Here is a 41,510-nt window from a genome sequence, read left to right as displayed (position 1 = left end):
CGGCGCGGCCGCCGCCCGGGCCGCGGCGGCGATGACCGACCCGGTGCCCGGAACCATGATCACCGTCGCCGAGGGTGCCGCGGCAGCGGCCCGTGCCGAGCCGTCCGACGAGCTGGCCGCGGTGGCGACGGCGGCCGCCGCCGGCGCCCTCGCCGCGCTCGAGCAGACGCCCCGGCAGCTCTCCGTGCTGGCCGCGGCCGGGGTGGTCGACGCGGGTGGTCGCGGTGTGGTCGTCATGCTCGACGCCCTGGTCGCGGTGGTCACCGAACAGCCGGCGGCGCTGGTGGCCGCGGCCAGGGCACGCGAGGTGCCCGCGCCGGAGACGTCGATGTTCACCGCGCGGGAGTCGGGCTCGGACCAGTTCGCCTACGAGGTCATGTACCTGCTCGACACCATCGACAGGGAGATCGACAAGGAGACCGACAAGGAGACCGACAAGGACGGGCCCGACCCGATCGGGCGGCTGCGGGACCGGCTCGACGGGCTCGGCGACTCGGTGTCGGTGGTCGGCGACGGGGCGGGCCTGTGGACGGTGCACGTCCATTGCAACGACGTGGGCGCGGCGATCGAGGTCGGTGTGGAGACCGGGCGCCCGCACCAGATCAGGGTGGCCCGGTTCGCCGACGCGCCCTCGGCCGAGGCGTCCCGGTTCGCCCGGGACCGGGCCGTCGTGGTGCCGGTGCGCAGTACGGAGCTGGCGGACCTCCTGGTCGGCGAGGGGGTCGTGGTCGTGACCCTGGCCGGGGAGGAGGCGGGGGAGGGCGAGACCGCCTTCCGGCTGCTCGAGGTCATCACCGCGACGGGGGCCGCCCACGTGAGCGTGTTACCGGGCGACGCCGGCCTGGTGGAGGCCGCCGACGAGGCCTCGATCCGCGCCGTGGCGGCCGGGCAGGACGTCGTCGTGGTGCCGTGCGCCTCGCCGGTGCAGGTGCTGGCGGCGGTGGCCGTGCACGACCCCCGGCGGCGGGCGGGCGACGACGTGGTGGCGATGGCCGAGGCCGCCGCGGCCACCAGGCGGGGCGAGGTGGTGGTGTCCGCCGAGGAGGCCATGACCTGGGTGGGTACCTGCGCGGCGGGGGACGTGCTCGGCCTGGCCGACGGCGAGGTGGTGCTGATCGAGCCCGGGCCGGCCGACGTCGCCGCACTGGACCGGGCCGCCTGCGGCGTGGTCGAGCGTCTGCTCGGCACGGGCGGTGAGCTGGTCACCGTGCTCCTCGGCGCCGACGCGCCGGAGGAGCTCGCCGGCGAGCTCACCGACTACCTGCGCCGTGAGCACCCGGAGACCGAGGTCGTCGCGTACCACGGCGGGCAGAGCCACGCCGTGCTGATGCTCGGCGTGGAGTAGGCCGGCCGGCGCGACATAATTGCCCCGATGGTCTCCCTGGACGACAAGCTCGAGCTGGCGGTCGGCGCACGCACCGCCAAGGCGCTGGCGGCTGCGCTGGACCTGCACACGGTCGGCGACCTCGTGCACTACTACCCCCGCCGGTACGCCGAGCGCGGGGAGCTGACCGACATCGCCGGGCTCGAGATCGGCGAGCACGCGACCGTGCTCGCGCGGGTGAAGTCGGTCAACGAGCGGCGCATGCGCCAGCGCCGAGGCTGGATCCTCGAGGTGGTGATCACCGACGGCACCCGCACGCTGAACTGCACGTTCTTCAACATGCGCCAGCACTCGGTGAAGCTCAAGCCCGGGGTGAGCGCGTTGTTCGCCGGCAAGGTGTCGATCTACCAGAACAAGCTCCAGCTCACCAACCCCGAGTACCAGCCGATCGAGCAGGACCAGGCGGCCGACGACGGTGGCGAGGCCGCCGTCGACACGGCGATCGACGACTTCCTCGGGCTCATCCCGGTCTACCCGGCCGCGGCGAAGGTCCAGTCCTGGCAGGTCGCCAAGTGCGTGCGGCAGACCCTCGGGCTGCTCGACACCATCGAGGACCCGATGCCCGAGGAGCTGCGCGAGGGGCGGATGTCCTTCGACGAGGCGGTCCGGGCGATCCACTCGGCCAAGGACTGGGCCGGCGTGAACGCCGCCCGGGGGCGGCTCAAGTGGGGGGAGGCGCTGGCCGTCCAGCTCGCGCTCGCCCAGCGGCGCGCCGCGGCGACCGCCCGCCCCGCCCCGGCCTGCCCCCGCCGCGCCGACGGCATCCAGGCCGAGTTCGACCAGCGCCTGCCGTTCGAGCTGACCAGCGGGCAGCGGGAGGTGGGTGAGGTGATCGCCGAGGACCTCGCCGGCCGGCACCCGATGAACCGGCTGCTGCAGGGCGAGGTGGGCAGCGGCAAGACCGTCGTGGCGCTGCGGGCGATGCTCCAGGTGGTGGACGCCGGCCGCCAGGCGGCGTTGCTGGCGCCGACCGAGGTGCTCGCCGCCCAGCACGCCCGGTCGCTGGCGAAGATGCTCGGCGACCTCGCCCAGGCCGGCGAGCTGGGGGCGGCCGAGCACGCCACCCGGGTGGCCCTGCTCACCGGCTCGCTCCCCGCCGCGCAGCGCAAGCAGGTCCTGCTCGACGTGGTCAGCGGGGCGGCCGGCATCGTGGTCGGGACCCACGCGCTGATCCAGGACCGGGTCGAGTTCGCCGACCTCGCCCTGGTCGTGGTGGACGAGCAGCACCGCTTCGGGGTCGAGCAGCGGGACGCGCTGCGCACCCGGGCCGGGGAGAACGTCAGCCCACACGTGCTGGTGATGACGGCGACGCCGATCCCGCGGACCGTCGCCATGACCGTCTACGGGGACCTGGAGACCTCCTCGCTGCGCGAGCTGCCCGCGGGACGCTCGCCGATCAGCACCGCGGTCGTGCCGGCCGCCGAGAAGCCGACCTGGCTCGACCGCGCCTGGCAGCGGTTGCGCGAGGAGGTGGCCGAGGGGCACCAGGCCTATGTGGTCTGTCCCCGCATCGGCGAGAAGGACGCCCCGGAGGACGTCGACCAGCTCTCCGACCAGCTCTCCGACGAGGCGCTGGACGAGATGCTGGCCGGCTCGGAGTCCGCTCGCCGGCCGCCGCTGGCCGTGCTGGCCGTCGCCGAGGAGCTCGCCGCCGGGCCGCTGGAGGGCCTACGGCTCGCGGTGCTGCACGGCCGGTTGCCCACCGACGAGAAGGACGCGGTGATGCGCGCGTTCGCGGCGGGGGAGGTGGACGTGCTGGTGGCCACGACGGTCGTCGAGGTCGGCGTGGACGTGCCGAACGCCACGGCGATGGTGATCATGGACGCCGACCGGTTCGGCGTGAGCCAGCTCCACCAGCTGCGCGGCCGGGTCGGTCGCGGTTCGGCGGCGGGGGTGTGCCTGCTGGTGACCGACGCGCTGGCGGGCACCGCGACACGCGACCGGCTGGACGCGGTGGCGTCCACCCTGGACGGTTTCGAGCTGGCCCAGGTGGACCTGGAGATGCGCCGCGAGGGCGACATCCTCGGCGCCACCCAGTCGGGCAAGCACTCACAGCTCAAGCTGCTGTCGCTGCTGCGCGACGCGGAGCTGATCACCGAGGCGCGCGAGGTGGCCCAGCGCCTGGTGACGCGGAGCCCGGACCTGCGCGAGCACCCCGGTCTCGCGCGGATGGTGGCGAATCTCGTCGGCGACTCCCGTGCGGAGTACCTGGAGAAGGTCTGAGACACGAGAACGCCTTCGCCGCGGTGCGGCGAAGGCGTTCTCGTGTCGGTCCCCTGGGGCGCGCCCTACTTCCCGTTGACGTGGGAGCGAACCTGGCTGTCCGGCTGCGGCTTGGGCTGCGGCGGCGCCGGCTTGTCCGTTCCACCGGTGTCCCCGCCCATGGCCTTGGCGAAGTGGCGGCGCGCCTCGCCCAGGATCGCGTAGGTCGCGCTCACCTGCTCGGACACCCGACGCTCGAACTCGTCGGCTCGCCGGGTGCGGTCGTTGGCCTCGGCCAGCCGCCCCTCGGCATCCTCGATGATCTTCGCGGCCCGGATCTTCGCGTTGGCCTGCTGCTCGGTCAGCTCCTTGTCCACCCGGCCGCGGCGCTCGGCGATCTCCTTGTCGGTGGCTCGGGTCCTGGCCTCCGCGTCGGCGACCATCTTCTCGGCCTCCTGCTGAGCCCTGGTCTGGAGCTGGGCCAGGTGCTTCTCGGTGGCCGCCTGCCTGTCCGCCAGCGCCTTCTCCGCCTCCTCGACCCGGCGCCGGGCGTCGGTGATGATCGTGTCCGCCTGCGCCTGCGCGGCGGCCTCGCGCTGGGCGAGGACCTGCTCGGCCTCGGCCCGCTCGGCGTTCCACGCCTCGCGCAGCTTCGCGGCCTCCCGCTCGGCCTCGGCGATGATCTTGGCGGCGCGTTCCTTGGCCACCGCGGCCCGCTCGTTCAGCTCGCGCTCGAGCTCCGCGCGCTGAGCCTCGATGCCGGCCTCGGCCTCCTGCTCGAGCGCGGCCCGCCGCTCGGCGGCCTTCGCGTCCAGCAGCTCCCGCTGCTTGGCCGCCTCGGCGTCGCGCTGCTCGCGCCGTTGCCGGGCCGCGGCGTCGAGCTGGGCGATCCGCTCCTCGTTGGCCCGGGCGGCCCGCTCCACCTCGGCTCGGGCGTCGGCCATGAGCTGGTCGTGCTCGGCTGCCGCCCGTGCTCGCAGACCCTCGTACTCGGTCTCCAGCGCGGCGTGGTTGCGGGCGTACTCCGCCTCCAGCGCCTTGCGGCGCTGCGCGAGCTCGGCGGAGGCCGCCTCGTGCTTGGCCTTCTGCTCCTTGGCGTAGTTCTGCACCTCGGAGCGGATGCCGGCGGCGTAGTCGTCGGCGGCGGACTTGGTCGCCGTGGCGTAGCTGTCCGCGTTGGTGCGGATCTCCTTGGCGTGGTCGTCGGCCTCCTTGCGGGTGGCCGCCGAGTACTTGTCGGCGTCCTCCCGGGTCTTGGAGGCGTGCGCGTCGGCCTTGGCCCGGGTCGAGTGGCTGTACTCGTCGGCGTCGGCTCTCGTGGTGCGGTCGTAGTTGTCCGCGTCGCGCTTGAACTCCGCGATCTCCTCTTCGGCCAGCTGCCACATCAACCGCTGCCGCTCGGACATCGCCTCGTTGCTGGTGGGGTTCGTGGCGATGCGGTTGAGCTGGGCCTTGGAGTCGATCAGCTGCTGTTGTGCGCTGCCGAGCGCCTTGGTCAGCTCGGCAACCTTGGCCACCGCCTCGTCGCGGCTCTTCTGGACGTGACCGAGGTCGAAGGTCAGACGAGTGACCCGCTCGTTGACCTGGCGCTGGTTGTAGCCCCGGAGAACGGTGTCGAACCGGGGGACACGGCTGTTTGCGTCGGAATCGCCAGCAGGCATTGCCCCACTTTAGAGGGTCACCACAAGGGGTGACATCGGCAGGCAGCGGTGAATGCCCAGGGCCACCTCACCATGGCAAACGGTGAGGTGGCCCGCCTTTCATGATCACCGCACGGGCTGTGCCGCCCGCCTCGCCGGCTCGACCGAATGATCGTCGGACGAGGCAATTGACTCCTCGCCGCGACCCTCAATTCGCCCGGGCCACCAGTTCGCCCGGCCCAGCAGTGCCATCAGCGAGGGCAGGACGAGCACCCGGATCACCAACGCGTCGATGAACACCGCGACGGACAGGCCGACACCGATCTGCTTCATCTCGTTCATGCTCAGCGTCGCGAAGATCGCGAACACCGACACCATCACCACCGCGGCACTGGTGACCACCCCGGCCGAACGCGTGATCCCCTGTGCCACCGCCTCTCTGGTCGACAGCCCGCCGCGGGCGGCCTCGCGGATCCGGCTGACGACGAACACGTGGTAGTCCATGGAGAGTCCGAAGAGGACCGCGAACAGGAACAGCGGTATCCAGGAGACGACCGTGCCGGTCGAGGTGAAGCCCAGAATGCCCTCGGCCCAGGTGTGCTGGAAAACCAGGACGAGCGTGCCGAACGCGGCCGCCGCGGACAGCGAGTTCAGCAGGATCGCGGTGAGCGCGACCGCGATCGAGCGGAACGTCGCCAGCATGATCAGGAACGTCAGCAGCAGGACGAAACCGATCACGAGCGGCATCCGGTCGGCCAGGTTGCCCGTGTAGTCGACGTCGCGGGCGATGTCCCCACCGACGGCGTGCTCGTTGCCCGGCACCCGGTCCAGGTTCGCCGGCACCAGCTCGGTGCGCAGCTTCGCCAACGAGCTCTCGGCCCCGTCGGTACCGGGAGCCTGTGTCGTCGGCACCTCGAGCAGGGTGACCCGCCGGTCGTCGGAGACGCGGAGGTCCGGCTCGGCGCCGCTCGCGTAGAGCGGGTCGTTCACCGTCTGCCCGTGCAGCGCGACCAGCGCGCCGCGCACCGCATCGGCCTGGCCCGGCTCCGCCCGCACGGCGACGACGTGGATGACCCCCTGGCTGGGGAAGGCCTCGGTCAGCCGGTCGTAGGAGCGCATCACCGGGATGCTGCGGGGCAGGTCGTCGTCGCCGCTGTTCTTCAGGTTGAGGTCCAGCGCCGGCCAGGCGAGGGCACCCAGCGCGGCGAGCGTGAGCACGAGCGTGGCGGCCGGGAAACGCAGGGCCGGGCGGAGCAGCCGCGGCCAGACCCGGGGCGGACCCGACCGGTTGGTCAGCCGCCACAGCAGCGGAACGCGCGGGCGGTCGACGAACCGGCCGAGCTTGGCGAGCAGTGCCGGCAGCACCGTCAGCGAACCCAGCACCGCCACCGCGACCACGATGATCGAGCCGGTGGCGAGCGAGGCGAACACGGCGTCGCTGGTCAGGTACAGCCCGGCCATCGAGATCATCACCGCGAAACCGGACACCACGACGGCGTGCCCGGAGGTGGCCGCGGCGATCTCGACGGCCCGCACGTGCGGGTTGCCGTTCTGGCGTTCCTCCCGTTCCCGCTTGAGGTAGAACAGCGAGTAGTCGACCCCGACGGCCATGCCCATCAGCAGGATCACGCTGGAGACCGTGTCGACGGCCGGCACGAGGTGCGAGGCGAGCGCGCTGAGCCCGAATGCGGAGCCGACGGCGGACAGGGCGAGCAGCACCGGCACCCCCGCCGCGATGATCGCGCCGAACGCGACCAGCATGATGACCAGGGTCACCGGCAGGCTGATCAGCTCGGCCTTGGCGAGGTCCTCGCCGATCTGGTCGTTGACCCCCTTGTTGATCGACGGGCCGCCGACCTCCTCCACCCGTACCGCGGGGTGGTCTCGCTGCACCGCCTCGGTCTGCGCCAGCAGCGGGTCGAGCCGGTCGCGCGCCTCGTCGGGGTCGCCCGCCATCGTGATCGGCACGAGCAGTGCCTGCCGGTCGGCCGAGGGCACCGGCTCGCCGACCTCGGCCACTTCCGGGAGACCGCGCATCCGCTCGGCGGCGTCCGCGGCGGCCGCGCTCGCCGCCGCCTGGTCCAGCTGTCCCGACCGCGCCGTGATGAGGACGTTCTCCTCCGCGCGGTCGCCGAACTCGCCCGAGCTCACGATCGACGTCGCGCGGCCCGCCTCGCCGATCGCCATGTCCTCGTCGGTCGCCTCGTTGGTCCCCAGCCACGAGCCGGCCGACAGGCACACCGCGACGAACACGACCCACAGGCCGATCGCCCGCCAGGGGTGGGTCGCACTCCACCGCGCCACGCGCACGGTGCTCGCCTGCCTCTTCACATGCCTGTCCTCTCCAGACGCCCACCCCGACAACAGGTTTCATGCTTTCGGTTGGCGGACCGGCGAACACGGGTGTGCTCCCCCGAGCCGGGGGTGGGGACAGCCCCACCCCCGGCTGGCAACTGGTGAACCTTGCTCCCCGCCCTGGGGACGACTAACGAGATTGGTATGGAACTCGCGAACGCCGGTGTCGCTCTCCTGCTCGGCACGGCGGTGGCCGTCGGCCCGGTGTCCCCGGTGGACGCCGAGCCGCCCACCGCCGGGTACGTCGTGGTGCTGTCGGCGGAGCGCGACGTCGAGGGTCGCGCGAAAGCGGCGGCCGGCCGCTTCGACAGCGTCGTCGAGCACACCTTCACCGCCGCGCTGCCCGGCTTCTCGCTCGGCCTCAGCGAGTCCGAGGCCGCCGCGTTGGCGAGGGAGCCGGGCGTGGCGGCGGTCGTGCCGGACACCCCGGTCCGCGCGTTCGGTGAGCAGGTCGCCCCGCCGTCCTGGGGGCTGGACCGGATCGACCAGCGCGAGCTACCACTCGACGGGGTGTACCGGTACCCGACCGGGGCCGAAGGGGTGCACGCCTACGTCATCGATACGGGCGTGAGCGCGCACCCCGACCTGGCGGGCAGGATCCGACCGGGCATCGACCTCGTCGACGACGACACCGACGCCGCGGACGCCAACGGGCACGGCACGTTCGTCGCCGGGATCCTCGGTGGCACCGCCCACGGCGTGGCCAAGGGCGTCGCGATCGTGCCGGTGCGGGTGCTCGACGGCAACGGCTCCGGCACGGTCGCCGACGTGATCGCCGGGATCGACTGGGTCACCGCCAACGCGGTGCGGCCCGCCGTCGCGAACCTGAGCCTGGGCGGCGCCCCCAACACCGCCCTGGACACCGCGGTGCGCAACGCGGTCGCCTCCGGGGTGAGCGTGGCCGTGGCCGCCGGCAGCTCCGCCGGCGACGCGTCGAACTACTCCCCGGCCCGGGTGACCGAGGCGCTGACCGTCGGCTCGGCGGGGGCGGACGACTGCGCGGCACCGCAGTCCAACCGCGGTCCGGCACTCGACCTCTACGCCCCGGGGCAGCGCGTCACCGGCCCGTGGCCCGACGGCGGGACGCGGACGATGTCCGGCTCCTCGCTCGCCGTCCCGCACGTCGCCGGCGCGGTCGCGATGTACCTGCACACGAACCCGACCGCCGACCCCGCGACGGCCGCCGCCGCGGTCGTCGGCGCGGCCACCCGGGACGTGCTCTGCGGGGTCCCGCCGGCCACCGCGAACCGGCTGCTGTTCACCGGTCCCTGAAAACCCCGGAATGTCCTCCGAGAGGTGCCCGTCACGTGGGACTTAACTCCCGGTGGGCGGGACCGGGCGGTAACGTTCCCTGGGACGTCCCCCCTACCAGGAGGTTCGCCCATGTTCCGCAAGATCCTCGTCGCCAACCGGGGTGAGATCGCGATCCGCGCGTTCCGCGCCGGATACGAGCTCGGGGCCGGCACGGTCGCCGTGTTCCCCTACGAGGATCGCAACTCACTGCATCGCACGAAGGCCGACGAGGCCTACGAGATTGGCGAGCCGGGCCATCCCGTCCGGGCCTACCTCTCGGTGCAGGAGATCATCGGCGCGGCCCGGCGGGCGAACGCGGACGCGGTCTACCCCGGGTACGGCTTCCTGTCGGAGAACCCGGAGCTGGCCAGGGCGTGCGCGGAGGCCGGCATCACCTTCGTCGGCCCACCGACCGAGGTCCTCGAGCTGACCGGCAACAAGGCACGTGCGGTGGCGGCCGCTCGCGAGGCCGGCCTGCCCGTGCTGCGGTCCTCGGCGCCCTCGGCCGACCTCGACGAGCTGCTCACCGCGGGGGAGGAGCTGGGCTTCCCGCTGTTCGTGAAGGCCGTCGCCGGCGGCGGCGGGCGCGGCATGCGCCGGGTGCTGGAGTCGGGCGCGTTGCGCGAGTCGCTGGAGGCGGCGATGCGCGAGGCCGAGTCGGCGTTCGGTGACCCGACGGTGTTCCTCGAGCAGGCCGTGGTCTCGCCCCGGCACATCGAGGTGCAGATCCTCGCCGACGCCACGGGCGAGGTGATCCACCTGTTCGAGCGGGACTGCTCGGTGCAGCGCCGCCACCAGAAGGTCATCGAGATCGCGCCGGCGCCGAACCTCGCCCCCGAGCTCCGGGAGCGCATCTGCGCCGACGCCGTCGCCTTCGCCAGGCACATCGGCTACCGCAACGCCGGCACCGTCGAGTTCCTGCTCGACGCGAACGGCAAGCACGTCTTCATCGAGATGAACCCGCGCATCCAGGTCGAGCACACGGTCACCGAGGAGGTGACCGACGTCGACCTGGTGCAGTCGCAGCTGCGGATCGCCTCCGGCGCGACCCTCGCCGACCTCGGGTTGAGCCAGGACGGCATCCGGCTGCGCGGTGCGGCGCTGCAGTGCCGGATCACCACCGAGGACCCGGCCAACGGCTTCCGCCCGGACACCGGGATCATCAGCCACTACCGCTCGCCCGGCGGTGCGGGCATCCGGCTGGACGGCGGCACCTCGTCCTCCGGTACCGAGATCAGCGCGCACTTCGACTCGATGCTGGTCAAGCTGTCCTGCCGGGGGCGCGACTTCCCGGCCGCGGTGGCCAGGGCCCGGCGCGCGGTCGCCGAGTTCCGCATCCGCGGGGTGGCGACCAACATCCCCTTCCTGCAGGCCGTGCTCGACGACGCCGACTTCATCGCCGGCAACGTCACCACCTCGTTCATCGAGGACCGGCCACACCTGCTGACCGCGCGGCAGTCCGCCGACCGCGGCACCAGGCTGCTCACCTACCTGGCCGACGTGACGGTCAACCGTCCGCACGGCGACCGTCCGGACGTGATCGACCCGGTCAAGAAGCTCCCGGCCGTCGAGCTGGGGTCCCCGCCCGCCGGGTCGAAGCAACGGCTCGACGAGCTCGGCCCGGAGGGCTTCGCCCGCTGGCTGCGCGAGTCGAACGCGGTCGGGGTCACCGACACGACGTTCCGCGACGCCCACCAGTCCCTGCTCGCCACCCGGGTCCGCACCAGGGACCTGGTGAACGTCGCGCCGTACGTGGCGTCGATGACCCCGCAGCTGCTCTCGGTGGAGTGCTGGGGTGGGGCGACCTATGACGTGGCCCTGCGGTTCCTGGCCGAGGACCCGTGGGAGCGCCTCGCCGCGCTGCGCACCGCGCTGCCGAACATCTGCCTGCAGATGTTGCTGCGCGGACGGAACACGGTCGGCTACACGCCGTACCCGACCGAGGTCACCACCGCGTTCGTGCAGGAGGCCGCGGCGACCGGGGTGGACATCTTCCGGATCTTCGACGCGCTCAACGACGTCGAGCAGATGCGGCCCGCCATCGACGCCGTGCTGGAGACCGGAACCGCGGTGGCCGAGGTGTCGCTGTGCTACACGGCGGACCTGTCCGACCCGGGTGAGCGCCTGTACACGTTGGACTACTACCTCAAGCTCGCCGAGCAGATCGTCGGCGCGGGTGCCCAGGTGCTTTGCGTCAAGGACATGGCGGGACTGCTGCGCGCGCCGGCTGCCCACCGGCTGGTGACCGCGCTGCGCAAGGAGTTCGAGCTGCCCGTCCACCTGCACACCCACGACACCGCGGGCGGCCAGCTGGCGACCTACCTGGCGGCGATCCAGGCCGGTGTGGACGCGGTGGACGGCGCGAGCGCCTCGATGGCCGGTACGACCTCCCAGCCGCCGCTCTCGGCGATCGTGGCGGCGACCGACCACGGTCCCCGCGAGACGGGACTGGACCTGCAGGCCGTCTGCGACCTCGAGCCCTACTGGGAGATCGTGCGGAAGGTGTACGCGCCGTTCGAGGCCGGGCTGCCCGGGCCGAGCGGTCGGGTCTACACCCACGAGATCCCCGGTGGACAGTTGTCGAACCTGCGCACGCAGGCGACCGCGTTGGGCCTTGCCGACCGGTTCGAGGAGATCGAGGCGGTCTACGCGGCGGCCGACCGGATGCTCGGCCGGCTGATCAAGGTCACCCCCTCGTCCAAGGTGGTCGGTGACCTGGCTCTGCACCTCGTCGGTGCGGGTGTGAACCCCGCCGAGTTCGAGGCCGACCCGGGCCGGTTCGACGTGCCCGGCTCGGTGATCGGCTTCCTCCGCGGCGAGCTCGGTGACCCGGCGGGTGGTTGGCCCGAGCCCTTCCGCAGCAAGGCGTTGCGGGGGCGTGGCGAGCCCAGGCCGGCCCCGACGCTGAGCGACGAGGACCGCGCCGGCCTCGCCGAGGACCGCAGGACCACGCTGAACCGGCTGCTGTTCCCGCAGCCGGCCAACGAGTTCCTGGCCCACCGTGAGCAGTTCTCCGACACCAGTGTGTTGCAGAGCAAGGACTTCTTCTACGGCCTGCGACCGAGGGTGGAGTACCCGGTCGACCTGGAGAAGGGTGTGCGGCTGCTGATCGAGCTCGAGGCGATCGGCGAGCCGGACGAGCGGGGCATGCGAACCGTGCTGGCGAGCCTGAACGGCCAGCTGCGGACGATCCAGGTACGGGACCGTTCGGTCGCGTCGGACCTCCCGGTCGCCGAGCGGGCGGACCGCTCCAACCCCGGCCACGTCGCCGCACCGTTCGCCGGTGTGGTCACGCTGGCCGTGGCGGAGGGCGACGAGCTCGAGGCCGGCGACACCGTCGCCACGATCGAGGCGATGAAGATGGAGGCCTCGATCACCGCTCCCAAGGCCGGCACGGTGCAGCGTCTCGCGATCGGGTCGGTGGCCCAGGTGGAGGGTGGCGACCTGCTCGTCGTGCTCGCCTGACCGACCTCGCGCGTGCGGGTCAGGTGCTGGCCGCGGCCAGGTTGTGGGCGAGGAGGCTCTCGGCGGTGTCCACGAGCGACGTGCGGAGCGGGCGCATCCGCCAGCCCAGCTCCCGCTCCGCCTTGTCGTGGCTGAGGTGCACCGGGCGGTCGGCGTACTCCAGGCCGACCCGCAGCGTGCGGTCGAAGCGCGCCAGCGTCCACATCAGCCAGAAGGGCAGCCGGCGGGTTGGCACCCGATGACCTCGGGGGTTGAACTCCTCGGCCAGGATCGCGGCGACCTCCGGCAACCAGACGTTGTCCCCGGCGAGGATGTAGCGGTTGCCCGCGGCGTTCGGCGTCTCGATGGCGAGCCGGTGAGCGGCCGCCACGTCCCGAACGTCGACCATCGCGAAACCGAGGTTGGGCACGGCCGGTATCTCCCCGTTGAGCAGGCGCCGGACGACCGTGACCGAGGTGCCGGCCGAGGCGTGGAGGACCGGGCCCAACACCATGCCGGGGTTCAGCACGACCAGCTCCAGCTCCGGGTGCTCGGCCGCGAAGCGCCACGCGGCCTGCTCCGCGAGCGTCTTGCTCCGCGCGTACGCGTGCGCGGTGTCCACGGACGCCCAGTCGGCCTCTGTGCGCACCCGGTCGTCGCCGCGTCGCCGCCCGGCGTTGACCGCGGCGACCGAGGAGGTCAGGACGACCCGCCGCACGCCGGCGGCCGCTGCCGCCGCCAGCACCCGCAGCGTGCCCTCGACGGCGGGGGCGACCAGCTCCTCCGGGTCGCGGGGCTCCGCTGCCGGGAACGGGGACGCCACGTGCAGCACGGTCTCGCAGCCGGCGACCGCCTCCGGCCAGCCGCGGTCGTCGAGCAGGTCGGCCGGGACGATCTCGACGCCACCCGGACGCGGCCGGCGGGCGGTGCCGCGAACCGAGTACCCGTGCGCGACCAGGTCGGCCACGCAGTGGCTCGCCACGAACCCGGACGCCCCGGTCACCAGCACCTTCGACATGAGCCCCCTCCTCCATCTAAGCACTGTTCAGTATCTGAACACTGTATAGTCCTCTGTTGTATGGACGTCAACTACGCTCCGTTGGTGCCCCACACCCGCCCTCGCGGCAGCTACCACCACGGCGCACTCCGAGAGGAACTCCTGAACGCCTGCGTGCGGCTGATCGAGGTGGAGGGTATCGGCGCGGTCAGCCTGCGGCGGGTGGCGCGCGAGGCCGGCGTCAGCCCGGCGGCGCCCTACCACCACTTCGCCGACCGGGCCGCGTTGCTCGCGGCGATCTCGGTCCGGGGCTTCGAGCAGCTGACCGAGCGGTTGCGCGCGGCCCTGGCCGGCCGCGAGCAGCCGCGGGCGGCCGTCGTCTCGCTCGCCCGGGCCTACGTCACCTTCGCCAGGGAGCGGAAGGGCTACTTCCAGCTGATGTTCCGCCCCGAACTGTCCCAGCCGGAGAAACACCCGGACGCCCGCGCGGCCGGCGACGCCGCGTTCGCCGTGCTCGCCGACGTCGTGGCCGAGCTGGACAGCCCCGACCCCGAGGCCCTCGCGGTGTCCCTGTGGGCCTTCGCCCACGGGCTCGCCGCACTGGCCCTCGACGGCCAGCTCGACCACCGCGGTGCGGAGCTCGGCACCGACGCCGACATGTTGACCGCGCGGGCCATCCGCCTGCTCGACTCGATGCTCGGCTGAGTGCTCGGTGCTCAGGCGGGCCAGGACGGGTCGGTCGTCAGCACGGTCAGGCGCTGGGTCGCCCGGGTGAGTGCCACATACAGCGTGCGCGGGCCGGTCGTGGACTCGGTGACCAGCTCGGTCGGCTCGACCAGCACCACCGCGTCGTACTCGAGCCCCTTGGCCTCCACGCCGTCCACCACGGACAGTCGGGGGTCGTCCAGGTCGGACAGGGCGGCGCGGACCTCGGCCAGCCGGCCGGTCGAGGTGATCACTCCTACCGTCCCGTCCACCTCGGACAGGAGCGACGTGGCCTCCGGCAGGGTGGCCGCCACCAGCTCCTCGGGGGCCACCGCGCGCACCGACGGCTTGACCCCGGTACTGCGCACCGCGGTCGGCAGCTGGTCCGGAGTGGACACGTCGGCCACGACCTGGGCGGCCAGCTCGAAGATCTCCGCGGAGTTGCGGTAGTTCGTGCCGAGGGCGAACCGGCGGCGCGTCGTCCGCGCGCCGAGCGCCGAGGCGCGAGCCGACTCCGCCTCGTCCGGGTCGGGCCAGGAGCTCTGCACCGGGTCGCCCACGATCGTCCAGCTCGCGTACCGGCCGCGCCGGCCCACCATGCGCCACTGCATCGGGGACAGGTCCTGTGCCTCGTCCACCACGATGTGGGAGTACTCGTCGTAGTGCTCGGTCCGCCGGTAGGTGGGCGCGTCCGGCCGCTCGCCCCACGCCCGCAGCTCGGCCGCCTGTGCCGCGGCGCGCCTGCGGTGGCGCTTGGGGGGCGGGCCGAGCAGCACCCGTAGCTCGTCGAGCAGCGCGATGTCGGCGACGGTCGGGCCGGTCGGCGAGGAGAACGACGCGGCCAGCAGGCCGACCTCGGCGGGGGACAGAGCGCGGCCCGCGGCCGCGGCCAGCCGGTCCCGGTCGGCGAACCAGCCCAAAACCTCGGTCGGGGTGAGGATCGGCCACCACACGACGACGAACCGGTGGAAGTCGATCCGCTCGCCCAGCTCGGTGATCACCTCGTCGCGCTCCATGCCCGGCCGGCCCTCGGCCTGCCGCCACAACGCCGCCAGCAGCGCCTCGGCCGCGTCCACCCTGGACTGGTTCGGCGGCCGGCCGGCCGAGTGGACCTGGCGGCGGACCCGGCCCAGCTCCTGCTCGTCGAGCTTGAGCACCTCGCCCCGGTGGGTGATGCGCAGCTCGGTGGGGGCGCCGGGAGGGGCGTCGCGCAGGGCCCGCTTGAGCACGCGGCGCATCCGCAGCGAGCCCTTGACCCGGTTCACCTCGGGCGGGTCCACCGTCGCCGCCGCGGCGCCGTCGAGCACCTCGCCGAGGGAGCGCAGCTCCACGGTGTCCTCGCCCATCGAGGGCAGCACGCGGGAGATGTAGGAGGTGAACGCCGGCGACGGGCCGATGACCAGCACCCCCGAGCCGCCCATCCGCCTGCGGTCGCGGTAGAGCAGGTAGGCCACCCGGTGCAGCGCGACGGCGGTCTTGCCGGTTCCGGGACCGCCGGTGATCTCGGTGATGCCCCGCCACGGCGCCCGGATCGCCTCGTCCTGCTCCTTCTGGATCGTCGCGACGATGTCCCGCATCTTGTCGCCGCGGGCCCGGGTCAGGCTCGCCATCAGCGCGCCCTCGCCGACGACCGCCATGCCGTCCGGGCGCTTGTCCGGGGCGAGCAGGTCGTCGTCGATGTCCACGACGTTCTGACCCGAGGAGCGGATGACCCGCCGGCGCACGACGTTCATCGGCTGCTCGGCGGTGGCCTGGTAGAAGGCGGCGGCGGCCGGGGCGCGCCAGTCGGTGACCAGGTTGTCGAAGTTCACGTCCCGGATCCCGAGCCGCCCGACGTACATGGTCTCGGTCGCGGGGCCGGTGTCCTCGCCGCCGACGATGTCCAGGCGGCCGAACACGAGCCCCTCGTGCTCGGCGTCCAGGCTGCGCAGGATCTGGTTGGCGTGGCGCACCATGACGTCGCGTTCGAACAGCATCGAGGCCTGTTCGAAGATCGCCTCGTTCCGCGCGCCGTGCGCCAGCTGGTCGCCCTTGCGTCGCATGTCGCGCGCCTCGACGCGCATCTCCTCGACCCGCGCGTAGACGACGTCGACGTGTGCCTGCTCGACAGCGATCTCGGACTGCCTGACAGAGATGTGCGACACGCACTCTCCCTGGTGTACCTGCTTTGTGGAATGGGAAGAGCGAGCCTACGCGAATTCCCGGGGGAGGGGGTGGACCCCCTGGTCAAGCATGCCTAGCGCGTCCTGCGCGACGATGTCGGGATGACGAGGATCGTGGCCGGGACGGCCGGCGGGCGCCAGCTCGCGGTGCCCAGGCGCGGCACCAGGCCGACCTCGGACCGGGTGCGGGAGGCGTTGTTCAGCGCGGTCGAGGCGGTGATGGACCTGCCGGGTGCCCGGGTGCTCGACCTGTACGCCGGCACGGGCGCGCTCGGGCTGGAGGCGCTCTCGCGGGGGGCGGGGCACGCGCTGCTGGTCGAGTCGGACGCGGGGGCGGTCGCCGTCCTGCGCCGCAACGTGGCCGCGCTCGGGCTCACCGGCGCCCAGGTCCGCCAGGGCAAGGTCGCGACCGTGCTGGCCACCCCGCCGCCGGAGCCGTTCGACCTGGTGCTGTCCGACCCGCCCTACTCCCTCACCGACACCGCGCTCGCCGCCGACCTCGCCGCGCTCGCGGCGTGGACCCGGCCGGGGTCGCTCGTGGTCGTCGAGCGCGCCCGCCGGTCCGGGACCCCCGCCTGGCCCCAGCCCCTGGTGGCGGACCGGATGCGGCACTACGGGGACACGACACTGCACTGGGGCCGGGTGGGGTGATCAGGACCACCGCCGGCGGGTGCGCCGCTTCCTGGGCTGATACGGTCCGCCAATGAGGCGCGCGGTGTGTCCCGGTTCCTATGACCCGCCCACCAACGGACACCTCGACATCCTGGAACGTACTGCCGCCGTCTTCGACGAGGTCGTGGTCGCGGTGCTGATCAACAAGAGCAAGCGCGGGCTGTTCACCGTCGAGGAACGGATGGAGATGCTCGGCGAGGTGGTCGCGCACCTGCCCAACGTGCGGATCGACTCCTGGCACGGCCTGCTCGTCGACTACTGCCGCCAGCACGAGATCCGGGCGATCGTGAAGGGCCTGCGCGCGGTCAGCGACTTCGACTACGAGCTGCAGATGGCCCAGATGAACCAGCAGCTGACCGGTGTGGAGACGCTGTTCATGCCGACCAAGCCGCTGAACAGCTTCCTGTCCAGCTCGTTGGTCAAGGAGGTCGCGACCTACGGCGGCGACGTCGCGCACCTGCTCCCGGACACCGTGCACCGGCGCCTGCTCGAGCGGCTCGGCGAGCAGGGCTGACGCGCTCAGAAGATGAGCTTCATGCCGACGTGGCTGGCCACGAAGCCCAGCCGGGCGTAGAACCGGTGGGCGTCCACCCGGCTCGCGTCGGTGGTCAGCTGAACGACGGCCGCACCCCGGGCACGGGCCTCCTCGATGGCCCACTCGGCCAGGTGCCGACCGATCCCCGCGCCGCGCTGGTCGGCCCGCACCCGGACCGCCTCGATCAGCGCGCGGGTGGCGCCGCGGCGGGACAGACCCGGGATGAACGTCAGCTGCAGCGTGCCGACGACCTCGCCGTCGAGCTCGGTCACCGCGAGGTACTGGCGCGGGTCCGCGTCGATCTCGGCGAACGCCCTGGCGTAGGCCGCGTCGCCGACGCGCTCGCGGCGGGCGCCGAGCGCGTCGTCGGCGAGCAGCGCCACGATCGCCGGGACGTCGCGGGCGGTCGCCCGCCGGATGAGCGGCTGGGTGCTCGTCTGGGGGGTCGTTGCCATGAGAACTCCCGTGTCCCGCCTGAAGACGGCTACTGCGCCGTCACCTCCAGGGTCTACGGTCGGTGAATGAGCAACGTCCGGCCCCTGTCCGTCACGACGCTACTCACTCTTCTGGTCACCGCGCTCACCGGTTTCGGCCTCACCGCGGCGGCCACCACCGTCACCGCGCCGGAGGTCGCGGCCGTACAACCGGTGTGCGGCGACACCTCCGGCTACGAGCTCGTGCCGCTCGGCGACCTCCCGCCGGAGGCGACCGACACCGCCGAGCTGATCGCCGCCGGCGGACCGTTCCCGTATCCGCAGGACGGCACCGTGTTCGGCAACCGCGAGGACCTCCTGCCGGACTGCGCGCAGGGCTACTACCACGAGTACACGGTCGAGACACCCGGCCTGCCCCACCGGGGGGCGCGCCGGATCGTCACCGGTTCGGCCGGCGAGCACTTCTTCACCGACGACCACTACGCGAGCTTCGTCCTGGTCGACCTCGAGGCGGCGCCAGACGAGTGCGGCGCCCCGAGCGGTCTGGACGAGGTGCCGGTGGCCGACCTCCCGTCCGAGGTGGGTCGGACCGTCGCGCTGGTGCGCGCCGGCGGGCCCTACCCCTACCCCGGCGACGGGCAGGCCTACCAGAACCGCGAGGGTCTGCTGCCCGACTGCGCGTCCGGGTACTACCGCCTCTTCACCGTGCCCACCCCCGGGGTCTCTGGGCGGGGCGACCGGCGGCTGGTGTCGGGCGAGGGCGGGGAGTTCTACTACACGCCGGACAGGTACGCCACGTTCGTGGAGGTCGACACCGACGGCTGACACGCCAGCGGGCCACCTCCACCGATCGCCCTGCGCCAGACGGCAGACTGGACCGACGCAGGCAGGTGCGGGCGGTGGAGGAGGCCGGCGGTGTACAAGGTGTTCGAGGCGCTCGACGAGCTCGTCACGATCGTCGAGGAGGCCAGGGGGGTGCCGATGACCTCCAGCTGTGTGGTGCCCCGCGGTGACGTCCTCGAACTGCTCGACGAGGTGCGCGACGCGCTGCCGGCCGAGGTCGACGACGCGCAGGACGTGCTCGACCGCAAGGACGAGATCATCGGCAACGCCGAGCACCAAGCCGAGCAGACGGTGAGCAAGGCCGCCATGGAGGCGGACAAGGCGATCGAGGACGCCAGGGCCAGGGCGGAGCGGATGATCGCCGAGGCGCAGGCGCGGGCCGACCGGCTGGTCGCCGAGGCGCAGGACCAGGCGGCCAGGACCGTCGCCGCCGGGCAGGCCAAGTACGACGAGCTGGTGGGTCGCTCGCAGGTGGACGCCGACCGGATGATCCAGGCCGGTCGGGAGTCCTTCGAGCGCTCGGTCGAGGAGGGCCGCATCGAGCAGGAGCGGTTGGTCTCCCAGACCGAGGTCGTCCAGGCGGCGCATGCCGAGTCCGCCCGCATCCTCGACGCGACGGCCGACGAGGCCGCCCGTCAGCGCGCCGAGTGCGACGAGTACGTCGACAGCAAGCTCGCGGAGTTCTCCGACCTCCTCAGCCACACTCTCCGCACGGTCGGCAAGGGGCGGGCGCACCTGCGGGGAGCGGCGGTCACCGGAGTGAGCGCGGCGCCTTTCGACTACACCGCCTGACCCCGGCCGCGTGAGCGCGTAGGCTGGAACGGTCGCGCCGCGCGTCGCGCGCGGCCAAATCAACCGTTGGGAAGCGTCGAGTTCGCCATGTCCGAACGCAAGAGCGCGTGGGTCGTCGACACCAGGGAGCTCGGCCGCCGGCCGGGCCTGTCCCGAGAGGTGCGCCGTACCGCACACCTCCAGACGGCGCTCGGTGTCGAGGGTGTCGTCGTCGTGCCGAAGGGTGCCGAGGTCCAGCTGGACGTGCTGCTCGAGTCGGTCGTCGAGGGTGTGCTGGTGTCCGGCACAGCGGTGGCGCCGACCGAGGCCGAGTGCTCCCGCTGCCTCGACCCGATCCGGGGCGAGGAGGTCGAGGTGGAGTTCACCGAGCTGTTCGCCTACCCGGACAGCGTCACCGAGCAGACCACCGACGAGGACGAGGTCGCGCGCCTGGTCGACGACCTGGTCGACCTGGAGCCGGTCGTCCGGGACGCGACCGTGCTCGCCCTGCCGAGCGTGCCGCTGTGCACGCCGGACTGCGCCGGTCTGTGCCCCGAGTGCGGTGTCAAGTGGGCCGATGCCGGTCCGGATCACCGGCATGAGACGATTGACCCTCGGTGGGCCGCGCTCACCGAGCGGTTCAGCACGGACCGGGACGAGTGAGAAAGCGCCGTCCGGTCCCACCCTGTCGTTGAAGGAGATTGAGTCGTGGCCGTCCCCAAGCGGAAGATGTCGCGTTCCAACACGCGTTCTCGCCGGTCGCAGTGGAAGACCAGCGCTCCGCACCTGGTGGAGTGCTCCAACCGGGCGTGCCGCACGCCCAAGCCGCAGCACGTCGTGTGCCCGTCCTGCGGGCAGTACGACGGCCGCCAGGTCACCGAACCGGCCTGATCCGGGGGTGAAGGTGGGCTGTGGCAGTGGGGAGTAGGGCGGCACGCGGCCCGGCGGCCGACCCGGCCAAGCTACTCGAGGCGCTCGGCGTCGACCTGGACGCCGAGCTCTTGACGCTCGCCATGACACACCGCTCGTACGCCTACGAGAACGGTGGCCTGCCGCCCAACGAGCGACTGGAGTTCCTCGGGGACGCCGTGCTCGGGCTGGTCGTCACCGATCACCTCTACCGGGCGCACCCGCAGCTGCCCGAGGGCAACCTCGCGAAGCTGCGGGCCAGCGTGGTGAACATGAACGCGCTCGCCGGCGTCGCGCGCGGCCTCGGCGAGGGCGGGCTCGGCCCGCACCTGTTGCTGGGCAAGGGCGAGGAGCTGACCGGCGGCCGGGACAAGCCGAGCATCCTCGCCGACGGCATGGAGGCCGTGATCGGCGCGGTGTTCCTGCAGCACGGCATCGAGACCGCGCGGGACCTGATCCACCGGCTGTTCGACCCGCTGCTGACCGCGGCGCCGCTGCTCGGCGCGGGTCTCGACTGGAAGACCTCGCTCCAGGAGCTCACGGCGCAGGCCAGCCTCGGCGTGCCGGAGTACCGCGTGCAGGAGGAAGGTCCGGACCACCGCAAGGAGTTCACCGCGACGGTGATCGTCGCCGGGCAGGACCGGGGCAGCGGGGACGGCCGGACCAAGAAGGAAGCCGAGCAGAAGGCCGCCGAGGCGGCCTGGCGCACGTTGTCCGAGCTGGTCAAGTCGGGCAAGCCGGACGGCGATGCCTGAGCTACCCGAGGTCGAGGTCGTACGCCACGGGGTCGACGTCCACGTCACGGGCAGGCTGGTCCGCTCGGTCGAGGTGCTCCATCCCCGCGCGATCCGCCGGCACCTCCCCGGCGCGTCCGACTTCGCCGGCCGGTTGACCGGTCGCCGGGTGACGGCGATGCGGCGGCGGGGCAAGTACCTGTGGGCGGAGCTGTCGGGCGGGGACGCCATGCTCGCCCACCTCGGCATGAGCGGCCAGCTGCTGGTTCAGCCCGAGGGCGCCCCGGACGAGAAACACCTGCGCGTCCGGTTCCGCTTCGACGACGGCGGTCCCGAGCTCCGGTTCGTGGACCAGCGCACGTTCGGCGGCTTCTCGATGGGGGAGCTGGTGGAGGTGGACGGGACCGTCCTGCCCGCCCCGATCGCCCACATCGGCCGCGACCCGATGGATCCCCGCTTCGACCCCGCCGCGGCGGTGCGGGCGTTGCGCCGGAAGCGGACCGAGCTCAAGCGCGCCCTGCTCGACCAGACCCTGGTCTCCGGCATCGGAAACATCTACGCCGACGAGGCCCTCTGGCGGGCCAGGGTCCACTGGGCCAAGCCGACCGACCGCATCGGCCCGGCCAAGGCCGCCGAGGTACTCACCGCGGCCACCGAGGTGATGACCGAGGCCCTCGGCGCCGGCGGCACCTCGTTCGACGCCCTCTACGTGAACGTGAACGGCCAGTCCGGCTACTTCGACCGCAGCCTCGCCGTCTACGGCCAGGAAGGCCGCCCCTGCCGCCGCTGCGGCCGCCCCATCCGCCGGGAACCGTTCATGAACCGGAGCTCGTTCAGCTGTCCCCGGTGCCAGCCCCGCCCCACGGCCCGCTGACCGGCGTGCTCGTCAGCGCGGACGGCAGCGTCCGCGTTCCTTGCTGCGCAGCTCGGCGGTCATCCCCGCGTAGCCGGGCCCGGGGCCCGGCGGGATCCGGGTGAGCTGGTCGACCGAGATCGCGGGACCGGGCAGCTCCTCGGTCGAGACGAACCTGAGCAGGCCGTCGAGCAGGAGCTCCAGGTGCCGGTGGCTGAGGCGGTGGTTGTCCTCGGGAGCCATCGCGCCGGGCAGCGGCGGGGTGAGGCGGATGATCAGCAGACCGATGTCGCCGCTGGTGATGTCGGGGCGCAGCGAGCCCTCGAGGTGGGCGGCCTCGACGAGGGCGTCCACGGCCTCGCGGGAGTCCCGGCGGGCGGCCAGCAGTTCCTCGTCCATCGGGATGCGGTCGGCCAGGACCGGCATCACCGCACCGATGCGCAGGTCGATCGAGTCGTGCATGTAGCGGCTGAGGCCGGAGAAGGCGTCCGGCTCCTCCTCCAGGGCCGCTCTCGCCTCGGTGCCGCACTGCCGGACGGTGTCCAGCGCAACCTGACGAAGCAATACCGATCGGTCTGGAAAGTGGCGGTACAACGTCGCAATGCCGACGTTGGCGCGACGCGCGATCAACTCCATCGGCGCGGTCGGTCCCTGCTCAATGATGAGGTCAACGGCAGCGCGGAGGATCTGCTCCCGGTTCCGAAGGGCGTCGGCCCGAGTGCGGCGCTGCCTGGGTCTGCGTCCGTCGTTGTCGTCCATAGTCGCCTTATCCGGAGGAAAATCCTTCGGAAAGTAACGGTACTGCAGACGGTCGCCGACCACTACCTTCCTCGTTGCTCTGGAAATTCCCAGCGTCCCCACCTGGGACGACGCGGGGGACCAGGTGGAATAACCGCCCGTGACGGGGATATTCGGAGTCCGGGAAACTCCGGCTCAGTAGCCGAAGTTCTGCGTCCAGTACCAGCCGTCCTTGTCGAGCCCCACGCCGATCGTGGTGAGCTGGCAGTTGAGGATGTTCGCGCGGTGGCCGTCGGACTCCATCCAGCTGTTCATCACCTGGGTGGCGCTGGTCTGCCCGCGGGCGATGTTCTCCGCACCCGGGCTCTCGTAGCCGGCCTCGAGAATGCGGTCGGCGAAGGTGAGCCCCTCGGGGGTGGTGTGGTCGAAGTACTCGCGCTCGGACATGTCGGAGCTGTGCTGCTGGGCCGCCTCCACCAGCTCCGGCTCGGTCGTCACCGGGTCGCATCCGCTCTGCGCGCGCGCCGCGTTGACCAGGGTGACGACCTGCTCCTCCTCGGTGACCTGGGTGGGCGTCCCGGTCGCGGGGGGCGGCGCGGGGGCCTCCGAGGACGGGGAGGACGGGGCCTCGCTCGGCGTCGAGGTGGGCTGCTGCGTGGTGGAGGCCGGAACGGTCTCGACCGTGCTCGAGTTCTGCTCGTAGGTCTGCTCGTCCGCCGACTCCGCGGGGAGCGCGCCGGTCGGGTCCTCGGAGTCCGACAGGCCCGGGTCGGAAGCGGGAGAGTTCTCCACGGCCAGGTTGACCTGGCCGGCGTCGGCCACGGACTCGGCGTCCGTCATGAACGTCGCGGCGCCCGCCGTCAGCGCGCCGACGAGGGCGGCACTGAGGGCGGGAAGCACGGGGCGGCGAATTCTCCGTGACGAGGTCACGGTCCGGCAACGTACCACCAAAGTGTTACGCCACAAAGAGGGGGACCCGTCACGCACCGGTGGTACCGGGCGCCGTGACGGTGACCCCCTTCGTTGCGGTGTGCGACTTGCCCCGGCCGTCGCTCACGGTCAGCGTCACCGTGTAGCTGCCCGCGGCGAACGTGTGCGAGGGGCTGACCGCGGAGCTCGTACCGCCGTCACCGAAGTTCCACGAGTAGGTCAGCCCGTCGCCGTCCGGGTCGCTGGACCCGCTGCCGTTGAACGTGCAGTCGTAGCCGGTGTCCGGGCAGCCGCCGGTGATCGAGGCGACCGGCGCCTGGTTCTGCGTGGTCGTCGTGGGCGGGTTCGTCGTCGGCTTCGGCGTCGTGGTGTTGCCCGCCGGTGGCGGATTGCCCGCCGGCTGCGTGTTGCCCGGCTGCCCGCCCTGGCTCGTCGGCTTGGTACCCGAGGCGCCGGTCGCCGTGCTCGCGCTGGTCGAGGACGTGGTCGTCGAGGACGCCGCGGTGCTCGGCGCGGTGGAGGGAGCGCTGGAGGCGGTGGTCGGCGTCGTGGTGCCGGTCTGGGGGTCGTCGAACGGCGTGGACTCGATCACCCCGCGGCTGTCCGGTCTCGGCGCCGCCTGCTCCTCGCCCGAGCCGGCCAGTGCGGCGACGGTCGCGAACGCCGTCGACACCACGACGGCGGCGACGGCGAGAGAGAGGTAGGGCGACCTGGCGAAGCGCCGTTCGCCCTCCAGGGGTCGCTCCGGCAGGGGAGACAGCTCACCCTCTGGCTCGGACATCAGGCGTCCAACCTCCTCGAACTCCGCCATTGCTCCGGACGGCGTAGTACGGCGCGGTAGGTTCACGCCGTGGACGACACCGTAGTTGACCAACCCGTTCGGTTGACCTCCTGGGTCCACGGACGGGTGCAGGGTGTCGGCTTCCGGTGGTGGACCCGCGCCCGTGCCCTCGAGCTCGGGCTGACCGGCTACGCCCGCAACCTCGTCGACGGGCGCGTCGAGGTGGTCGCGGAGGGTCCCCGGGAACGCTGCGACACCCTGCTTGACCTGCTGCGATCCGGTTCGACGCCCGGCTCGGTGGACACGGTCGTCGAGCGCTGGACGCCGGCCCGGGGTGATCTTGCCGGATTCGCGGAGCGCTAGCGTGTGATAACAGCGTGGTCACGGCCTGGCGAAAGTTGAACCGACCTCGGGTGCGCAGGCGTAGTCCTGCGATGTGGGGAACACCCCGGACCAGGAGGACGAGCTCATCCGTGAGCTCTACAGCCGCTATCGGCGGCCGCTCTACGGCTACGTGCTGAGGGCGGTTGGCGGCGACCACCAGTACGCCGAGGACGTCGTGCAGGAGACCCTGCTCCGCGCGTGGCGCAACGCGCACTCACTGTCGGTCGACCAGGCTGGGCCGTGGCTGTACACGGTCGCGCGCAACCTGGTGGTCTCCGGCTACCGAAGACAGAGCGCCAGGGTGGACGAGGTGCCGATCCTGGAACGCGACTGGGCGAGGCCCACCGACGACTTCGACCGGGTCCTGCAGGGCTGGCAGGTCGCGGAGGCGATGCGGGCCCTGTCCAAGGAGCACCGGGCGGTCATCGCGGAGCTGTTCTTCCGCCGGCGCACGATCAGCGAGGCCGCCTCCGTGCTCGGGGTGCCGGCCGGAACCGTCAAGTCCCGCTCGTTCTACGCGTTGCGGGCATTACGCGACGCGCTCGAGGAGCGGGGGGTGACCGAGCCGTGACCTGTACCCAGACCGTGACACTGGGCGCCTACCTGCTCGGTGCCCTCGAGCCGCCGGAGCGCTACGAGTTCGAGTCCCACATCGCGCAGTGCGACAGCTGTCGCACCGAGCTGATCCGGTTGGCCCCGCTGCCGGGCATGCTCAACCAGATCTCGGTCGAGGACTTCGACGAGGGGCTGCCGCCCGGCGAGCTGTACCCGACCGCGCCGATGCCGATCCAGACGCTCAACGCGCCGGCCCCGCAGATGCTCGCCCCGCCGCCGGAGCTGCTCGTCCCGCCGTCCCCACCCGAGCCCTCCCCGGCGCCGGAGGAGCCGGCCGGGCCGGCCCGCCCCCGCCGCCCCCGGATGTACCGGGTCGCCGTGGCGGCCGCGCTCGTGGTGCTGGTGGCCGTCGGCGCCGTGTTCGGCTGGGGCGCGCTGCGCGGCCCGGCTCCCCAGCCCGAGGACACCGGCATCACCTGGACCGCGACGGCGCCGCAGACCGACGTGAGCGCCAACGTGCGCCTCCTCGACCACGAGTGGGGCACCGAGCTCCAGATCAGGATGGCCAACCTCCCGCCGGGCCGCAGCTGCTACGCGGTGGTCTACGACCACTACGGCAACCGGGAGACGGCCGGCTGGTGGGGCACCGACCACGACGCGGACGTGGAGATCCCCGGGAGCACCTCGATCCGCCGCAGCTGGATCGACCGGATCGAGTTCAAGCTCGACGACAAGGTGACCTTCCTGACGATCAAGGCACCGGTGCGCTGACGCTCCGACCCCGCCGGGGTCCCACGGCCGCGCCGGCCCCACAGGTACCCTCGACGGGATATCCGCCGCACCGGGTCACCTGGGAGGCTCGCAACTCGTGCATCTGAAGAGCCTGACGCTCAAGGGGTTCAAGTCGTTCGCGTCGGCCACGACCTTGCGGTTCGAACCCGGTATCACCTGCGTTGTCGGGCCCAACGGCTCGGGCAAGTCGAACGTGCTGGACGCCCTGCGCTGGGTCATGGGCACCCAGGGCGCCAAGGACCTGCGCGGCGGCAAGATGGAGGACGTCATCTTCGCCGGCACCGCGGGCCGCGCCCCGCTCGGCCGCGCCGAGGTGAGCCTGACCATCGACAACAGCGACGGCGCGCTGCCGATCGAGTACACCGAGGTCTCGATCACCCGCCGGATGTTCCGCGACGGCGCGAGCGAGTACGAGATCAACGGCAGCTCCTGCCGGCTGATGGACGTCCAGGAGCTGCTCAGCGACTCCGGCATCGGCCGCGAGATGCACGTCATCGTCGGGCAGGGCCAGCTGGCCCAGATCCTCGAGTCCAAGCCGGAGGAGCGGCGCGCCTTCATCGAGGAGGCGGCCGGCGTGCTCAAGCACCGCAAGCGCAAGGAGAAGGCGCTGCGCAAGCTGGACGCGATGCAGGCCAACCTCACCCGGCTCACCGACCTGACCAGCGAGCTGCGCCGCCAGCTCAAGCCGCTGGGCAAGCAGGCCGAGATCGCCCGCCGGGCCCAGGCCGTGCAGTCCGAGCTGCGCGACGCCCGGCTGCGCCTGCACGCCGACGACCTGGTCACCCAGCGTGCCGAGATCGCCAGGGAGCAGGCCGACGAGGCCGCCGCCAGGGCCCGCCGCCACGAGGTCGAGCAGATGCTCGAGGTCGTCGACTCGCGGCAGACCGGGCTCGAGGACCAGCTCGCCGCCGACGCGCCGCGGCTGGCCGCGGCCCAGGACACCTGGTACCGCCTGTCCGCGCTGGAGGAGCGCCTGCGCGGCACCGTGCGGCTCGCCGTCGAGCGCGAGCGCCACCTGTTCGCCTCCAACGAGGCGGCGCAGGCCCGGGTCGGCCGTGACCCGGAGGAGCTGGAGGCCGAGGCCGAGGAGATCGCGATTCGCGAGGCCGAGCTCGGCGAGCACGTCGAGGTGGCCCGGTCGATGCTGGGTGACGCCACCGAGCGCCGGGCCGAGCTGGAGCAGGTCGTGCAGACCGCCGAGCGGGCGCACCTGGCCGCCGTGCGTGCCGTCGCCGACCGCCGCGAGGGCCTGGCCCGGCTGGCCGGCCAGGTCGAGGCGCTGCGCAGCAAGACCAACGCCACCGCCGAGGAGATCGAGCGGATGTCCACGGCGCTCGCCGAGGCCACCGAGCGGGCCGAGCAGGCCGCTGTCGAGCTGGCCGAGGCGGAGGCCGAGACCGGTGTCGAGGACGCCGACGACGCGGGCCTGGGCGAGCGGTTCGAGCAGGCCAAGCAGGCCCAGCGGGCGGCACAGGCCAGGGTGGACGAGCTGGTCGCCGCCGAGCGGGCGGCGGAGAAGGACATCGCCTCCTGGAAGGCCAGGGTCGACGCCCTGGCCATGGGCCTGTCGCGCAAGGACGGCGCGGGCGCGCTGTTGGCCGCTGGCGACCGCCTCCCCGGGCTGCTTGGCTCGGTGGCGGCGCTGCTGACCGTCGAGCCGGGCCACGAGGTGGCGTTGGCCGCGGCGCTGGGCCCGGTCGCCGACGCGGTCGCGGTGTCCTCCGGCGAGGACGCCGTCGCCGCGCTGCGGCTGCTCCGGGCGACCGACGCCGGTCGGGCCGGGGTGCTGGTGGGCAGCTGGGAGCCGGCCGACCGCGCGGGGTGGCCGACGCTGCCGGCCGGGGCGCGCTGGGCGGTGGACCTGGTGCGGGCGCCGGAGTCGCTCCGCTCGGCCGTGCTGCGTGCCCTGGACCGGGTCGCCGTCGTCGACTCGCTGGACGCGGCCCGCGAGCTGGTCGCGGCGCACCCGCGGGTGCGCGCGGTCACCGCCGAGGGCGACGTGTTCGGCGCGCACTGGGTGGTCGGCGGCGCCGACCGCGGGCAGAGTGTGATCGAGGTGCAGGCCGCCGTGGACGAGGCCAACGACCGGCTGGTCGCCGCGGAGAGCGCAGCCGAGCGCGCCGCCGCGGCACTGGCCGGGGCGAAGGCCGAGCAGCAGGCCCGCGCGGCGGACGCCTCCGCCGCCGCCGAGGCACGCAACGAGGCGAAGGTGCGGGCCGCCAGGTCCGGTGAGCGGCTCAACCGGATGCGCCAGGCGGTTCGGGCCGCCCAGGCCGAGGCCGAGCGGGTGTCGGTGCGCCGCGCCGAGGTCGAACGGGCCCGTGAGGAGGCGCTCACCAAGCTCGCCGAGCTGGAGGAGCGGCTGGCCGTCGCGGAGGAGCACGAGCCGGTCACCGACGAACCGGACACCGCGGAGCGGGACGAGGCCGCCGCCTCGCTGGCCGCGGCCCGTCAGGAGGAGATGGACGCCCGGCTGGCACTGCGCACCGCCGAGGAGCGCCACCGGGCGCTGTACGGCAAGGCGGAGGAGCTGCGCCGGACCGCCCGCGCCGAACGGGAGACCCGCGAGCGAGCCGCGCGGGCCCAGGCTGCCCGCGCCAGGGGAGCGGCCGTCGCACGGGCCGTGGTGTCCGGCGGCGAGCTGGCCCTGGAGCGGATCGAGCGGTCGCTCGCCGCCGCCGCCCGGGAGCGGGACACCGTGCAGGCCGAGCGCCACGAGCGCGAGCGGGTGCTGATCGAGGTGCGCAACAAGGTCCGCGAGCTGTCCACCGAGCTGGAGAAGCTGACCGACGCGGTACACCGCGACGAGGTGCTGCGGGCCGAGCAGCGGATGCGCCTGGAGCAGCTGGAGACGCGGATCGCCGAGAGCTTCGGCATTGGCCTGGATGACCTGGTCGCCGAGTACGGGCCGGCGATCCCGGTGCCGCCGAGCTCGGTCGAGGTGGCCGAGTACGAGGCGGCCAAGGAGCGCGGCGAGACGGTCTCCGCGCCCCAGCCGATTCCCTACGACCGGGCGACCCAGGAGCGGCGGGCCAAGCGTGCCGAGCGGGACCTGTCGCTGCTGGGCAAGGTGAACCCGCTGGCGCTGGAGGAGTTCGCGGCGCTGGAGGAGCGCTACAAGTTCCTGTCCACCCAGCTGGAGGATCTCAAGGCGACCCGGCGCGACCTGCTGACCGTGGTCAAGGAGGTCGACGACAAGATCCTCGAGGTGTTCACCTCCGCCTACGAGGACGTGGCCCGCGAGTTCGAGATCGTGTTCGGCACCCTGTTCCCGGGCGGGGAGGGCCGGCTCATCCTGACCGAGCCGGAGGACATGCTGACCACGGGTGTCGACGTCGAGGCGCGGCCGCCCGGCAAGAAGATCAAGCGCCTCTCGCTGCTGTCGGGCGGGGAGAAGTCGCTGGTGGCCGTGGCCATGCTGGTCGCGATCTTCCGGGCGCGGCCGTCGCCGTTCTACGTCATGGACGAGGTGGAGGCCGCGCTGGACGACGTCAACATGCGCCGGCTGATCGGGCTGCTGCGGGAGCTCCGGGCCACCTCACAGCTGATCATCATCACCCACCAGAAGCCGACGATGGACATCGCCGACGCGCTCTACGGGGTCAGCATGCGGGGCGACGGCATCACCCAGGTGATCTCGCAGCGCCTGCACGGCCGCGAGGAGGCGGCCGAACCGGCATCCGCCTGAGCCGTCCACACCGAACAGCGGAACGGCGCTCCTCTCCCGCGAGGAGCGCCGTTCCGTCTGCTGTATGTCTGGTTCGTCCGGTCGCTGTGGCCGGTCAGGCGCCGTAGGCGGTGCCGGGGTGCGGGTTGGTCGTCGGCTTCGGCGCCGCGCGGTGGACCAGGAAGGCCGCTACGGCGGACACGAGCGCCAGCACCAGGCCGATGAACAGGCCGAAGCCGGGGGCGACGAACTCGTCCAGGGTCAGCCAACGGAGCAGGATGAACACGAACGCGGCGACCGCGAGCCCGAGCCAGATCATCGAGCGCTGGGCCACCTGGGTGCCGAAGTGGGGGAGGGCGACGACCACCGCGGCGCCGAGCAGCAGCAGGATCGGGAACCAGCCGAGGAAGGCGGCATCCCAGGCGCTCCCGCTGACGCTCGTGCTGAGGCCGAGGTCGCCGAACTCGTCACCGAAGTCCAGTGTGACCCACGGTAAAAAACTAACAATAAATGCGAGTACGCCGGCACCGATGCCAGCCCATTCAAGCGTCGTCACTCGCTTGACATCGAATTGCGCCATCTTGCCGGCCTTCCGTTGTGTGATTTCACCTGTCTGTGCACAGGGGACGGTACCCCCGCAGGTCAGGAAGTATGAGCCATCACCCGTAGGTATGAGTCACGGAAAGGCATCAGTGTTCGGAGATGTGGCGAACGCTGCACCCCCGGTTGCCCCTCGGGGCGGTTAAACCATTAGCGCGACTACTCTCAGCAGTTCACACTTTCCACTATGTATCGAGTGCGAACCGCCGTGCCGCGCGACCTGCTCGGCGTGATCGAGATGATCACCCGGCTGCAGGCCGACCCGGCACACCACATCGCCTTCCACGGTGAGACCGCCGAGGAGGTTGTCGAGGAGCTCGCCGGTCTCGGTGGCAACTGGCCCACGCTCGCCGTGGTCGCCGTGGACCGGAACGACAGACTGCGGGGCGTGCTCAGCGTCGAGGTGTCGAAGGCACAGCACCGCGCGTTCCTCTACGGGCCGTACGTGGACGTGCCGGCGACCCACCCGGCCGCCGGCCAGCTCTGGCAGCAGACCGCCGACGCCCTGTTCGCCGCCGCCTTCCGGCTCCCCGCCATGTCCGGGGTGTCCGCCGTCGACCTGTTCGGCCACCGGCAGAACCGCCTGCTGGCCGAGTTCGCCACCCGCCACGGGATCCTCGCCGGCGAGACGAGCCGGCTGTTCACCCTCACCGGCTCCGCGCTGCTCGCCCTGCTGGGCCGGACCGGGGACGAACCGGACCGGGTGGTCGCGCTGCCCGAGGACCCGGCCGTGCGGGACGCGGTGGTGCGCCTGCACGACCGGTGCTTCCCGGGCGCGCCGACGACCGGGACCGAGCTGGTGGCCGGGACCTCCGGGCACACGGTGGTCGTCCTGCCGGGGGACGGGCTGCTGCTCGGCTACGCGGCCGGCTACACGCAGGCGGAGGAGTACTACGTGGACGTGGTGGGTGTCGACCCCGAGGTTCGCGGCCTGGGCGTCGGGCGCCTGCTGATACGCCGGCTCCTCGCCGTGCTGGCCGCCACCGGGCGCAGGGACCGCGCGGCGGCACTGGTCCGGGTGAGCAACGGCGCCTCCGAGCGGATGTTCACCGCGCTCGGGTTCACCTCGGACACCGAGCTGGTCAGCTACCACCGGGAGGGGGCGGTCCTGCCCGCCCGGTGACCGGGCCGTGGGTCGCGGGAGCCGTTCGAGGGCACGGCTCCCGCCACCCGGCCGGCTCAGGCGGCCTTCGCGGCCACCTGCTCCCGTGCCGGCGGCTCCGGGCGGTCGCGGTGGCGCAGCGCCAGCAGCCCGCCCACGATCAGCGTCAGGGCCACGCCCAGCGGGGTGTACCACCAACTCACCAGTGTCCGCACGCCCTCGGCCGGGGCCGCCGCGGAGAAGTCGATCGTGATCGAGTCCCACTCGCCGTAGCCGTTGGCCACCGGGTCCTCCGCGGCCGACGGGCCGAGGAACTTCACCCCGAGGATCACGAACGTCATCACCGCCACCGTCGTGACGAACGCGATGATCCCGTCGGCCTGGTTCGCCCGCTTCACGATCAGCCCGAGCAGGAACGCGCCCAGCAACGCGCCGTAGGTGTACCCGGTGATCCCGAGCGCCTGCACGACGATCGGGTCGGCCGTGGTCTTGTTGGCCGTCGCGAACAGACCCGCGCAGATGATCAGGAGCCCGGCCCAGACGACCGTCCAGATCCGACCCAGCCGCAGCCGGTCGTCGTCGGACAGCGTGCGGCGGGAGACCGTCTCGTAGACGTCGGTGACCGTCGCCGAGGCCAGCGCGCCCAGCGACGAGGACAGCGCCGCGGCCAGGATCCCGGCGATGACGAACCCGGACAGGCCGGACGGCAGCTCGGTGACGATGAAGTTCGCGAACAGCTCGTCCTTGTTGCCGAGGCCGAGCCCGCCGTCGGCGGTCGGGTCGGTCGGCACCGCCGCGGCGTAGAACGCCCACAGCATGATCCCGATCACCAGGAAGAACGCGAACTGCAGCAGCACCACGACCCCGCTGGTGACCAGGGCCTTCTGCGCCGCCTTGACGTCCCGGGTGGACATCAGCCGCTGGACGATCAGCTGGTCGACACCGTGGCTGGCCATCGACAGCATCGCCCCGCCGAAGAACGCCGCGATGAACGGGAAGCTCCCGGTGAGCGCGTTGGAGGAGAAGTCGAACAGCTGGAACTTGTTGGCGTCCATGGCGTCGCCGAACCAGCCGTCCGGCAGCGACCCGGCCAGCGCGATCACCACGATGATCCCGCCCAGGACATACCAGAGCATCTGGATGGCGTCGACCCACACGACGGCCCGTACCCCGCCGACGAACGTGTAGAAGACCATCGCCACGCCCAGCACGGCCACGATCACCCAGTACGAGGCGTTGATGCCGTAGGAGGCGAGCACGACCTTGATCGGGATGGCGGTGGCGAACAGCCGGATGCCGTCGGCGAGCAGCCGGGTGAACTGGAAGGTGACCGACGCCGTCGCGCGCATCCCGTCGCCGTAGCGCTTGCCCAGGAAGGCGTACGCGGTCACCAGCTCGCCGGCCACATACCGGGGCAGCAGGACGAACGAGACGATGATGCGGCCGACGATGTAGCCGAAGGCCAGCGTCAGGTAGGTCATCCCGCCCGCCTGCGCCGGTGCGAGATAGGCCACCACGGGCACCGAGAGCACGGTCAGCGTCGACGTCTCCGCCGACACGACCGAGACGCAGACCACCCACCAGGAGATCTTCCGCTCGCTGATGAAGTAGTCGGTGGCCGACTTCTGCCGCCCACCGATCAGGACGCCGAGCAGCGGCATCCCGACCAGGAAGAGCACGATGATCGCGACGTCGAGCGCGCGCACTGTTTACCTCCCGCTGATCGCAGGTTGGGCCACCCGCAGCCGGGTGACGCTGGTCGTCGTGGGACAGGGCAGCCGCAGGGGCGACGCGCCCGGGGTGATCGAGCCGAGCAGCCGGGGGCCGGCGGCGCCGGTCGCGTGGGGCTCGTTGGCCGGCAGGCCGAGCCAGGACAGGAAGCCGAGCAGCGCGGTGAGGTAGGCCTCCTTCGCGCTGCTGGGCAGCCCGAGCTCGTCGCTTCCCACCACCTCCACCTCGCCAAGGTGTCGGCGCAGCGCGGTCATCAGCGTGGGGTTGCGGACCCCGCCGCCGGCCGCCACGACTCGGCTCACGCGGTGCGCGCGGCAGGCGTCGGCGACCGTGACGGCGGTCAGCTCGACCAGCGTGGCGAGCAGGTCGGGCCCGCTCACATGGCCCACCTCGGCCAGGGCCGCCCGGAGGTGGCCGAGGTGGAAGTACTCCTTGCCGGTCGACTTCGGCGCGGGCAGCGCGTAGTACGGGTCGGCCAGCAACACCGCCAGCAGCGCCTCGTGCGGCCGCCCCTGGGCGGCGAGGTCGCCGTCCACGTCGAGTTGCCAGGCTCCGTTGGAGATCATCCGGGCGGCCGTGTCCAGCAGCGCGTTGCCGGGTCCGGTGTCGAAGGCGACAGCCGGGCCGCTCGCCGGGACGACGGTGATGTTGGCGATCCCGCCGATGTTCAGCCCGGCCGTGGTCCCCTCCCCGGGGCGCAGCCACAGCTGGTCGAACAGGCTCGCGAGCGGTGCGCCGTGCCCGCCCGCGGCCACGTCCCGCGCCCGCAGGTCGGCGACGACCGGGAGACCGGTGCGCTCGGCGATCCAGGCCGGCTGTCCCACCTGGAGGGTGCCGAGCGCGTGGTCGCCGTCGACCCAGTGGTAGAGCGTCTGTCCCAGCGAGGCCACGAGGTCGGCGTGCCCGTCGGCGATGTCGGCGAGCGCGTCCGCGGCGGCCGTCGCGAAGGCCTGGCCCACGGCGGTGTCCAACCGGCACAGCTCCTCAGCGGTGCAGGAGTTGGGCGGCAGCGCGGCCAGCAGCCGGGCGCGTAACCCGTCCGGGAACGGCACCTCGGTGTGCCCGCAGGGGGTGAGGTCGACGGTCTCGCCGGTCAGGCGCAGCTCGGCCACTGCCACGTCCACGCCGTCCATCGACGTTCCGGACAGCAGCCCGATCACTCGGCACGAAGTCACTGGATCTGGGTAGGCCACCGGGTCGAGGGTGTGCAAGACGACACGTTAGTTCTTGACCAAACCGATGTCGAAGGCGTTGAGTATTCGCGGTACTGGCTATGGACCAGGGCGCTAGTGTGTCACCCTGCGCCCGGGGGCGGGTTCGGCCAGTGACGGAGCGAGGACACGAGGAGCGGATCATGACCAGGATTCCGAGCGGGTGGAGCAGGCGGACCTTCCTGCGGAGCGCCCTCGCGACAGGGGCCTTAGTGGTGCCGGGGTCGGGTGTGCTCGTGGGGTGCGCCACCTCCGGCGGTGGTCAGGAGCAGACCGAGGGTGAGGTCAGCGACGACAACCCGTTGGGGGTGCCGACCGACTCCCCACTCGAGATCTACATCTTCAACGGCGGGTTCGGCGACAAGTACGCCACCGACGTGCACGAGCCGATGTACAAGGAGAAGTACCCGAACGCGGAGATCAAGCACAAGGCCGAGGTCGACATCGCCGGTGCCCTCCAGTCCCGCTTCGTCGCCGGCAACCCGCCGGACTTCGTGAACAACTCCGGCGACGGCCAGATCCCGCTCGGCCAGCTCGTCTCCGACAAGCAGCTCTACAGCCTCGCCGACCTGTTCGACGCTCCCAGCTGGGACGACCCGAGCAAGAAGGTCCGCGACACGCTGGTGCCCGGCGCGGTCGAGGAGGGCACGTTCGGCGACACCCCCTACGCGCTCCACCTGGCGTTGACGATCTACGGCCTCTGGTACAACAAGGCGCTCTTCGACCAGCACGGCTGGACCCCGCCCACCACCTGGGCCGAGATGACCGATCTCTGCAAGGAGATCAAGGGTGCTGGCATCGCCCCCTGGACCTACCAGGGCGTGCACGCCCGGTACATGACCTGGCCGCTGCTCACCATGGCCGCCAAGCACGCCGGCGAGGACGTCCTGAAGGCCATCGACAACCTCGAGGAGGGCGCCTGGGCGCACGAGGCGATCAAGGAGTCGGCGAACGCGCTGGCCGGCCTCAAGCGCAGCGGCTTCATCCTCGAGGGCACCGAGGGCATGGACCACATCCAGGCCCAGGGTGCCTGGTGCGAGGGCAAGGCGGCGTTCGTCCCGTGCGGGTCCTGGCTGGAGAGCGAGCAGGTCGACGTGACACCCGAGGGGTTCGAGTTCGCCTTCATGCCCGAGCCCGTGCTGTCCGAGGACTCCGCGCTGCCCAAGGAGACGCTGCGGGCGACGGCCGGTGAGCCCTACGTCGTGCCGGCGGCGGCGAAGAACCCGCGCGGCGGGCTCGAGTACATGCGGATCATGCTCTCCAAGGAGGGCGCGCGTGGCTTCACCGAGGAGGTCTCCAGCCTGACCGTCGTACAGGGCGCGGCGGACGGCCTCCAGCTCAAGCCCGGCCTCACCTCAGCCCAGGACGCGCTCAAGACCGCGGGCGACAACGTCATCAACTGGCGTTACCAGACCTGGTACCAGAGCATGTGGAACCCCGGCATCAACGCGCACATCGGCGACCTGCTGGCCGGCCGCATGAGCGTGGACGAGTTCTCCACGGCCTGCGAGGCGGAGGCCAAGAAGATCCGCGACGACGACTCCATTACCAAGTACACGCGCTGAGCACCCGCGGAGCCCTCGTTGTCGACCGACGTGTCCGTTCGCAACTCCGTGCCACGCCGGCCGACATCGAAGGCCGGACCCGCCCTGCACCACGGGAAGTACACCTTCGTGGTGTCCTTCCTGCTGGTGCCGGTCGGGATCTACGGCCTGTTCGTGGTGTCGCCCTACCTGCAGGCCATCTACATCTCGCTGACGGACTGGACCGGCCTGACCGGCGGCCAGACGTTCGTCGGGCTCGCCAACTACGCGCGCCTGCTGGATGACGAGCAGTTCCTGATCGCCCTGCGCAACAACGGGATCCTGGTCGTCGTCGTTCCCGCCGTGACAGTGCTGCTCGGACTGTTCCTGGCGTCGATGCTGAACGTGGGCCGGCGCGGGAGATCCGGGGTCGAGGGCGTGCGCGGCTCGGCGGTGTACCGGGTGGTGTACTTCTTCCCGATGGTGCTCTCGGTGGCGATCATCGGGGTGCTGTTCAAGTACGTCTTCGCCCCGACCCAGGCCGGCGGGATCCTCAACGGCCTGCTGCGCGCGGTCGGACTCGACGGGTGGGCCCAGCCCTGGCTGGGCGATCCGGACTTCGCGTTCTGGATCGTCCTGCTGGTGATGATCTGGTCGTTCGTCGGGTTCTACGTCGTGTTGTTCTCCGCGGCGATGCAGAGCATCCCCAAGGAGATCTACGAGGCCGCGCTGCTGGACGGCGCGGGTCGGTTCATGACGTTCCGACAGGTCACGCTGCCGCTGGTGTGGGACACGGTCCAGGTGGGCTGGGTGTACCTGGCCATCCAGGCCATGGACGCCTTCGCGCTGGTGCACATCATGCTCGGGATCGGCGGTGGCCCATCGCGCTCCGGCGACGTCCTGGGCCTGGCGCTGTACCGGAGCGCGTTCAACAGTTATCGGTTCGGCTACGCGTCGGCCATCGGGGTGGTGCTGCTGTTGTTGACGCTGGTCGTCGCGGCGGTGTTCATGCGGGTCGCGCGGCGGGAGCGGGTGGAGCTGTCATGACCGTCGTGTCGTCCCCGCCGGCTCCAGCCCCGGTCGCCGGGCCCGAGCACCGGCCCCCTGGCGTCGGCGTCGGCGAGCGGGCGGTGAACCTGCTCAACGGGACGTTCCTGCTGGTCTGGGCGCTGATCACGACGCTGCCGCTGCTGTGGGCGATCGTGTCGGCGTTCAAGTCGAACAGCGAGTTCCTGGCCGAGCCGTTCGGCCTGCCCGGTGAGCCGCACGTGGAGAACTTCTCCCGCGCGTGGACCGTGGCCAACATCGGGCAGTACTTCGTGAACAGCGTCGTCGTGGTGGCGATCTCGGTGCCGCTGACCATGCTGCTCGGCGCGATGGCGGCGTACGTGTTGGCACGCTACGAGTTCCCGGGCAACCGGATCGTCTACTACGGCTTCGTCGGCGGGATGATCTTCCCGGTGTTCCTGGCTCTGGTGCCGCTGTTCTTCGTGGTGCGCAACCTGTCCGCGCTGCCCGGGGTCGGCCAGTTCCTGGGGCTCAACAGCCACGTGTCGCTGGCCCTGGTGTACGTGGCGTTCTCGCTGCCGTTCACGGTGTTCTTCCTGACAGCGTTCTTCCGCACCCAACCCACCTCGATCGCCGAAGCGGCCATCGTGGACGGATGTTCGCACTTTGGACTGTTCTTCCGGGTGATGCTGCCGATGGCGAAGCCGGGACTGATCAGCATCGGGTTGTTCAACGTGCTGGGGCACTGGAACCAGTACGTACTCCCGGTGGTGCTGATGAACGAGCCGGAGAAGAAGGTGCTCGCCCAGGGCCTGGCGGCGCTCGCGATCAGCCAGGGCTACCGCGGGGACTGGACGGCGCTGTTCGCCGGCCTGGTGATCGCCCTGCTGCCGGTGCTGGTCGTCTATGTGTTGTTCCAACGCCAGGTCCAGGCGGGCCTGACGGCGGGCGTGCTGAAGTGAGATGTTGACCTCCAGCAACCTGGAGGTCCTAGTTTCTGTGCCATGCACGCCATCCGCCAGCACGCCTTCGGCCCACCCGAGGCCCTCGTCCTCGAGCCCGTACCCGACCCGGTGGCGGGGGAGGGCCAGGTCCTGATCCGGGTGGGGGCCGCCGGCGTCCACCTCCTCGACACCGCGATCCGCGCCGGCGTCCACGGTGGCCCGTTCCCCCTCCCCGAACTGCCGATGACCCCCGGCCGCGAGGTGGCCGGCGAGGTGGTCGACGGTGATCCCGCGTGGCGGGGCAAGCGCGTGGTGGCTCATCTGGGCATGGCCAGCGGCGGCTATGCCGAGCTGGCCGTCGCCCCCGTGTCATCCCTGCACGAGCTGCCCACGCAGGTGTCCTACCCCGAGGCCGTGGCCACGATCGGCACCGGCCGCACCGCGCTGGCCGTGCTCGACAAGGCCGCGATCACCGCCGAGGACGTGGTCGTGATCCCCGCGGCGGCCGGCGGCATCGGCAGCGTGGCGGTCCAGGCCGCCCGCAACGCCGGCGCCGTGGTGATCGGCCTGGCCTCGGAGCCCAAGCTGGACACCGTCCGTGGTCTCGGCGCCCACCACGCCTACCCCTACACCGACGACTGGCCCGACCAGGTCCGCGCGGAGCTGGGCGACCGCGAGGTGACGGTGGCCCTGGACGGCGTAGGCGGCAAGCCGGGCCGGCAGGCCCTGGAGCTCCTCGGCACAGCCGGCCGAATGGTGATGTTCGGCTGGTCCGCCGGTGCGCCGGTGGAGCTGCACGCCGAGGACTTCTACGGCCGCGGCCTGACCGTGTCGGTGCCGATCGGCCGCCCCATGATCAGCCGGCCGGGGTTCCTCCGTTCCCTGGAGACCAGAGCCCTCGCCGAGGTGGCCGCCGGTCGGATCCGCCCCCTGACCAACCCCCCGATCCCGCTGGCCCACGCCGCGCAGGCCCACCGGGACCTGGAACAACGCCGAACGGTGGGCAAGGTCGTCCTGATCCCGTGAGCTACCAGGGAAAGTCCTTGCGCACCCGGTCGAGCCACCGGTCGATGGTGAGCTCGTAGCGGCCCGGGTCGTAGGTCCGCTGAGCCTCGTCCACGGCGGCCATGATCGGCTCGCGTACCTCGTCGGCCCATTCCGGGAGGACGAAGACCTGCTTGTAGTAGCTGTCGCGCATCGGAACCGTGGCTACGTGCTCGTAGCCCTCGGTCACCTGGAGCACGTCCATGCCGTAGGCATCGGCCGGAACGTCCGGGCTGAGGCTCCGCACGACGATCACCGTCGGCCGGGCGTCGAGGACGCGCTGGGTGACGTCGCCACCGTGGGCGATGGCCTCGTCGTTCAGCCCGATGATGTCGACCGTCGTCCAGCCGCTGTAGTAGGGGATGGCGCCGGCGTCGTTCAACGCGACGGTGCGCTCCTCGGGGGGAACCGAATCCACCTGCCCGAGTCCCTTGCCGATCGCGACGTGTGCACGGGCCAGGTCCGGGCCGTAGTTGGCGATCACCGGCAGGTCGAAGGGCTGGACACCGGTCACCGCCACCCAGCCGACCGCGACCGCGCCGACCGCCGAGGCGAGGTACCAGCGCCGGATCGGCCCCACGGCCAGACCGGCGCCGAGGCACAGCAGTGGGAAGGCGTGATAGGCGAACCGGTGGACGTAGTCCATCGACGGTCCGGATACCACGTAGGTCAGGTAGGTCGTCGCCACCGTACCCACCAGCAGCCCGCCGGCCCAGCGGGTCTCTCTGCGGACCAGCAGCCACAGCGTCAGCGCCAGCAGCGGCGCCAGCAGCGGGACGGTGGCCTCGAACCACGCGGTGCCGGCCGCGACGTTGCCGAACTTCACGTAGAAGGTGTTGGGGAACAGGTGTCCGTAGTAGGTCCACCGCCACACGAAGTAGGCGGCCCCGGCGACGACGGCACCCGCGGACCACAGCCAGGCCACCCGGTCCCGGCGGCGCAGCCACAGCCACAGCAGGAACGCCGGCAACGCGGCCAGCACTCCCTCGGGACGCAGCATTCCGGCCAGCACCAGCAGCAGTGGTGGCTCCCACACACGCACCGGCCGGTCGTCCAGCGCCCGCAGCGTCACGATCACCGCACGCAGCACGAGAGCCGCGAACGCGACGGTCTCCAGGCCGCTGGTGAGGTGGAAGTAGGTGGGCACGAACACGACGAAGGCGCCGCCGGCGGTCAGCGCCGCGACCAGGCCGTACCGCTGGTGGCAGTACCGCACGAGCATCACCAGCGCCGCCGCGCCCGCGACCAGCGAGGTCAGCTTCGCGACGGTCGGCAGGTCGAGGCCGAGCAACGCGAACGGCGTGTGCCAGACCATCCAGAGGAAGTTCGTGAAGCCCTCGACCGGGTCCTCGCCGACGTTCCACACCGGGCCGTGGCCGTTCGCGAGATTGTCGGAGTACCGGAAGGTGATGTAGGCGTCGTCGATGGTGAAGAACCACGCCGCCCGCACGCCCAGCAGGAACAGCACCCCCAACCCGCCCGCGACGAACAACCAGGCGCGGGAACGGCGAGTCGGGGTGTCCGGGGCGGGGGTCGAGACGGCAGGGGAGGGCGAAGCGATCGTCACGCGCAGGTCCTCTGAACGCTTGGCGGTGGTCACCCACAAGGGGCAGAGAACCGTAACACCGACACGCTGCGTCAATAATTGGCCCTGGCCAGCGCCGTCGTCACCCTGACCGGTGACGGCGGCGCCAAGTGTGGTCCCGCGTGTTGTTCTCAGCCCTTCGGCTGGAGCGGCACCTCGGTGGGCAACCTCCCCGACGGCTGGTTTGGCTCCGGCGGCAGCTCGTTCACTACAGGAGGCCGCGGCTCCGGCGGCAGCGGAAGCGCCTCGGGCGACGCCAGGGCCCCCCGCCCCGATCCGGCCATCGCCGCCCGTGCCGCCGCCCGCACCGGCCAACTACTGCGACGCCTGCGACTGGCCAACGGCGGACGGGCGTCATCCGGGAACGATCGGCGCCGACGGACGCCCGACCATCGACCTGGAGAAGCTCGCTCAGGAGGGTATCGACGTCAGCGCGACCCAGTGGGAGCTTTTCGAGAACGGCAGCGACGAAGACCGCGCTCGAATGCTCGATCCGGTACCCGGGTGGCAGGCGCAGTCGGCGCCCACATTCAGTACCTCCGGCCATCTGTTGTTCGACCTCATCGGCCTTGTTCCCGTGCTGGGAGAGTGGGCGGACGGCGTAAACTGCGGCTCGTGCGGGATTGAGGGAGATGCCAAGAACGCGGCGGGTGCTTCGTACACGGTGGCTGGCCGCGCACTTCACAAGAAGGCGGGAAGGGGAAAACAAGGGCATTCGGCTGGATAGTGGCGGCAGGTTTGTCACCTTCTTGGATTGAAGGGCGTAGGATTCTTTCGATGCGAACTTTTGTGTTCGGAGATTATGAAGTGGAGATCGTTGACGCTGATTATGTCGCTCCACCCGAGCGTGTGTTGGAGTTTCGGTACTGCAAGCCTGTTCGATACACGTTGTTCGCCTCTGTAACTATTCCGGACGACGCCGGGTGGGAAGCAGCGCGTCTAAGAGCGTGTTTGAGATCTTCATGGTGTGGTGAACTGGCGT

The 41,510-nt window shown here is 71.8% G+C and carries 36 protein-coding genes and 1 pseudogene; 24 read left to right on the top strand and 13 right to left on the bottom strand.

The annotated features are described in order from the left end of the window. Both BU204_RS32890 and recG read left to right on the top strand, forming a co-directional pair. Positions 1 to 1,345 (top strand): DAK2 domain-containing protein (locus tag BU204_RS32890; protein ID WP_083661842.1); only part of this gene is annotated, 1,345 nt, incomplete at its 5' end. A gap of 27 nt (positions 1,346 to 1,372) precedes the next feature. Beyond that, a complete protein-coding gene (gene recG / locus BU204_RS32885; RefSeq protein ID WP_075129706.1) occupies positions 1,373 to 3,607 on the top strand; it encodes an ATP-dependent DNA helicase RecG in 2,235 nt (744 codons plus the stop codon). 65 nt (positions 3,608 to 3,672) lie between these two features. On the opposite strand, the gene BU204_RS32880 is transcribed toward recG, so the two are convergent. Then, positions 3,673 to 5,247, bottom strand: coding sequence for a coiled-coil domain-containing protein (locus BU204_RS32880; protein ID WP_075129705.1), 1,575 nt, complete (start codon positions 5,245 to 5,247; stop codon positions 3,673 to 3,675). A gap of 105 nt (positions 5,248 to 5,352) precedes the next feature. Further along, positions 5,353 to 7,557 carry an MMPL family transporter gene (locus BU204_RS32875; protein ID WP_083661839.1) on the bottom strand — a complete coding sequence of 735 codons (2,205 nt, stop codon included), beginning with the start codon at positions 7,555 to 7,557 and terminating at the stop codon, positions 5,353 to 5,355. A gap of 168 nt (positions 7,558 to 7,725) precedes the next feature. Between BU204_RS32875 and BU204_RS32870 the strand changes: the two genes are divergently transcribed. Together BU204_RS32870 and BU204_RS32865 are read left to right on the top strand one after the other, a co-directional pair. Next, complete coding sequence (locus BU204_RS32870; RefSeq protein ID WP_075129704.1) at positions 7,726 to 8,853, top strand: S8 family peptidase; 1,128 nt, start codon at positions 7,726 to 7,728, stop codon at positions 8,851 to 8,853. A 111-nt stretch (positions 8,854 to 8,964) separates the two neighbouring features. After that, positions 8,965 to 12,339, top strand: coding sequence for a pyruvate carboxylase (locus tag BU204_RS32865; protein WP_075129703.1), 3,375 nt, complete (start codon positions 8,965 to 8,967; stop codon positions 12,337 to 12,339). 19 nt (positions 12,340 to 12,358) lie between these two features. Here BU204_RS32865 and BU204_RS32860 read toward each other — a convergent pair whose 3' ends face one another. Next, complete coding sequence (locus BU204_RS32860) at positions 12,359 to 13,336, bottom strand: NAD-dependent epimerase/dehydratase family protein (RefSeq protein ID WP_075129702.1); 978 nt, start codon at positions 13,334 to 13,336, stop codon at positions 12,359 to 12,361. A gap of 60 nt (positions 13,337 to 13,396) precedes the next feature. Here BU204_RS32860 and BU204_RS32855 point away from each other — a divergent pair, with 60 nt between their 5' ends. Beyond that, positions 13,397 to 14,020 (top strand): TetR/AcrR family transcriptional regulator, encoded by a 624-nt coding sequence (locus BU204_RS32855; RefSeq protein WP_075129701.1) that lies wholly within the window; start codon positions 13,397 to 13,399, stop codon positions 14,018 to 14,020. An 11-nt stretch (positions 14,021 to 14,031) separates the two neighbouring features. Here BU204_RS32855 and BU204_RS32850 read toward each other — a convergent pair whose 3' ends face one another. Then, complete coding sequence (locus tag BU204_RS32850) at positions 14,032 to 16,164, bottom strand: HelD family protein (RefSeq protein ID WP_075129700.1); 2,133 nt, start codon at positions 16,162 to 16,164, stop codon at positions 14,032 to 14,034. Between the two features lie 102 nt (positions 16,165 to 16,266). On the opposite strand from BU204_RS32850, the gene rsmD reads away from it, so the two are divergent. Further along, positions 16,267 to 16,833: a 16S rRNA (guanine(966)-N(2))-methyltransferase RsmD gene (rsmD, locus tag BU204_RS32845; protein WP_332888607.1), complete on the top strand. Its 567-nt coding sequence runs from the start codon at positions 16,267 to 16,269 to the stop codon at positions 16,831 to 16,833. 52 nt (positions 16,834 to 16,885) lie between these two features. Next, complete coding sequence (gene coaD, locus BU204_RS32840) at positions 16,886 to 17,368, top strand: pantetheine-phosphate adenylyltransferase (protein ID WP_075129698.1); 483 nt, start codon at positions 16,886 to 16,888, stop codon at positions 17,366 to 17,368. Positions 17,369 to 17,373: 5 nt separating this feature from the next. Here the strand turns inward: coaD and BU204_RS32835 are convergent, their stop codons facing one another. After that, entirely contained in the window at positions 17,374 to 17,844 is a 471-nt protein-coding gene (locus BU204_RS32835; protein ID WP_075129697.1) for a GNAT family N-acetyltransferase, read from the bottom strand. Between the two features lie 66 nt (positions 17,845 to 17,910). Between BU204_RS32835 and BU204_RS32830 the strand changes: the two genes are divergently transcribed. The 6 genes from BU204_RS32830 (at position 17,911) to mutM (ending at position 21,954) form a co-directional block, all read left to right on the top strand. Further along, complete coding sequence (locus BU204_RS32830) at positions 17,911 to 18,648, top strand: ribonuclease domain-containing protein (protein WP_075129696.1); 738 nt, start codon at positions 17,911 to 17,913, stop codon at positions 18,646 to 18,648. A 90-nt stretch (positions 18,649 to 18,738) separates the two neighbouring features. Beyond that, positions 18,739 to 19,458, top strand: coding sequence for a DivIVA domain-containing protein (locus tag BU204_RS32825; protein ID WP_075129695.1), 720 nt, complete (start codon positions 18,739 to 18,741; stop codon positions 19,456 to 19,458). Between the two features lie 87 nt (positions 19,459 to 19,545). Then, positions 19,546 to 20,100 carry a YceD family protein gene (locus BU204_RS32820; protein WP_075129694.1) on the top strand — a complete coding sequence of 185 codons (555 nt, stop codon included), beginning with the start codon at positions 19,546 to 19,548 and terminating at the stop codon, positions 20,098 to 20,100. 45 nt (positions 20,101 to 20,145) lie between these two features. Further along, positions 20,146 to 20,328 carry a 50S ribosomal protein L32 gene (rpmF, locus tag BU204_RS32815; protein WP_075129693.1) on the top strand — a complete coding sequence of 61 codons (183 nt, stop codon included), beginning with the start codon at positions 20,146 to 20,148 and terminating at the stop codon, positions 20,326 to 20,328. Positions 20,329 to 20,354: 26 nt separating this feature from the next. Further along, the gene (rnc, locus tag BU204_RS32810; protein ID WP_075129692.1) at positions 20,355 to 21,101 is read left to right on the top strand and encodes a ribonuclease III; all 747 of its coding nucleotides are present in this window, start codon (positions 20,355 to 20,357) and stop codon (positions 21,099 to 21,101) included. Further along, on the top strand, positions 21,094 to 21,954 hold the full coding sequence (gene mutM, locus BU204_RS32805) for a bifunctional DNA-formamidopyrimidine glycosylase/DNA-(apurinic or apyrimidinic site) lyase (protein WP_075129691.1): 861 nt from the start codon (positions 21,094 to 21,096) through the stop codon (positions 21,952 to 21,954). Before rnc ends, mutM begins: the two co-directional genes overlap by 8 nt. A gap of 12 nt (positions 21,955 to 21,966) precedes the next feature. On the opposite strand, the gene BU204_RS32800 is transcribed toward mutM, so the two are convergent. The 4 genes and pseudogenes from BU204_RS32800 to BU204_RS40965 form a co-directional block, all read right to left on the bottom strand. After that, positions 21,967 to 22,497, bottom strand: coding sequence for an SbtR family transcriptional regulator (locus tag BU204_RS32800; RefSeq protein WP_233160875.1), 531 nt, complete (start codon positions 22,495 to 22,497; stop codon positions 21,967 to 21,969). Further along, positions 22,498 to 22,692: pseudogene (locus tag BU204_RS42325) on the bottom strand (helix-turn-helix domain-containing protein); the annotation flags it as partial. It abuts the gene before it with no gap. Positions 22,693 to 22,866: 174 nt separating this feature from the next. After that, on the bottom strand, positions 22,867 to 23,601 hold the full coding sequence (locus tag BU204_RS32795; RefSeq protein ID WP_233160873.1) for a CAP domain-containing protein: 735 nt from the start codon (positions 23,599 to 23,601) through the stop codon (positions 22,867 to 22,869). Positions 23,602 to 23,650: 49 nt separating this feature from the next. Continuing rightward, positions 23,651 to 24,382, bottom strand: a complete 732-nt coding sequence (locus BU204_RS40965; RefSeq protein ID WP_198943072.1) for a PKD domain-containing protein — start codon at positions 24,380 to 24,382, stop codon at positions 23,651 to 23,653. Between the two features lie 69 nt (positions 24,383 to 24,451). On the opposite strand from BU204_RS40965, the gene BU204_RS32785 reads away from it, so the two are divergent. The 4 genes from BU204_RS32785 to smc all read left to right on the top strand — a co-directional run bounded on the left by BU204_RS32785 (position 24,452) and on the right by smc (position 29,801). Then, on the top strand, positions 24,452 to 24,745 hold the full coding sequence (locus tag BU204_RS32785; RefSeq protein WP_233160872.1) for an acylphosphatase: 294 nt from the start codon (positions 24,452 to 24,454) through the stop codon (positions 24,743 to 24,745). Between the two features lie 73 nt (positions 24,746 to 24,818). Then, a complete protein-coding gene (locus BU204_RS32780; RefSeq protein WP_075129686.1) occupies positions 24,819 to 25,337 on the top strand; it encodes a sigma-70 family RNA polymerase sigma factor in 519 nt (172 codons plus the stop codon). After that, positions 25,334 to 26,092, top strand: a complete 759-nt coding sequence (locus tag BU204_RS40370) for an anti-sigma factor family protein (RefSeq protein WP_075129685.1) — start codon at positions 25,334 to 25,336, stop codon at positions 26,090 to 26,092. Before BU204_RS32780 ends, BU204_RS40370 begins: the two co-directional genes overlap by 4 nt. Positions 26,093 to 26,189: 97 nt before the next feature. After that, a complete protein-coding gene (gene smc / locus BU204_RS32770) occupies positions 26,190 to 29,801 on the top strand; it encodes a chromosome segregation protein SMC (protein WP_075129684.1) in 3,612 nt (1,203 codons plus the stop codon). Positions 29,802 to 29,895: 94 nt separating this feature from the next. Here smc and BU204_RS32765 read toward each other — a convergent pair whose 3' ends face one another. After that, positions 29,896 to 30,336 carry a DUF5336 domain-containing protein gene (locus tag BU204_RS32765; protein WP_083661837.1) on the bottom strand — a complete coding sequence of 147 codons (441 nt, stop codon included), beginning with the start codon at positions 30,334 to 30,336 and terminating at the stop codon, positions 29,896 to 29,898. A gap of 231 nt (positions 30,337 to 30,567) precedes the next feature. On the opposite strand from BU204_RS32765, the gene BU204_RS32760 reads away from it, so the two are divergent. Next, on the top strand, positions 30,568 to 31,503 hold the full coding sequence (locus BU204_RS32760; RefSeq protein ID WP_143229911.1) for a GNAT family N-acetyltransferase: 936 nt from the start codon (positions 30,568 to 30,570) through the stop codon (positions 31,501 to 31,503). A gap of 56 nt (positions 31,504 to 31,559) precedes the next feature. Here the strand turns inward: BU204_RS32760 and BU204_RS32755 are convergent, their stop codons facing one another. Together BU204_RS32755 and BU204_RS32750 are read right to left on the bottom strand one after the other, a co-directional pair. Beyond that, complete coding sequence (locus BU204_RS32755; protein WP_075129681.1) at positions 31,560 to 33,188, bottom strand: sodium:solute symporter; 1,629 nt, start codon at positions 33,186 to 33,188, stop codon at positions 31,560 to 31,562. A gap of 3 nt (positions 33,189 to 33,191) precedes the next feature. Then, on the bottom strand, positions 33,192 to 34,346 hold the full coding sequence (locus BU204_RS32750) for an anhydro-N-acetylmuramic acid kinase (RefSeq protein ID WP_083661840.1): 1,155 nt from the start codon (positions 34,344 to 34,346) through the stop codon (positions 33,192 to 33,194). Positions 34,347 to 34,567: 221 nt separating this feature from the next. Between BU204_RS32750 and ngcE the strand changes: the two genes are divergently transcribed. Genes ngcE through BU204_RS32730 form a run of 4 tightly spaced genes read left to right on the top strand, consistent with a single transcriptional unit; the run spans position 34,568 to position 38,925 of the window. After that, positions 34,568 to 35,989, top strand: a complete 1,422-nt coding sequence (ngcE, locus tag BU204_RS32745; protein WP_075129679.1) for an N-acetylglucosamine/diacetylchitobiose ABC transporter substrate-binding protein — start codon at positions 34,568 to 34,570, stop codon at positions 35,987 to 35,989. Positions 35,990 to 36,007: 18 nt separating this feature from the next. Continuing rightward, entirely contained in the window at positions 36,008 to 36,994 is a 987-nt protein-coding gene (locus tag BU204_RS32740) for a carbohydrate ABC transporter permease (protein ID WP_233160870.1), read from the top strand. Next, the gene (locus BU204_RS32735) at positions 36,991 to 37,917 is read left to right on the top strand and encodes a carbohydrate ABC transporter permease (protein ID WP_075129678.1); all 927 of its coding nucleotides are present in this window, start codon (positions 36,991 to 36,993) and stop codon (positions 37,915 to 37,917) included. Before BU204_RS32740 ends, BU204_RS32735 begins: the two co-directional genes overlap by 4 nt. 42 nt (positions 37,918 to 37,959) lie before the next feature. Beyond that, positions 37,960 to 38,925, top strand: a complete 966-nt coding sequence (locus BU204_RS32730; protein WP_075129677.1) for a zinc-binding dehydrogenase — start codon at positions 37,960 to 37,962, stop codon at positions 38,923 to 38,925. A 1-nt stretch (position 38,926) separates the two neighbouring features. Here the strand turns inward: BU204_RS32730 and BU204_RS32725 are convergent, their stop codons facing one another. Continuing rightward, on the bottom strand, positions 38,927 to 40,510 hold the full coding sequence (locus BU204_RS32725; protein WP_233160868.1) for a hypothetical protein: 1,584 nt from the start codon (positions 40,508 to 40,510) through the stop codon (positions 38,927 to 38,929). 310 nt (positions 40,511 to 40,820) lie between these two features. On the opposite strand from BU204_RS32725, the gene BU204_RS39555 reads away from it, so the two are divergent. Continuing rightward, positions 40,821 to 41,255, top strand: coding sequence for a hypothetical protein (locus BU204_RS39555; RefSeq protein ID WP_143229910.1), 435 nt, complete (start codon positions 40,821 to 40,823; stop codon positions 41,253 to 41,255). A gap of 50 nt (positions 41,256 to 41,305) precedes the next feature. Continuing rightward, positions 41,306 to 41,510, top strand: a 205-nt coding sequence (locus tag BU204_RS41650; protein ID WP_233160866.1) for a hypothetical protein, incomplete at its 3' end; no start/stop codon positions are given.

The sequence above is a fragment of the Actinophytocola xanthii genome (genome assembly GCF_001921205.1).
GTDB classification, from domain to species: Bacteria; Actinomycetota; Actinomycetes; order Mycobacteriales; family Pseudonocardiaceae; genus Actinophytocola; species Actinophytocola xanthii.
This window is presented reverse-complemented; position numbering and strand designations above follow the sequence as displayed.

Coding starts and splice junctions, on each gene's coding strand:
- BU204_RS32860 (WP_075129702.1), bottom strand. CDS start 13,336: ATGTCGAAGGTGCTGGTGACCGGGGCGTCCGGGTTCGTGGCGAGCCAC.
- BU204_RS32830 (WP_075129696.1), top strand. CDS start 17,911: ATGAGCAACGTCCGGCCCCTGTCCGTCACGACGCTACTCACTCTTCTG.
- BU204_RS32735 (WP_075129678.1), top strand. CDS start 36,991: ATGACCGTCGTGTCGTCCCCGCCGGCTCCAGCCCCGGTCGCCGGGCCC.
- BU204_RS32760 (WP_143229911.1), top strand. CDS start 30,568: ATGTATCGAGTGCGAACCGCCGTGCCGCGCGACCTGCTCGGCGTGATC.
- BU204_RS32750 (WP_083661840.1), bottom strand. CDS start 34,346: ATGGACGGCGTGGACGTGGCAGTGGCCGAGCTGCGCCTGACCGGCGAG.
- ngcE (WP_075129679.1), top strand. CDS start 34,568: ATGACCAGGATTCCGAGCGGGTGGAGCAGGCGGACCTTCCTGCGGAGC.
- BU204_RS32870 (WP_075129704.1), top strand. CDS start 7,726: ATGGAACTCGCGAACGCCGGTGTCGCTCTCCTGCTCGGCACGGCGGTG.
- BU204_RS32835 (WP_075129697.1), bottom strand. CDS start 17,844: ATGGCAACGACCCCCCAGACGAGCACCCAGCCGCTCATCCGGCGGGCG.
- coaD (WP_075129698.1), top strand. CDS start 16,886: ATGAGGCGCGCGGTGTGTCCCGGTTCCTATGACCCGCCCACCAACGGA.
- recG (WP_075129706.1), top strand. CDS start 1,373: ATGGTCTCCCTGGACGACAAGCTCGAGCTGGCGGTCGGCGCACGCACC.
- BU204_RS32820 (WP_075129694.1), top strand. CDS start 19,546: ATGTCCGAACGCAAGAGCGCGTGGGTCGTCGACACCAGGGAGCTCGGC.
- BU204_RS32730 (WP_075129677.1), top strand. CDS start 37,960: ATGCACGCCATCCGCCAGCACGCCTTCGGCCCACCCGAGGCCCTCGTC.
- BU204_RS40965 (WP_198943072.1), bottom strand. CDS start 24,382: ATGTCCGAGCCAGAGGGTGAGCTGTCTCCCCTGCCGGAGCGACCCCTG.
- mutM (WP_075129691.1), top strand. CDS start 21,094: ATGCCTGAGCTACCCGAGGTCGAGGTCGTACGCCACGGGGTCGACGTC.
- BU204_RS32865 (WP_075129703.1), top strand. CDS start 8,965: ATGTTCCGCAAGATCCTCGTCGCCAACCGGGGTGAGATCGCGATCCGC.
- BU204_RS32880 (WP_075129705.1), bottom strand. CDS start 5,247: ATGCCTGCTGGCGATTCCGACGCAAACAGCCGTGTCCCCCGGTTCGAC.
- BU204_RS32855 (WP_075129701.1), top strand. CDS start 13,397: ATGGACGTCAACTACGCTCCGTTGGTGCCCCACACCCGCCCTCGCGGC.